At 43.9% G+C, this 57671-nt stretch carries 45 protein-coding genes (2 of these 45 running past the window's edge); 12 read left to right on the plus strand and 33 right to left on the minus strand.

From position 1 onward, the window contains the following. Positions 1 to 257: the final stretch of an endonuclease/exonuclease/phosphatase family protein gene (locus tag VIC_RS16105; RefSeq protein ID WP_006961099.1), read on the plus strand. It extends 634 nt beyond the left edge of the window; 257 of the gene's 891 nt are visible here — the last part of the coding sequence; the start codon falls outside the window, past its left edge; its stop codon occupies positions 255 to 257. A 27-nt stretch (positions 258 to 284) separates the two neighbouring features. On the opposite strand, the gene VIC_RS16110 is transcribed toward VIC_RS16105, so the two are convergent. Genes VIC_RS16110 through VIC_RS16120 form a run of 3 tightly spaced genes read right to left on the minus strand, consistent with a single transcriptional unit; the run spans position 285 to position 1469 of the window. Then, positions 285 to 734 carry a YeeE/YedE family protein gene (locus VIC_RS16110; protein WP_006961100.1) on the minus strand — a complete coding sequence of 150 codons (450 nt, stop codon included), beginning with the start codon at positions 732 to 734 and terminating at the stop codon, positions 285 to 287. Positions 735 to 744: 10 nt separating this feature from the next. Next, the gene (locus VIC_RS16115) at positions 745 to 1155 is read right to left on the minus strand and encodes a YeeE/YedE family protein (protein WP_006961101.1); all 411 of its coding nucleotides are present in this window, start codon (positions 1153 to 1155) and stop codon (positions 745 to 747) included. A 2-nt stretch (positions 1156 to 1157) separates the two neighbouring features. Then, a complete protein-coding gene (locus tag VIC_RS16120) occupies positions 1158 to 1469 on the minus strand; it encodes an ArsR/SmtB family transcription factor (RefSeq protein ID WP_006961102.1) in 312 nt (103 codons plus the stop codon). Positions 1470 to 1623: 154 nt separating this feature from the next. Between VIC_RS16120 and VIC_RS16125 the strand changes: the two genes are divergently transcribed. From VIC_RS16125 to VIC_RS16150, 6 genes are all read left to right on the plus strand, one after another. Continuing rightward, positions 1624 to 3327, plus strand: a complete 1704-nt coding sequence (locus tag VIC_RS16125) for an FAD-dependent oxidoreductase (protein WP_006961103.1) — start codon at positions 1624 to 1626, stop codon at positions 3325 to 3327. A 145-nt stretch (positions 3328 to 3472) separates the two neighbouring features. Beyond that, complete coding sequence (locus tag VIC_RS16130) at positions 3473 to 5242, plus strand: choice-of-anchor I family protein (protein WP_006961104.1); 1770 nt, start codon at positions 3473 to 3475, stop codon at positions 5240 to 5242. Between the two features lie 399 nt (positions 5243 to 5641). Beyond that, positions 5642 to 7198 carry an AbgT family transporter gene (locus VIC_RS16135; RefSeq protein WP_006961105.1) on the plus strand — a complete coding sequence of 519 codons (1557 nt, stop codon included), beginning with the start codon at positions 5642 to 5644 and terminating at the stop codon, positions 7196 to 7198. A gap of 318 nt (positions 7199 to 7516) precedes the next feature. Beyond that, the gene (locus tag VIC_RS16140; RefSeq protein ID WP_019275874.1) at positions 7517 to 7783 is read left to right on the plus strand and encodes a hypothetical protein; all 267 of its coding nucleotides are present in this window, start codon (positions 7517 to 7519) and stop codon (positions 7781 to 7783) included. A gap of 113 nt (positions 7784 to 7896) precedes the next feature. Further along, on the plus strand, positions 7897 to 10653 hold the full coding sequence (locus VIC_RS16145) for an immune inhibitor A domain-containing protein (protein WP_006961106.1): 2757 nt from the start codon (positions 7897 to 7899) through the stop codon (positions 10651 to 10653). A 481-nt stretch (positions 10654 to 11134) separates the two neighbouring features. Beyond that, complete coding sequence (locus tag VIC_RS16150) at positions 11135 to 12376, plus strand: SGNH/GDSL hydrolase family protein (protein WP_006961107.1); 1242 nt, start codon at positions 11135 to 11137, stop codon at positions 12374 to 12376. Positions 12377 to 12438: 62 nt separating this feature from the next. On the opposite strand, the gene VIC_RS16155 is transcribed toward VIC_RS16150, so the two are convergent. The 9 genes from VIC_RS16155 to VIC_RS16195 all read right to left on the minus strand — a co-directional run bounded on the left by VIC_RS16155 (position 12439) and on the right by VIC_RS16195 (position 24509). Continuing rightward, positions 12439 to 13608 carry an MFS transporter gene (locus VIC_RS16155; protein ID WP_031343086.1) on the minus strand — a complete coding sequence of 390 codons (1170 nt, stop codon included), beginning with the start codon at positions 13606 to 13608 and terminating at the stop codon, positions 12439 to 12441. Then, positions 13605 to 14297, minus strand: coding sequence for an aspartate/glutamate racemase family protein (locus tag VIC_RS16160; RefSeq protein WP_006961109.1), 693 nt, complete (start codon positions 14295 to 14297; stop codon positions 13605 to 13607). The genes VIC_RS16155 and VIC_RS16160 overlap by 4 nt, the downstream gene beginning before the upstream one ends. 171 nt (positions 14298 to 14468) lie before the next feature. Then, entirely contained in the window at positions 14469 to 16253 is a 1785-nt protein-coding gene (gene phaC, locus VIC_RS16165; protein ID WP_006961110.1) for a class I poly(R)-hydroxyalkanoic acid synthase, read from the minus strand. Between the two features lie 58 nt (positions 16254 to 16311). Beyond that, a complete protein-coding gene (locus tag VIC_RS16170; protein ID WP_006961111.1) occupies positions 16312 to 16659 on the minus strand; it encodes a phasin family protein in 348 nt (115 codons plus the stop codon). A 59-nt stretch (positions 16660 to 16718) separates the two neighbouring features. Then, positions 16719 to 17927 carry an acetyl-CoA C-acetyltransferase gene (locus VIC_RS16175; RefSeq protein WP_006961112.1) on the minus strand — a complete coding sequence of 403 codons (1209 nt, stop codon included), beginning with the start codon at positions 17925 to 17927 and terminating at the stop codon, positions 16719 to 16721. A gap of 11 nt (positions 17928 to 17938) precedes the next feature. Beyond that, the gene (locus VIC_RS16180) at positions 17939 to 18679 is read right to left on the minus strand and encodes an SDR family oxidoreductase (RefSeq protein WP_006961113.1); all 741 of its coding nucleotides are present in this window, start codon (positions 18677 to 18679) and stop codon (positions 17939 to 17941) included. Positions 18680 to 19316: 637 nt separating this feature from the next. Then, positions 19317 to 22379, minus strand: a complete 3063-nt coding sequence (locus tag VIC_RS16185) for an efflux RND transporter permease subunit (RefSeq protein WP_006961114.1) — start codon at positions 22377 to 22379, stop codon at positions 19317 to 19319. Then, on the minus strand, positions 22376 to 23431 hold the full coding sequence (locus VIC_RS16190; protein ID WP_006961115.1) for an efflux RND transporter periplasmic adaptor subunit: 1056 nt from the start codon (positions 23429 to 23431) through the stop codon (positions 22376 to 22378). Before VIC_RS16190 ends, VIC_RS16185 begins: the two co-directional genes overlap by 4 nt. Position 23432: 1 nt before the next feature. Further along, entirely contained in the window at positions 23433 to 24509 is a 1077-nt protein-coding gene (locus tag VIC_RS16195) for an efflux RND transporter periplasmic adaptor subunit (RefSeq protein WP_050778632.1), read from the minus strand. A gap of 186 nt (positions 24510 to 24695) precedes the next feature. On the opposite strand from VIC_RS16195, the gene VIC_RS16200 reads away from it, so the two are divergent. Together VIC_RS16200 and VIC_RS16205 are read left to right on the plus strand one after the other, a co-directional pair. Beyond that, positions 24696 to 25427 (plus strand): TetR/AcrR family transcriptional regulator, encoded by a 732-nt coding sequence (locus VIC_RS16200; RefSeq protein WP_006961118.1) that lies wholly within the window; start codon positions 24696 to 24698, stop codon positions 25425 to 25427. A 14-nt stretch (positions 25428 to 25441) separates the two neighbouring features. Beyond that, on the plus strand, positions 25442 to 26449 hold the full coding sequence (locus VIC_RS16205; protein ID WP_006961119.1) for a substrate-binding domain-containing protein: 1008 nt from the start codon (positions 25442 to 25444) through the stop codon (positions 26447 to 26449). Between the two features lie 55 nt (positions 26450 to 26504). On the opposite strand, the gene VIC_RS16210 is transcribed toward VIC_RS16205, so the two are convergent. The 9 genes from VIC_RS16210 to VIC_RS16250 all read right to left on the minus strand — a co-directional run bounded on the left by VIC_RS16210 (position 26505) and on the right by VIC_RS16250 (position 38688). Further along, positions 26505 to 28082 carry a glycoside hydrolase gene (locus VIC_RS16210; protein ID WP_152472404.1) on the minus strand — a complete coding sequence of 526 codons (1578 nt, stop codon included), beginning with the start codon at positions 28080 to 28082 and terminating at the stop codon, positions 26505 to 26507. Positions 28083 to 28138: 56 nt separating this feature from the next. Then, positions 28139 to 29092, minus strand: coding sequence for a hypothetical protein (locus tag VIC_RS16215; protein WP_006961122.1), 954 nt, complete (start codon positions 29090 to 29092; stop codon positions 28139 to 28141). A gap of 25 nt (positions 29093 to 29117) precedes the next feature. Next, on the minus strand, positions 29118 to 30470 hold the full coding sequence (gene melB / locus VIC_RS16220) for a melibiose:sodium transporter MelB (RefSeq protein WP_006961123.1): 1353 nt from the start codon (positions 30468 to 30470) through the stop codon (positions 29118 to 29120). 80 nt (positions 30471 to 30550) lie between these two features. Then, entirely contained in the window at positions 30551 to 33598 is a 3048-nt protein-coding gene (locus tag VIC_RS16225; RefSeq protein WP_039952109.1) for a beta-galactosidase, read from the minus strand. 471 nt (positions 33599 to 34069) lie between these two features. Then, positions 34070 to 34861 carry a type IVB secretion system protein IcmH/DotU gene (icmH, locus tag VIC_RS16230; RefSeq protein WP_006961128.1) on the minus strand — a complete coding sequence of 264 codons (792 nt, stop codon included), beginning with the start codon at positions 34859 to 34861 and terminating at the stop codon, positions 34070 to 34072. Further along, positions 34858 to 36183 (minus strand): type VI secretion system baseplate subunit TssK, encoded by a 1326-nt coding sequence (tssK, locus tag VIC_RS16235; protein WP_039952110.1) that lies wholly within the window; start codon positions 36181 to 36183, stop codon positions 34858 to 34860. The genes icmH and tssK overlap by 4 nt, the downstream gene beginning before the upstream one ends. Before the next feature lie 11 nt (positions 36184 to 36194). Continuing rightward, positions 36195 to 36695, minus strand: a complete 501-nt coding sequence (tssJ, locus tag VIC_RS16240; protein WP_019277701.1) for a type VI secretion system lipoprotein TssJ — start codon at positions 36693 to 36695, stop codon at positions 36195 to 36197. Continuing rightward, entirely contained in the window at positions 36688 to 38073 is a 1386-nt protein-coding gene (gene tagH, locus VIC_RS16245; RefSeq protein WP_006961133.1) for a type VI secretion system-associated FHA domain protein TagH, read from the minus strand. The genes tssJ and tagH overlap by 8 nt, the downstream gene beginning before the upstream one ends. Before the next feature lie 12 nt (positions 38074 to 38085). Further along, positions 38086 to 38688, minus strand: a complete 603-nt coding sequence (locus VIC_RS16250; protein WP_006961135.1) for a hypothetical protein — start codon at positions 38686 to 38688, stop codon at positions 38086 to 38088. A gap of 498 nt (positions 38689 to 39186) precedes the next feature. On the opposite strand from VIC_RS16250, the gene VIC_RS16255 reads away from it, so the two are divergent. Genes VIC_RS16255 through VIC_RS16265 form a run of 3 tightly spaced genes read left to right on the plus strand, consistent with a single transcriptional unit; the run spans position 39187 to position 44412 of the window. Continuing rightward, the gene (locus VIC_RS16255; protein ID WP_006961137.1) at positions 39187 to 40524 is read left to right on the plus strand and encodes a type VI secretion system ImpA family N-terminal domain-containing protein; all 1338 of its coding nucleotides are present in this window, start codon (positions 39187 to 39189) and stop codon (positions 40522 to 40524) included. A 2-nt stretch (positions 40525 to 40526) separates the two neighbouring features. Next, positions 40527 to 43922 (plus strand): type VI secretion system membrane subunit TssM, encoded by a 3396-nt coding sequence (tssM, locus tag VIC_RS16260; RefSeq protein WP_039952112.1) that lies wholly within the window; start codon positions 40527 to 40529, stop codon positions 43920 to 43922. Between the two features lie 37 nt (positions 43923 to 43959). Beyond that, positions 43960 to 44412, plus strand: a complete 453-nt coding sequence (locus VIC_RS16265) for an Lrp/AsnC family transcriptional regulator (RefSeq protein WP_019277704.1) — start codon at positions 43960 to 43962, stop codon at positions 44410 to 44412. Positions 44413 to 44480: 68 nt separating this feature from the next. Here the strand turns inward: VIC_RS16265 and tssG are convergent, their stop codons facing one another. The 12 genes from tssG to VIC_RS16325 form a co-directional block, all read right to left on the minus strand. After that, the gene (tssG, locus tag VIC_RS16270) at positions 44481 to 45479 is read right to left on the minus strand and encodes a type VI secretion system baseplate subunit TssG (RefSeq protein ID WP_006961140.1); all 999 of its coding nucleotides are present in this window, start codon (positions 45477 to 45479) and stop codon (positions 44481 to 44483) included. Further along, positions 45476 to 47224: a type VI secretion system baseplate subunit TssF gene (gene tssF / locus VIC_RS16275; protein WP_006961141.1), complete on the minus strand. Its 1749-nt coding sequence runs from the start codon at positions 47222 to 47224 to the stop codon at positions 45476 to 45478. The genes tssG and tssF overlap by 4 nt, the downstream gene beginning before the upstream one ends. A gap of 18 nt (positions 47225 to 47242) precedes the next feature. Next, positions 47243 to 47653: a type VI secretion system baseplate subunit TssE gene (gene tssE / locus VIC_RS16280; RefSeq protein ID WP_019277706.1), complete on the minus strand. Its 411-nt coding sequence runs from the start codon at positions 47651 to 47653 to the stop codon at positions 47243 to 47245. A 63-nt stretch (positions 47654 to 47716) separates the two neighbouring features. After that, positions 47717 to 49192, minus strand: a complete 1476-nt coding sequence (tssC, locus tag VIC_RS16285) for a type VI secretion system contractile sheath large subunit (protein WP_006961143.1) — start codon at positions 49190 to 49192, stop codon at positions 47717 to 47719. Between the two features lie 9 nt (positions 49193 to 49201). Then, positions 49202 to 49711 (minus strand): type VI secretion system contractile sheath small subunit, encoded by a 510-nt coding sequence (tssB, locus tag VIC_RS16290; protein ID WP_006961144.1) that lies wholly within the window; start codon positions 49709 to 49711, stop codon positions 49202 to 49204. Between the two features lie 27 nt (positions 49712 to 49738). After that, the gene (gene tssA, locus VIC_RS16295; RefSeq protein WP_006961145.1) at positions 49739 to 51304 is read right to left on the minus strand and encodes a type VI secretion system protein TssA; all 1566 of its coding nucleotides are present in this window, start codon (positions 51302 to 51304) and stop codon (positions 49739 to 49741) included. Positions 51305 to 51307: 3 nt separating this feature from the next. Then, on the minus strand, positions 51308 to 53302 hold the full coding sequence (locus VIC_RS16300) for a serine/threonine protein kinase (protein ID WP_006961146.1): 1995 nt from the start codon (positions 53300 to 53302) through the stop codon (positions 51308 to 51310). A 211-nt stretch (positions 53303 to 53513) separates the two neighbouring features. After that, positions 53514 to 54467 carry a hypothetical protein gene (locus tag VIC_RS16305; protein WP_006961147.1) on the minus strand — a complete coding sequence of 318 codons (954 nt, stop codon included), beginning with the start codon at positions 54465 to 54467 and terminating at the stop codon, positions 53514 to 53516. Next, the gene (locus VIC_RS16310) at positions 54460 to 55446 is read right to left on the minus strand and encodes a DUF2169 family type VI secretion system accessory protein (RefSeq protein ID WP_006961148.1); all 987 of its coding nucleotides are present in this window, start codon (positions 55444 to 55446) and stop codon (positions 54460 to 54462) included. Before VIC_RS16310 ends, VIC_RS16305 begins: the two co-directional genes overlap by 8 nt. Next, entirely contained in the window at positions 55427 to 56746 is a 1320-nt protein-coding gene (locus tag VIC_RS16315) for a hypothetical protein (protein ID WP_006961149.1), read from the minus strand. Before VIC_RS16315 ends, VIC_RS16310 begins: the two co-directional genes overlap by 20 nt. Positions 56747 to 56765: 19 nt before the next feature. Beyond that, positions 56766 to 57251, minus strand: a complete 486-nt coding sequence (locus VIC_RS16320; protein ID WP_006961150.1) for a hypothetical protein — start codon at positions 57249 to 57251, stop codon at positions 56766 to 56768. Further along, on the minus strand, positions 57251 to 57671 hold the 3' end of the coding sequence (locus VIC_RS16325) for a type VI secretion system Vgr family protein (protein ID WP_006961151.1). It continues 1658 nt past the right edge of the window; only the last 421 of its 2079 coding nucleotides appear in the window; its start codon lies off the right edge, out of view; its stop codon occupies positions 57251 to 57253. Before VIC_RS16325 ends, VIC_RS16320 begins: the two co-directional genes overlap by 1 nt.

Raw genomic sequence — 57671 nt, forward strand, 5'->3', positions numbered from 1 at the left:
ACAACGGAGATTGGTTATGGGAAGTAATTTCTCACTCTTCACAAGCCGTACTGGCGACAAAAGGCACACCGGCAACATGTAAGGTGCGTTCGCGCAAGAACCCAAATAAGACGCACCAATTTCGTTCCCTCATCGACCATATTATTGTGAGCCCTGGGTTGACCACCGCTCAAACCAACCAAGATGTTTTTCCCACTTCATTGGTTCTCCAACATCATTTGAGTGACCACTGCCCTATCAGCACCCAACTAAACTAACAAGGCGCTCTTATGAGCGCCCTATTATCAGTTTTGCGAAACCATTTGGGGGCTCGGTGCTGCCACATATTTAGCGAGCAAAGACCCAGACACCATAGACGCTATGAAGATAGCGATATCAAGATTACCAAACGCTAAACTCGTAATAGCAGGGCCTGGGCATATACCTGCGAGTCCCCAGCCAACTCCAAACAAAGCTGCCCCATAGATGAGCTTACTGTCCAGCTGCACTTTCGTAGGCAGAGACAACACATCGCCGGACAGTGCTTTGGCTTGAGGTTTTATCAAAAAGTGATAGGCCGGAGCAAATATGAGTAACGCACCCCCCATTACAAATACTAAGCTTGGATTCCATGCTCCAGTAACATCTAAAAAACCAATCACATTCTCTGGATTTGTCATACCTGACAGCGCCATACCAATACCAAAAAGCAGACCACTTACTAATGCAGAGATTCGAAGAGTAGCGTTACCCATAGCGTTTACCTTAGCGAATATAGACAGTCAGAGCCGCAACTACCATAAAAATGGCTGTCGCGACGATTGAACGAAAGGAGAGTCGACCGACACCACATATGCCGTGCCCGCTGGTGCAACCGTTGCCTAGTCGAGTCCCAAATCCAACCAGCAAACCTGCTATTACCAGAACAAAAGTGGAAATAGATTCGGTGCTTGGTATTTCGATACCAAGCACCATTACACTTAGAGCCCCACCCGAAACCATGCCGATAAGAAACAACAGACGCCAGAAAAGATCATTACGTTTTGGTGAGAGCACACCGTTGACGATGCCACTGATTCCCGCCACTTTACCGTTAATCATCAACAGCATAGTTGCTGATAAACCCAACAACGCGCCCCCGATGAGTGATAGCCAAGGAAAAGACTCAAATATCATGATTACCTCCGACAAAAGACCAAGTGGAAACACTGAATTAAAGCTTCGATGCGCGAGTCAGCCAGTGAGTAAAATACTTGTTGAGAGACCTTACGTGCTTTAATCAAATTGTTTTTACGTAATACCGTCAGATGCTGAGAAAATGCAGACTGACTGAGGAGAGAATTGCTTTGCAGCTCCCCAACGCCAATTTCACCTTGAGTGAGTTGGCAAAGGATCATTAGTCGAACCGGATGAGCCATGATCTTAAGAATATCCGATGCTTCCTCTGCACTTTCCCTCATCTCCATGATATCAATTGTGTTTGGATTCATATCGCCTTTACATTAGGTGTTACTAAATTACCTCAAATTGTACGTAACTCATTATATTAGTCAACCCTAAATTAGATGGTTCACATTTAGATTATTTTAGTTTAGCATTAGCTAATATTCACTACATCAAGACCCATTCTTATAGGTATTCACTATGACTAAGATTGTTATCGTAGGTGGCGTTGCCGGAGGAGCTTCAGCGGCCGCTAGGGCGCGCCGCTTAAGTGAAAGCGCAGAAATCATTATGTTTGAACGCGGCGAGTTTGTTTCATTTGCCAATTGCGGTTTGCCTTACCACATCGGTGGCGAGATACAGGATCGTAGCAAGCTTTTACTTCAGACACCCGAGAGCTTCCTTGCTCGTTTTAATGTTGATGTACGTGTCATGAGCGAAGTTATTTCTATCAATCGACAAACTAAAACCGTTACCGTCAAGAACCTCATTGATAACAAGGATTACAACGAAAGTTATGATTTCTTGCTATTGAGTCCAGGAGCTGCGCCTATCGTCCCTCCAGTTCCCGGTATTGAAAATCCACTCACCCACTCTCTTCGAAATATCCCCGACATGGACCGTATAATTCGAACTATCGAGATGAACAAACCTGAGCACGCAACAGTTGTAGGTGGTGGCTTTATCGGATTAGAAATGATGGAAGCCTTTCATCAGCGTGGAATTAAAACAACGCTCATCGAGCAAGCAAATCAAGTCATGACGACTGTGGACAAAGAAATGGCGGGATTTATCCACGAAGAGATTCGAAACCAAGGTATAGATCTGCGCTTAGGAGTTGCTTTGGAATCTGTTCAGCACATTCCAAATGATCACATTTCTACTCTCGAATCTGGAGAAGATGAAGCACACCAGCACTTAAGCGGTGAGCTAGACTTGACGCTCAACAATGGCGACACAATCAGAACTGACATTTTAGTCATGGCCATTGGCGTGAGGCCAGAGATCAAGCTCGCTCAGCAAGCAGGGCTTCAAATTGGTCAACTCGGCGGTATCTACACCAATGAGATGATGCAGACGAGCGATCCTTCTATATATGCCGTTGGTGACGCAATCGAAGAGAGAGACTTTGTCACGGGCACTCAAACCTTAGTTCCTTTAGCCGGGCCAGCTAACCGCCAAGGTCGAATGGCGGCTGACAACATGCTAGGACGCAATGAAACTTACCAAGGAACACAGGGGACTGCTATTTGTAAGGTTTTTGACCTGGCCGCAGCGTCTACTGGTCAAAACGAGAAACAACTTCAGCGTGATGGTATCGACTATGAAAAAGTCTATGTACACACCGCAAGCCACGCAAGCTACTACCCTGGAGCCGAAACAGTATCGTTTAAAATGCTGTTTGACCCTAAATCTGGCAAAATTTTCGGCGCACAAGCCGTGGGTAAAGATGGTATCGATAAGCGTATTGACGTAATGGCAGTAGCACAGCGTGCTGGGATGACGGTAGAGCAGCTTCAGCATCTCGAACTGACTTATGCACCGCCTTTTGGCTCGGCAAAAGATGTCATCAACCAAGCTGCATTTGTAGCAAACAACATCATTAAAGGTGACGCAACCGCGATACATTTCGATGAAATTGACAGCCTATCCGAAGACCAAATACTGCTTGACGTACGCAACCCTGCAGAACTTGAGAACAATGGTTTGATCGAGGGAGCGCTTAATATTCCTGTTGACCAACTACGATCACGCATGAGTGAATTACCGAAAGACAAAGAGATCGTTATTTACTGTCAGGTAGGTCTACGTGGCAACGTAGCTTATCGTCAGTTAGTGAATAATGGTTACAGAGCCAAAAACTTAATTGGTGGGTATCGAACTTACCTGTACTCGAAAAGGTAATTGAACCTACCAACAGCAGGGAGCATTTCGCTCCCTGCATAGTATTCTCATCATTATCGACAATTCACTCAACCGTTATACAACTTAAATATTTCTTTCACATTTTCTCCGTAGTATCAGCGCGTTATTTCACGGAGGAACAATTTTGTTTACTGCTCATAAATTGGCTACTTTGGCCGCTTGCACTGCTATCGCTCTATCGGGCTGCACTTCTCAGCAAAACACTCAACTAGCTCCGGAATGTAAGATCTCCGAAAAGCCAGAAATATCTGAATCTTCCATCACTGGGTTAACGCTCTTAGGTACTTACGTTGCTGACAGCCAGTTTGATACTTCAGCAGCTGAAATCGTTGCTTATGATGAATGCAGCGATCAATTGTTTGTGGTTAATGCTCAAGCAAAACGTGTCGACGTGATGGCGTTAGATACACAAAATCACCCCACTAAAACCGCGCACATTGATTTATCCACTGCTGGTAAAAAGGCTGGCATTGAGATTGGTGCGGCAAACAGTGTTTCCGTTCACAATGGCTTAGTTGCTGTCGCGATTGAAAATCAAGTGAAACAGAAAAATGGCCTAATTGCTTTGTATAAAGCAGAAACACTTGAGCTTGTTAAGACTTACCCTACAGGCGCACTGCCGGATATGGTGTCTTTCTCTAAAGATGGTCGATACATTGCAACTGCGAATGAAGGTGAACCTAATGCCGATTACACTGTTGACCCAGAAGGCAGTATTACTTTAGTCGATCTTGCTTCGGGTATTGAACAAGCGAAAGTTAACCAAATCTCCTTCAAAGCCTTCAATCAGGGAGAATCTCGACACCATGAGCTCACTGACTCGGTCAGAATATCAGCGCCTGGCGCAACCGTTGCACAAGATTTGGAACCGGAGTATCTCACTTTTTCTGATGACGGCTATTTGTATGTCGCTCTGCAAGAAAACAACGCCCTCGCTAAAGTGGATATCGAATCGGCTTCAGTTGCATCTATCTATGGTTTGGGTGGAAAGAGCTGGGAAACTAACACTCTAGACGCCTCGAACAAAGATAAAAAACTCGGTCAGTTCCATTCCTACCCTCAGTTAGAAGGGTTGTACATGCCAGATTCTATCGCCAGTTTCCAAGTCGATGGTCATACGTACATCGCGACAGCCAACGAGGGCGATGGCCGCGAATATGGGTTCGAAACAACACAAAATGTCTGCGATGAACGTGGTTTCGAGTGGGATGAAGATGATTTCTCAGGCACAGAGAAATACTCCAGCGAACAAGGTTTCTGTATCGCCTACAGCGATGAACTGCGTGGTAAAGACCTCGAAGTTGCTGCCTCCCACCCACTTAAACAATCACTCAGTGATAAAAAACAACTGGGTCGCCTAAAAGTGGTCAAGCCAACAGGGACACTAGAGCAAGAAGATACAGTGTATAGCTTCGGCAGCCGCTCTTTTTCACTATGGAATGAAAACGGCGAGCTGGTGTTTGATAGCGGAGATGAGTTTGCAGACATAGTACACACGTTAGACTCAGAACACCTAAATAGCAGCAATGACAGTAACAATACGGCTGATGATCGCAGCGATGATAAAGGTGTAGAACCGGAAGCGATAGAAGTCGCCTCCATCAATGGTCGCCAGTACGCATTTATCGGATTGGAACGACAAGGAGGGATTATGATTTACGACGTCAGCACTCCCACGGCTCCTTTGTTCATTAACTACGTTAATAATCGTGACTTCTCAAAGCCGGTTTGTACTCAAGTGTCTGAAGGTGAATGCGCTAACGGTACCTACAATTCTGAAGCTGGAGATTTAGGCCCAGAATCAATTCGCTATTTCACCCGCAGCGGCCAGCACCTACTCGCGGTGGGTAACGAGGTAAGCGGTACAACATCTATTTATCGCATTGAGCTTTAAAACTGAAAAGGCCACATCAAGTGGCCTTTCTCTTTCATGTTCATCTCGGCTTCATATCAGATACCTTCAACACAACCTGCGGCTGAACACCCTCAAGCTCCTGCAGGCAAATACCAATTTAAATTGGTTATAGTTCCACCACTACTTACCCACTTCGTTCAATATTTACAGCAATTTATAATGATTTAAGATTTTTCATAAACTACAAATACGTCAATAAGCAGTGGTAAAAACCCAAATTTAAACAACATCCAGCATAAACATCTATCCACAATTAATCACACCAACCATCCTGTAAGTTGTATGTTTTTTCACACATTTTGTGACATTCCTCTTTTTAACAAGGGATGATAGCGTTCACTTCCTATTTATAAATGTAACAACACATAGGAAGTATCAATGGCAGAACAAACCTTGCAAAGTAAGAAGCCGAACGGCTTTGCAAGCGCAATAGAAAAAGCCGGAAAGAAGATCCCTGACCCTATCATCATTTTTATGTTTCTGTTTGGGTTCAGTCTGGTCGTCACTTGGATTCTGGATGGCACCACTTTTCAAACCGCAGGAAAAGCCGGGGGCTCAGTAGAATTCGCTATCAAAAACATGATGTCTGCGGAAAACTTCCGTTGGATGTTTGAAAACGCTCTACTTCAAAACTGGCTCGCATTTGGTCATGGTGTACTAGGCATTATCTTGATTGTCATGCTGGGTGTCGGTATCGCAGAAAACTCTGGGCTCCTCACCGCTGTCATCAAAAAAGTTGGCTTAAAAATCAGTGATCGCCTGCTTCCGTTATTAATTGTCTTCCTAGGCATTATGAGCTCGTTAGCCGCCGATGCGGGTTACTTAGTTTTGGTGCCGCTGGCTGGCCTGCTTTATGCCGGTTTAGGCAAAAACCCATTAATTGGTATGGCAGCTGCGTTTGCTGGCGTGTCTGCGGGCTTTAGCGCAAACTTGCTTCCTGCGACACCCGTTGACGTCGTCGTTGGTGTTAACGCGAAGATCTTTGCAGAATCGCAAAACATTCCTTTCATAGGCATGACGGGAGAAATGCTCAACCCTGCGACCATGCACTACTTCTTCGTTTTGGTCTCGACATTTGTATTGGCTGCTGTTGGTGCAGTTATTACACAAAAAGTTGTTACGCCTCGACTAGAGAAAATGTCTTACCAGCTTCCTGAAGAGATCAACTTTGACGAGTTCGAAGTGACTAAGGAAGAACAGAAAGGTCTTCGTAGTGCGGGAATTGGCCTGATTGTTTCACTGCTTGCTATCTACGGCTTAGCGACTGGTCCTCTAGCAACGTACACAAACGAAGCAGGCAAAGAAGTTACGCCTTACCTAGATAACATCATTCTGCTTATATCTATGGTATTTGCGGTAACCGGTTTATGTTTTGGCTATGCCACGGGCAAATTCACCAAGCTACAAGACGTAGTAACAGCCATGGTGAAACAGATGAACACCATGGGCTATGTTCTGGTTCTCACGTTTTTCTGTTACAACTTCCTTGCCCTACTGAGCTATTCAGGCCTAGGTACTTATGTCACTTACCTTGGCGCTTCTACTCTGCAATCTATGGGCCTGCAAGAGTACCCTGCTCTTATGTTGATTGGTTTCATCATTACCACAGCGCTTATCAACTTGTTCGTTGGTGGCTTGACGTCAAAATGGATGCTATTAGGTCCAATTTTTGTTCCTATGCTGTATCAGGTAAACCCAAATATGACACCAGACTTAGTCTCTGCCGCGTACCGTATTGCTGACTCTTCTACTAACATCATCACTCCGATGATGAGCTATGCAGGCGTCGTACTTGCCTTCATGCGCAAGTACAAACCAGAGCTAAGCTTTGGCGACGTGATTGGAATGATGGTGCCTTATTCAATGGCTTTCCTGACCATTTGGACTGGTGTACTGCTCATTTTCTTTGGTTTTAGCTTACCTCTTGGTTTCTAATCTCTACGTTGAGCAGTAAAAAAGCGCCTTATGGCGCTTTTTTTGTATTGAAACCATACGATAAAATAAATATTTATCCGTCTTTCGTGAATTTTTCATTTATCAACGCCTCCAGCCTCGTTAGTGACAATTTAATAAAATTAATTATTCACCCAAGATAACTATATAAATAACAGTACAATCAATAACAAGAGGTGACCTTGTTTACATATTGTGTTGATTCATGAATCCAGATCTTGCCGATCAAAAAATAGCCATTGCATTTAATAACACTTAGTTATATTTTGTTTCGAAACATTAATATTTTATAAAAATAAAATGAAACTTGTCAGTTGTCTGTTAACACTTCTTTCTTCTGCTGTTATTGCAAATCCACTTCCTAACGATGAGAAGCTTCTTGATTCTTTAATCGAACGAGGTGTTATTTGTGATAATCAAACCTTTGAAGAAAAACAGGAATCTTTACAGATTTATCTCGCTAACAGATTCGACAAAAACAAACCTAATAATAAAAACAATAATAATACAAATACTCAAAGTAACCCGACTGAAACAAAATGCATCTCAGCAAATAAAAATAAATAAGCTGTAAATTCATTTATCAATCTTCCCTTTGATTAGGGATTTTGTTGTTCACGCAACGTTATACCCACTTTATTAAGTGGGATTTGGCAATCAGAATATAATAAGGAAATAATATGAGTCCTATGAGGAAAACACTGCTGGCGACAGCGGTGATGACCCTTTTTAGTGTCAGTGGTCACGCCAAAACACCTATAGATTTAGGTGTCATGAACGAAGAGAAAATAATCGAGATGCTGGTCCGAAAGGGTCTTCTTGATGAAAACTCTTCCGTTGACGATCAAAAAACGGCACTTAACAAATACCTCAACGCGAAACTCAACAATGGCTTTAAAGGTGACGCGCAATTCGGTAAGAAAGCACTCGAACAACGCGCTAAGATCCTAAAATCAATAGAAGCAAAGAAAGGTCAACATAGAGCACACATGTTCGCTTTTGATTTATCTCAGAAGCGTACAGACAAGGTGTTAGCTGTATTGGTTGATTTCCCAGACTTACCATGGAATGACAACCGATTAACGTCTGACCATACCGAAATGCTCTACGATAGCTACAAACCTGAACACTATCAGAATCTGCTTTTCTCTGGCGCTGGTTACCTTGGGCCGAATGGCGAAAACCTCATCTCGATGCGTCAGTACTATGAGAGTGAATCTGGGGAAAGTTATAGCGTTGCTGGTCAAGCTGCAGGCTGGTACCGAGCTTCAAAAGATGCTTCATTCTATGGTGGTAACTCACCAACAACAGACAACGATCTTAATGCTCAGGAACTAGTTCGTGAAGCGCTGAACCAGCTAGCACAAGATCCAAGTATTAACCTCGCCGACTACGACATCGAAGACCGTTATGACTATGACGGCGATGGTAACTTCCGTGAACCGGATGGCGTTATTGATCACTTAATGGTGTTCCACTCTTCCGTAGGTGAAGAAGCCGGCGGTGGTGTATTGGGCGACGATGCTATTTGGTCACACCGTTACAACCTTGGCAAGTACCATGTGCTTGAAGGCACCTCGAGTACTCTACCTGGTCGCTTTGACGGAAAGTACGCTGCATTTGATTACACTATTCAGCCTATTGATGCCGCAGCAGGTGTTTGTGCACACGAATACGGCCACGATTTAGGCTTGCCAGATGAATACGACACTCAATACACGGGCAAAGGCGAACCTGTTTCTTACTGGTCAATCATGTCTTCAGGTAGCTGGGCTGGTAAGATTGGCGGCACACAGCCAACTGCATTCAGTTCATGGGCAAAACAGTTCCTTCAAGAATCGATTGGTGGTAAATGGATTGCGAACCAAACCATTTCGGTAGACGACCTGACTCCAAAAGGCGAAGAAATCACTCTTCACCAGACTATCGATAACGATAAACAGAATATGGTCCGCATTGACCTACCTGTAAAACGTACCGAAGGTCATAAGCCTTTCTCAGGTAACTACAGCTTCCATTCAGGTAAAGGTGACGATCTTAAGAACAAGATGTCTCGTCAGCTGACTCTGCCTGAAGGTACTAGTGTCAAACTAGCGTTTAAAGCTTGGTATCAGATTGAAAAAGACTACGATTACGCTCGCGTGCTAATCAATGGCCAACAGATCGCTGGTAACATCACAACGATGAATGATCCATACAATACGGGGCTTGTACCTGCTATTGCAGGTGAATCTGACGGTTGGGTTGATGCAGAGTTTGACCTATCACAATGGGCAGGCCAAACCGTCGAATTGAGCTTCGATTACGTGACGGATGGCGGACTAGCGATGGAAGGTCTGCACATCGATAACATCTCGATTGAAGCTGACGGCAGTACGACTTTGATCGACGATGCCGAAGGAAAATCTAGCTTTGCGTTCAATGGATACCGTCTAAACGATGGCTTCAACGAAGCGGCACATTACTACCTACTTCAATGGCGTAGCCATAACGATGTGGACGAAGGTCTGAACAACATTAAACGCTTCGGCAAATTAATGTCATTCGAGCCGGGTCTGATTGTTTGGTATGTCGATGAGTCAATGACCGATAACTGGGTTGGCAAACACCCTGGTGAAGGTTGGCTTGGTGTTGTCGATGCGGACCAAAATGCAATGATTTGGGCTAATTCTGGCACTGCAGCACAAACTCGTTACCAAGTACGTGATGCGGCATTCTCAATGAATGACCAAAAGCCAATGCGTCTTGAGAACAGCGACGGTGATGTGCTGGAAGATGTCAGCTTGATTGGTAACGCTTACTTCGCGGACAATCAAGATTACTCAAATCCACAATCACCTGATGCTGGCCGCCTTCTGGCTGAACACGGTGTTCAAATTGAAGTGATCGAGCAAGCTGCCGACAATACCTATGGCGTAATTAAAGTATCGAAAGCGGAAGAACCTAACCAACTTCCAGTCGCAGCATTCACATTGTCATTGGATGGCCTAAATGTCACTGCAAGTAACTCTAGTTCCGATAGTGACGGTTCAATCGTTGCGTACAACTGGGACTTTGGTAACGGTGAGTCAAGCTCAGAGCAGTCACCTTCTTGGACTTACTTGAATGACGGTAGCTACACTGTCTCTCTAACTGTGACAGATGATCGTGGTGATCAGCATACTGCGACAGAAACCATCACAGTTGAAGCGAACAATGTACTTCCTACAGCAAGTGCACGTTACATTCATCTAGGTCGTTGGGTCACCATGTGGTCTACCAGCTCGGATCCTGACGGTCGCATCGTTGATACAGAATGGGTTCTACCAAACGGAAAAGTAAAACGTGGACGCGTATTTACCTCTATCTTCCCAAGCTACGGCAAACAGGAAGTTCGTTTAACCGTTATGGATAACAACGGCGATAAAGTATCTAAAATCATTACTGTCGATTTATAAGGATTTCTCCGTTCCTTAACTTCCCTACTCCTCTTATTTGAGTGAGATTTGAGCGCAACTCTGGTTGCGCTCTTTTTTTGCTTAAAACTCAGCTACTAATTACTTCTAATACTTCAACACTCAGTCAATATATTAAATCGCTTCATATTAATATTTTCCCCTCAATCTAAATTACATACTCTTAAAAATATTCTACCGTCTATAAATACATATATTATTAAAATAATTAAATTTCGTGATTCAAAGTCTTTACTAAAAGACATATTAATAATCCGTTCAATTCAACAAATGCATAATAAGTTCAAAATTCGCACACATCGCTTGTTTATTGAACCTAATTATTAACTACTCATTTCTGTATAAAGTTTGATCTTCATTCAATCCCAACTCATTTATCCAATGAATACTTTGACTACATCGTGGTAGGTATGCGATCAAAGATGAGTAAATACTCTACAATCAAAACAATAAGTGAATAATTATGAAAAAGACGTTAATTTTGGCTGGTTCCTTGTTGGCAGCACCAGCTTTTGCAGATGACCTACCCATGGCTCCTGAAGCAGTAAGCGCTAGTTACGCTGCTGAAGTACAAGCAAATCAAACATACACCTACGTTCGTTGCTGGTACCGTCCAGCCCAAAATCACGATGACCCTTCTACAGATTGGGAATGGGCGCGTGATGACAATGGTGATTACTACACAATTGACGGCTATTGGTGGTCATCCGTTTCATTCAAAAACATGTTCTACACCAACGCCACTCAAACTGACATAGAAAACCGCTGCAAAGAAACGTTAGGGGTTAACCATAACACTGCCGATCTTCTTTACTATGCATCTGACAACCGTTTTTCATACAACCACAGCATCTGGACAAACGACAATGCTGTAAACAATAAAATCAATCGCATTGTTGCCTTTGGTGATAGCCTATCAGACACAGGGAATCTCTACAACGGCTCTCAATGGGTATTCCCCAACCGAAACTCGTGGTTCTTAGGCCACTTTTCTAATGGGCTTGTATGGACAGAATACTTAGCCCAAGCCAAAGGTGTTCCCCTATATAACTGGGCGGTTGGCGGTGCGGCTGGAACCAATCAATACGTTGCTTTGACGGGGATTTATGACCAAGTCACGTCATACCTGACTTACATGAAAATGGCTAAGAACTATAACCCTCAGAATAGCTTAATTACGCTTGAGTTCGGCCTCAATGATTTCATGAACTATGACCGTGAAGTCGCAGATGTTAAAGCGGACTTAAGTAGTGCAATGATCCGATTAACAGAATCTGGCGCAAACAACATCCTATTGTTTACCCTACCTGATGCCACTAAAGCGCCGCAGTTTAAGTATTCAACACAAGACGAGATTGATACGGTAAGAGCCAAGATCGTTGAGTTCAATGAGTTTATCAAAGAACAGGCGACACTCTATCAAACGAAAGGGCTTAACGTCGTGCTTTACGATGCACATGATATATTCGATCAAATCACATCAAACCCTAAACAGCATGGCTTTGAAAACTCAACGGATGCATGTTTGAACATCAATCGTAGCTCGTCAGTCGACTACCTCTACAGCCATGAGCTTACCAATGACTGTGCTTACCACAGTTCGGACAAGTATGTTTTCTGGGGGGTTACCCACCCTACAACTGCAACACATAAGTACATTGCAGACGAAATCATTCAGACAAAGCTAAACCAGTTCAACTTCTAGCTAGGTCGGAAATCAAAAAAGGAGGCAGTATGATTGCCTCCTTTTTCCATTTTAATGCCTAGCTAAGCAGTCACACTTTTAGCCCTGAATACGTTAATGCCGAATAACGCGATAACAGCAAGCACAAACGGTAGCACATAAATATTTAAGTTCTCCCACCCTACCGTTGCTTCCAGCCAACCAGATAACAAAGCAGTAATTGTCACACAGCTAAAGACAAAAAATTCGTTAAAGGCTTGGGCTTTAGATTTGTTGTGCGCGGCATACGATTGACTGAACAGCCCCGTTGCGGCGATAAACATAAAGTTCCAACCAACACCGAGTAAAACCAGAGCGAGCGAAAAATGCCAAATCGACTGACCATGGATATTAATCGCCACGCAAAGCACGAATAAAATACCTCCCGTCAGGATCATTTGTCTCGCGCCAAACTTTTCAATCAATTTACCGGTAAAAAATGCCGGTACGAACATCCCAAGCACGTGCCACTCGATGACGCCTGCGGCTTTCTCGAAGTCGAAGCCACAACCTATCATCGCAAGTGGCGTGGCTGTCATGAGAATGTTCATCACGGCATACGCCACCATGGCAGCAAACACCGCCAACATGAAATTAGGCGCTTTGATGATTTGAAGCAGTGGCTCAGGGTTATCCTTAGCAGTTCCCGTATGATGCGCCGGGAACTGAATGGTCTGAAGTAAACACAATGCAATAATATTTAGCACAATCAATGACATGAAAGCACCTACGTATAGTGAATCACCTGTCATTTGTTGCGAGTATACGGCTAGATTAGGTCCAAGAACCGCAGCTAAAACGCCACCAGCCATAGAGATAGATATCGCACGATGTCGTGCGCTTTCTTCACACACTTCAATTGCTGCAAAACGATACAAGGTACCAAACCCGATACCAATACCAAGTAAGAAAGTCCCGACACAGAACAGATAAAACTGCTCATTAGACAAAGCATAGGTCGCTACTGACGCACCGGTAATGCCAACCAAGTTACCTAAACTAAAGCCTTTTCTTCGACCAAATTTCCCCATGATCAGAGAAGCAGGAATCGTTGCGCTCATTAGCCCGAGGAATTGCAATGCGACGGGCAAGGTGATCATACTTTCACTTGGCGCAATTTCCTTACCCACTAACCCAATCACAGATATCAGCAGGATATTGCCCGTCATCAGTAGTGCCTGACAGAGTGACAGAATCCAAACATTCCTATTCACTTTAACGCCTCGCTAACCGCAGAGTTTGCGTGTATTTCAGTGGTGTCGAACAATGGAATATCCGTATCTTGCTCTGAAATCAATAAGCCTATTTCGGTACAACCTAGAATCACACCTTGTGCGCCGTCTGCGGAAAGATCCTCAATAATGGTTTTAAAATCTTGTTTCGATCTAGCGTTTATCTCACCAAGACAAAGCTCATTGTAAATAACATCATGGACAAGCCTTCGCTGAACACCATTTGGCACAATCACTTCTATTCCAAATTTATCGGTTAGGCGTTGTTTGTAGAATAACTGCTCCATTGTGAAAGCCGTGCCAAGCAAACCAACTTTATTGATTCCTTGCTCTGCCAACTGCTGACCTGTCGCATCGGCAATATGGAGTAACGGTATTGAGACGGCTTCTTCGACCTGACTCGCCACTTTGTGCATCGTATTGGTCGCAATTAGAAGAAAGTCAGCACCAGCCTTTTCAAGTGATTGAGCAGCTTCACTAAGAATAATTGCGGTTTTATCCCATTCACCTTTGTGTTGCAGGGCTTCTATCTCAGCAAAGTCGACGCTGTTCAGGATGAGCTTAGCTGAGTGCAATCCGCCTTTTTCGGCTTTAACTCTCTGATTTATTTGCTTGTAGTAACTTGCTGTTGATTCCCAGCTCATTCCACCAATAATACCGATTGTTTTCATCACGACTCCCTTCACGTAGATATTCCACTAATTAATCAAATGCATAACAAAATTACAAACAAAATAAAATGAGTCAGGATTATTACTCTCCGCCCTCACCCTAAAATTCTCACCCCATAAAAAAACCCTGAGCTGTTCACTCAGGGTTTTTGTCTTTTCAGTAACATCAGGCTAGCTAGTCACTTCTTCTTTTACGGGAAGTACTTGCTTCACATAGTCACCCGGTGCAGGCCCTAGTACAGGGAACTGTTCGTTACCTGTACTGAACGGCTCAACTTGCTCTTCAGGGCTAAAGCCCAACAACCATTGATGCCAATGTGTCCACCAAGAGCCTTCAGTATGAGTGGCATTACTTAGCCATTCATCAGCACTCTCGTCCAAGCTATCGTTGGTCCAAAAACCGTACTTGTTCTTCGATGGGTGGTTAACGATACCAGCAATGTGGCCAGACTCACCCAAAACGAACGTTTTGTTGCCACCGACGTTGAGAGCGCCGCGGTAAGTACCTTGCCACAAAGCAATATGGTCTTCTTTAGTCGACACAAAGTAGCTCGGGATCTTTATCTTGTTCAGATCGATCCATACACCGCCAACTTTCACACCTTTGTCTTGTACCAGTTTGTTGTTCAGATACAGCTCACGAAGCATAAAGTTGTGACAAGTCGAGCTGACATTGGTGCTGTCGCTGTTCCAATAAAGCAGATCAAAATCTACTGGGCTTTGGCCTTTTAGGTAATTATCTACATAGTAGTTCCAGTAAAGGCTATTCTCACGCAGTAGGCTGAATGTCACGCTTAATGAACGGCCATCCATGTAACCTTTAGCATTGTTTTGCGCTTCAATTGCGCTAACAATGGTGTCATTAATATAGGCACCAACTTCACCTGGTTGCGAGAAGTCTAACAAGGTCGTGAAGAACGTCGCACTCTTAATACGCTTCTTCATTCGCTTCGCAGCATAGTAAGCAATGGTGCTAGCCAGAACCGTACCACCAATACAGTAACCCGCTGCATTGATTTGCTCCTGACCAGTGATATCTTCTATTGCCGATACCGCTTTCGCTACACCTTCAGTAACATAGTCACCAAACTCTACCTGACTTTGCTCTTTGCCTGGGTTGCGCCAAGACATCATAAATACCGAGTGTCCCTGTTCAAGCAGCCAGCGAACCATTGAGTTCTTCTGACGCAAATCCAGAATGTAGTATTTGTTGATGAATGGAGGCACGATCAACAACGGCGTCGCATGAACTTTTTCCGTCATTGGACGGTACTGAATCAGCTCAAACAGTTCATTGCGGTAAACCACTTCACCTGCCGTGTTCGCAACGTCGTCGCCTAAGCGAAATGCATTGTTGTTTGTCATGCGGATCTTGAGGATATCTGCACTCGATTCAACATCTTCTTTCAGCTGCTCCAAACCTGCCAACAGGTTTTCGCCATTTTGCTCTAGAGTCAGCTTCAATAACTCTGGGTTAGTTGCGATGAAGTTGCTTGGAGACATAGCGTTGATTGCTTGACGGGAGAAGAAGCTGATACGCTCTTTCGCTTTCTCGTCAAGGCCTTCAATGCTATCGATTGTTTGTAGGTAAGTTTTGCTGAAGAGTAAGTATGACTGTTTGATGAAGTTATAAAACACATCACTTTGCCATTCTTCGTTGGAGAATCGCTTATCGCCCTTTTCTGCTTCAACAACGGATTCACTGTTTTGAGCGAGCGCGACGTTTTGCCAAATTTGCAGCTGCTGTTGCCACCATTCAGCTTGGATTTGCAGCATTGCAGCTGGTTGGTTTGCAGCACTTTCGAAGAGCTTAGTGGTATCTTCGAAATTCACTTCTTGCATTGCTTTGTTCAGAGGGGAGTTAACGGCTGCCCTGCTTAGTTCTAGATCTTCCCACCACTTTTGATTGGTTTCCTGGAGCTTCACAAGGTAGTCCGAAAAGAAGTGTTGATACATATTGCTACTCCTATGATCGGAAAAAATGCCGCCTTTCGGCGGCACAAACAAGTCAGTGTTATGCGGGAGTCACTGTCTTAAGGTTTTCCGTTGTTAGCTGATCAACGTCATCTTTGAACTCTTTAGCAATAGACTGAAGCTTGTTGCTGTCGTCCATCATTTGCTGAGAAAGCTTAGTTAGAACTGAAAGCTGCTGGCTGTTGAATGCAGTTAGAGAAGTCACGTCTTTGATTTCACTTGCCGCTTTCATTTGAGTCAGACCCATTTCGCTGTATGTGCGAATTGCATTCAGTTGAAGTTCAGTCATGACTTCAACATTCTTAGTCACAAGTTTGTTGAACTTCACGTATGGTTCTAGGCTCTTTTCAGTTTGGTCTGTGAAAGATTTGAAAAAATCAGTGTACATAGTCTTACTCCTGGGTTAATTCCATTTTAATTTAGCGAAAATTCAGGCTCGAATTGAATTTAAGCGATTGATTTAATAACTACTGCAGTTCCCATACCGCCACCAACACATAGTGAAGCGACACCATAAGTACCGTTACTTCTGGTAAGTTCGTGAACAAGGGAAACCAAAATACGGTTACCTGATGCACCTAGAGGGTGACCAAGAGCAATCGCACCGCCATTTACATTGGCTTTATCTAAAATCGAAGAAACGGATACATCGTGTTCTTGCGCTAGCTTATGGATGACACCGAGTGCTTGAGCAGCAAACGCTTCATTCAATTCATAAACATTGACATCATCTGTTGTGATTTCTGCTTTGCTCAGTGCTTGAGTCACAGCTTCTACCGGACCCAATCCCATGATTTCAGGGTTTAGTCCAGACTGCGCGTAACTTGCAATCTCAGCAATAGGTTGCAAACCATGCTTCTGAACCGCACTTTCACTCGCAACAATAATCGCGCTCGCACCGTCGTTAATACCAGACGCATTACCAGCAGTAACAGTGCCTTCTTTTTCGAAAGCAGGACGTAGCTTCTCTAAACCGCTCAACGTTGCATTCGCTTTCGGATATTCATCCGTGTCAAAAACAATCGTTTCTTTGCGTTTTTTCACGTCAACAGCAACGATTTCATCCACAAATTTACCTGCCTCAATCGCCGCAACGGCTTTCATTTGGCTTGCAAGTGCGTATTCATCCTGCTGTTCACGGTTGATCCCTACTTCGCGAGCAACGTTCTCAGCTGTTTTGCCCATATGGTATTGATTAAAAACATCAGTCAATCCATCGTTGATGAGCAGATCCGTTAGATTCATGTTGCCCATCTTGTGTCCGTCGCGAATGTTGCTAGGCACAATGAAAGGAATCTGGGACATCACTTCAACGCCTGCCGCAACCACGACAGAAGCATCACCAGATCGAATGTGACTAACCGCATCCATAACCGTTTTCATACCGCTGCCACACACCATATTGAGTGTGTAAGCAGGTACTGATTCTGGAATACCAGCATAGAGAGCAGCCTGGCGGCCAATACCCATACCTTGTCCGGCACCTACGACGTTACCAACGATAACTTCGTCCACTAGCTCAGGGGCAACTTTACCTTGCTCCAAAGCGGCTTTAATCGCAATTGAGCCTAGATTTCCTGCTGAAATGTCTTTTAACGTTCCGCCAAATGAACCAATTGGCGTGCGCTTAGCTGCAACAATATAAACTTTTTCCATCTCATTCATCCTTAATGCATGTATAAGCCGCCATTTACAGACAGTGTCTCGCCTGTAATGTATGCACCCGCATCGCTCACTAAGAAGGAAACTGACTTAGCAATTTCTTCCGGTGTTGCGAGGCGTTTCATTGGGATTTGAGCTTTGATTGATTCAAGTACTTCTGGCTTCATTTGCTCAACCATAGGAGTACCTGTATATCCAGGAGCAACAACATTGACCGTCACACCGCTTCTCGCACCTTCTGCGGCAAGCGCTTTTGAGAACCCAATCATGCCTGCTTTTGCAGCCGAGTAGTTTGTTTGACCAAACTGACCTTTTAGGCCATTCACTGAAGAGATATTGATAACGCGCCCGTTGCCTTTTTCACACATAGCAGCAAACAGTGGCTGCGTAACGTTGAACAAGCTGTTTAGGTTTGTTTCAATGACTTCTTTCCAAGCCGATGCTGTCATCTTTTTAAACACGCCATCACGAGTGATACCTGCGTTATTTACAACGACATCGATAGTCCCTTCTTCTTCTAACAAAAGAGCTAAACGTTCAGCACACTGCTCAGTATTGGTTACATCCAATTCGAACAAGCGAACTTGATCTTCATTGAATTCTTTATCGTTAAACCAATCTAAAGCACACTGATAGTTACCAGTAAAATAGGTAGCAATTACACGATAACCATCGTTAACTAGTTGAGAAGAAATTGCAGAACCAATTCCGCCTTTTGATCCCGTGATCAAAGCGACTTTTTTCATTAAGAGACTCCATTCTTAACAGCAATTAAAATAATTTATTCGCCATTAACCGGTGCCAACAATAAGCACCAACCAACGTTATTAATAATACTTAAATAAGGAACTTTCCGTCCTCGTTCTGTTAATTAAAACTAATGTCTTAATGTTACAGTTCAAATACTTTTTGAGTTTAGTTGCATAATGTTGAACAAGATCTCATAAGGAATGTAATGTTATATAGTTGTTAATCCCACATATCTCATTGTTTTATAAGTATAAAATTTAAACTCTTCTTTTATCAGCAATAGCTAAAACACTGTTTTAACTTCAATTTTCGTCGTTTACACCTATTTCATCAATCTTTATCACCTTTTAAAACGTAATTATTTTCGTTACAGATAGGTTTACGTTTACATGACAAAAGAATCATTTCGTTATTAGACTTTGGTTTAACTATGCAATCCATTGCAATTTATAATATGGTTAATTAAATCGATAAGTTCATGTTAATTTTAATATATATATCGATTGACGTTATTTATACTAAAGTCTAGCCAAATCGGCGAATTCTGTACTTACTTTATAAAATAAAGACATAAAAAAACCCGGTAAAAATTACCGGGTTGGCCAATATCGAATCGAATTTCTATCCGTGAATTTATCCGGCAGTGGATGGTTTGATTCGGTAGAAAATGGCAAACAGAACTGGTACTACGATCAGTGTTAATACCGTAGCAAATCCCAAACCAGCCATTATTGTTATTGCCATCGAGCCAAAGAAAGCATCGAATACAAGTGGAATCATCCCTAATATCGTTGTCAGTGCGGCCATACTTACCGGGCGTACACGAGATATCGCACTATCAAATACAGCTTGGTAAGGGTCCTTACCCGACTCAAGCTCAATATTAATTTGGTCTAGTAGAACAATGCCATTTTTCAGAATCATGCCACTTAAGCTCAGCAAACCAAGGAAAGCAGTAAAGCTAAACGGCATATCTGTCGCCAGTAAGCCTATCGAGACACCGATGATTGACAGTGGAACCGTGAACCAAATAACCAGTGGTTTACGCAGTGAGTTAAATAGGAACATGGTGATAATGAACATCAGCATGTAACCCATCGGCAATGAACCAAACAAGGCTTCTTGTGCATCCTTAGATGACTCATATTCCCCGCCCCAGCTAATGCTGTATCCTTCAGGTAAGCTCATTGCCTGTACTTTAGGCTGAATACGAGCAAATAGACTTGCCGCAGTTTCATTACCTAACACATCATGATCAGCCAATACGGTTAAAGTACGTTTACGATCACGACGCTGAATCAGCGGTTCTTGCCATTGAAGGCTTACCCCATCAATCACTTGATCCACTGGGATATATGTCTGCAGTGATGGGCTCCAAATCTTCACATTGGCCAAGGATTCGAAATCAACGCGTTCTTCTTCTGGCAAACGAGCGATAATCGGCAGCATATGCGTTCCATCACGTAACAAGCCAATTGGAGTTCCACCAAATGCCATTTGCAAAGTGTTGGATACATCTTCTTTTGAGATGCCTAAACGACGGGCTTTTGACTCATTAAACTGAGGCACTAGCTCCTTGGTACGTTCACGCCAGTCGTGACGAACATTTCGTGCTCCAGGATCAGCCAGTAAAATGTCTTCAACCTTAGCCGCAATCGAACGTAGAGTCTGAGGGTCTGGACCAGTGATCCGTGCTTCAATCTTGGACGCCGGTGACGGGCCAAACTCCATCAACTTGAACTGGAATGTGGGCTGATTGAACTGAACTGAAAGTTCTCTATCAAGCTCCTCCAGAAGCGAGAACATCACTTCTCGATCTGTCGTTCGAACTTGAAGCTGAGTATACGCTTCGTAACTTTTCTCAGGCTGATAAGTCAGCGCAAATCGCTGCAAGCCTTGGCCTGTTGTGGTGGTTACAAATTCAACATTGTCTTTAGCACGAATGTACTGTTCCACCTTCTTCGTTTCTTCAACAGTTTTACGAATGTCCGTCCCTTCTGGCATCCACATATCTACGTAAAACATGGGGGTGTTTGAAGGTGGGAAGAATGACTGCTTGACCATGCCAAAACCAATTACAGCAACCACGAGCAGTCCAACCATGCTGGCGACAGTTAACCAACGAAAACGAAGCGCGAGCTTTAAGCAAGCACCAAAAACGGTAAACAAGATTCCTTTGTAAGGATCAACATCTTCAGCGTCAGCATTCGTTTCATTTTCCTTGAGCATTAAATCCGCAAGGAAAGGGGTCAGCGTGAGAGCCGTGATCCAGCTTAGGAATAGTGAGAAACATAGCACCCAAAACAGAGAGCCCATAAACTCACCAGTCGCATCCTGAGACAGGCCAATTGGAGCAAATGCAGTAATAGCAATAACTGTGGCACCTAGTAGCGGCCACTGAGTCTGTTTGACAATATCAACAGCTGCTTGAAGTTTAGTCTTGCCCTTCTTAAGTCCGACCAATATCCCTTCAACGACCACAATGGCGTTATCCACCAGCATACCCAAGGCGATTATCAGCGCACCTAGGGAAATACGGTGTAATTCCACATCATACTGCTTCATTAAAATGAACGTACCAAATACGGTCAGTAAAAGCACAGCACCAATGATAAGGCCACTACGTAATCCCATGGCGAAAAGCAAAACGATGATAACGATCGCAACGGCCTGCCCTAGGCTGATAATGAAATCATTGACTGAATTATCGACTTCTGCGGACTGATTGTAGAAATAATTAATTTCTACGCCTGCTGGCTTAATGTTTTCCAATTCCGCAAGTTCCGCTTGAATCGCGTTCCCTACCTCGACAACATTGACACCAGATCCAAAAGAGATCGCTAGATTGATTGATGGTTTACCGTTGTATGTCAGTACGTTAGAAGGTTTGTCTTGAATTCCTCGTGACACGGTCGCCACATCTTTCAAACGAATCAGGTTACCCGTATCACGGCCGTGGATAATGAGGTCTTCCAACTCCTGTTCCGAGCTCATAGTTCCGTTTGGTCGAATCGTTAGTGACTGTCCATTGACCATCACATCACCAGCGGACTGTACACTGTTTTGCTGACTTAACAGGCCAACCACGGTGTTCATATCCAGATTAAGGGCAGCGAGTCTTTCCAGCGAAACTTCGACGAACAATTGTTCCTGCTGATCACCTGAAATAGTTACCTTGCCGACACCATCAACTAATTCCAGCTCACGGCTCAAATAGTCAGCATAACGTTTTAGCTCGATATAATCGTAGCCATCTCCAGTTAGCATCAACATTACGCCATATACATCACCAAAGTCGTCAATGATCTGGATAGAGTTCACGCCACTTGGCAACGATGGTTGAAGATCATAGATTTTACGGCGCATTTCATCCCAGATTTGTGGCAATTCGTCCGGGCCGTATTCCATTTCCATGCTGACCATAATTTGTGACATGCCATTGGAAGACGTGGATGTGATCTTGTCGATATAAGGCAGCTTTCGAATTTCTTTCTCAAGCGGGTATGTTAATTCTTCCTCGACTTCCTGTGAGGTAGCCCCCGGGTACGTAGATATGATCATCGCATCTTTAATGGTGAACGCAGGGTCTTCCAAACGACCAAGATCCATAAATGACGTGTAGCCACCCACCGCCAAAATGACCAGAAATAGCCAACTAATGACTTTGTTTTTTATTGAATACTCCGCAATGCTCACTGCTGCGCTCCTTTAATTTCCATGCCTTCACGCAGCTTGCGTAAGTTAGAGTTAATAATGATGTCACCAGTATCGACGCCTCCTGAAATTAACGCGCCAGAGCCGTTAATCTGGCTCACCGAAATGGGATAACGATGTGCAATATTGTCTTCCAACTTCCATGCAAAAAAGTCCTGTGGATTAAAGCCTGTATCAACCGCTGTCATTGGCAATTGATAACCTTGAATGGTGTTGAGACCAGCCTTAACCAGATCGACTGAGACTTGCACACTCGTACCCGGCAAAATACGTTGCTCAATCTGAGGCATAGACAGCCAGAACTCATACGTTTGGCTATCTGGGTGCAGTTCACTCGTGTGCTCCAGATAAGACACGGTATAAGCCCCATCATGACCAGCAAAAGTTGCTGTTGGCTGATATCTTTCTGAACTCAACTCTGGTTTGAGCATTGCTAGGACGGTATCTGACACGTTGAGTTTGACGTAAACTTTTTCGTCTTGATAGATGGAGACAACCATTTCACCGGGGCTGGTGTTCTCAAACTTTTGCTTGTCTACGCTAGACACCACACCATCAAACGGTGCTTTTAGACGCGTATAAACCACTCTGAGTTTGGCAGTACCTAAATTCGCTTCTGCTAGTTTGAAACTTGCACTTAACTCATCAAGATCAGCACTTGAGATCATTTTGTTGTGTCTTAATTCCTGACCACGCTTAAACTGCTTTAGTGCCAGCTCGTATTTGGCCTGTGCATCGGTAAGGTTTTGTTTTGCTTTCGCATCATCAAGAATCGCGACGACTTGCCCTTTTGTGACATTGTCACCTTCCTGAACCAGAATCGAAGATATCTCGCCGTCAAGTCGGAAAGATAAAGGGGTCAGTTCAGCGGGCATCACCTGACCATTGAAGCTTCTATGTTGACTGGTGAGAGGTGAGCCAACTTCAAATGTATCAACTCGTAGTTCATTTTTTTCTCTGTGTTCCACAGATGGTTTACATGCCACAAGACCTAAAACAGAGAGCGCAATGATTGAGGCTTTAAACATTTTCATATCAGATCCCTCCCTCTTTAATCCAAGCTTTAACCTGTTGACCAGAGGCCAATTTGTCTACGCCAGCTTCTACAATCAGGTCGCCTTTCTCCAACCCGGAGATAACGTCACCATGTTCATCTAGCGTTACTTGAATTTGTTGGATGGTCTGATTTTCAGAATTAAATCGATACAAAAGTCCAGTCGTATCGTGCTTTGAAATCCACGCAGAAGGCGCAATTTTTATCGTCGCTTTCTTCTCATCATTAACCAAGTGAACTTGGCCCGTCATTCCAGGTAATAGGTTTAATTCTTGTGGTCGTTGAATCGTGACGCTGGCGCTGTAACTGTTGGTATCAACGTCAGGTTGCGTGGAAATCTCTTTGAACTCAGAAGGAATATCGACATCGCGATGACTGTCCATAGAGACTGTGAGTGTCGAAGCGCTGAACTTGTCTAATCCATATTGCTCGGTGTAAGTCACAGGTACGGTGAAAACAACATCCATGACACTGTTATCGATAAGGTTTAGGATCGGTTGGTTTGCACCAACTACTTGATGTTCTTTGGCAAAGGTAATGGATACAACACCATCAAAAGGAGCAGTAATACGGGTATAGTTTAGATCTGTGACAGCCTGTTCATAGGCAGCTTTGGCCGCTTTGTACTGGGTCTCTGTCTGGTCAAAATCATCCGTACTGATCAGCTTTTTTGAGTACAATTGATCTGCTCGATTAAAGGCTGTCTTAGCTAAACTGTATTCGGCCTGACGAGCATCCAACGCGAGCTGATAATCATTAGGGTCCAAAATAGCAAGCACATCCCCTTTCTCAACCATACTTCCCATCTTTACGTTAAGGCTCTCAATTTCTCCTGCGACTTGAAAAGAGAGTGCAGCTCGGTCAGTGGCATCGATTTTGGCAATGAAGGAATCGACCTGGCTTAGGGTTACATCCGGCACTTCCATCAACTTCACTGGTGTCACAACGGGTGTTGTCACTTCTGATACGGCTTTATTACAGCCAACCAGCGTCAACCCAATCGCACTTGCGATCAAAAGCTTTGCTGATGGCCTCATTCTGAATGCAGATTTGATCATGTGGTGATCTCATTTTAATTTTATTACACAGTTGTGCAGTATATGGATAATATAAGCGAGATCAATGTTTATTTTCCATGTGTGCAGTATAATTTTTTGGTATGCTTGTTTTATAAGTGACGTATGAGATGAAAAGCGATTCGATTTCTGTTAGAAATACCGCGTCGTAAGCAATTGAACGAGAAAATGACTGAAAGAAAGCAAGGCCGCCGAAGCGCCCAAGATGCAGAAAAGACAAAATGTGAAATCATGAAAGTCGCGACAGAGCTCTTTTGTGAGCTAGGTTATGAACGCGTGTCACTTCGTAACATCAGCGAAAAAGCCGGAGTTTCGCATAGCTTGATCAGGCATCATTTTGGTAGCAAAGAGAAAATCTGGTACGCGATTAGCGATAGCCTACACTGTTATATGGAGACCTATATCCATACTATCGTTGAGAACATGCCAAAAGACATCACCGCCAACGTTAAGCTTTATCTGTTCTCTGTTCGCCTACTCGCGCACCTGTTGACCTTTAAGCAACCCATCCAGTTGATTGCTGATGCCGTCCGTCAAGAAGATACGCTATTCGACTATTTCATCGATAACTCAGGTGAATTGGAAGATATGGTCAACCGCATCGCTGATGACTATAACGAGGCTTTTCCTCAAACTCCGGTTAAAATCTGGGAAATCAAATGGCAGATGATCATGTTTGCCCATGGTGCAGCCAGCCTCGGGCCGTTTATGCGCGAAACGTGGAGCGATGAGACCCGGGATTATCAGCAATGCTTGCTCAATCATTGGAGTATGTTTAACCAGATGATGGCATGCCGCTTTCAAGTTCCTCAAGCCTATATTCTTTCACCGAGTAAGGTTGAAGATTTGATCTTTGACGTCCCTTGTGAAGCATCTGAAGAATCCTTAACAACTGAATAAACCATTCAACGACTATGGCCAACATTCGAGATGTAGCAAAAGAAGCAAAGCTATCTGTTGCTACTGTATCAAGAGTCATTAATAAGCTTCCTCATACTAGCCAAGCAGCGATTGACGCCGTCCATACAGCGATGGAGAAGCTAAATTATCGCCCCAATGCCAATGCTCGCGCTTTGGTGAGCAAATCCTCGCCATCCATTGGGGTTTTAGTTGCCGATGTATCAAACCCTTTTTACGGTGCGATGGTACAAGCGATTGATGAAGTCGCCCGTGAATATAAGAAGCATATTCTGATCACCCATGGTTATCACAATGAAGCGTATGAGCGGGAGGCGATTGAGCTCCTCATTAACAATCGTTGTGACTCGCTGGTGATTCACAGTAAAGGATTATCCGATCAGGAGCTAATCAAGTTCTCTCAAGAGATCCCCGGCCTGACCATCATTAACCGTTTCATTCCAGAAATTGCAGAACGATGCGTGGCCTTGGACAACGTCAAAGGCAGCAGTTTAGCCCTCAATCACTTGTTACGTGCTGGCCACGAAAAAATTGGTTATCTTGCGTCTTCACATCAAATTGAGGATTCAGTTGATCGCAAACAAGGCTATCGCTCAGAGCTAGAAAAACATGGCCTATCCTATTCGGGTAGCCTGGTTGCTGCGGGCGAACCTGATGAACTAGGTGGTGCAGAGGCGATGAGAAACCTGCTAGCGAAAAACGTCCCGTTTACCGCCGTCGCAACCTACAACGATTTGATGGCGGCCGGCGCGATAAAGGTACTGACGGAAAACAACATACGCGTACCGGAAGATGTTTCTGTCATAGGGTTCGATGATTCTTCTATTGCCAGTTATTTGTCCCCGACGCTGACAACAGTTCGCTACCCGATTCAAATCATGGCCAGTCACGCAGCAAGACTTGCTATCCATCTCGCAGAAAAAAGCCCTTACGAGCACGATAAGCACCTGTATGTGCCGACACTTGTTGTTCGCCATTCAGTCAAAAAGCAGTCCTCTGTATAAAGAAAAGCCCCGCTATGCTGTCAAAACATAGCGGGGCTTTTTGTTTACTTAACGCCTAGAGATTAGCGACAAATGTGACCGTAGAACGAGCCGGCACTTGATATTCATCACCTTGCTTCTCTAATTCAATTAAAGCTAAGTTGTGCTCTGAGTTCGTCACGTATGTCTGGTACGTAGCTTCACTTTGAGACCCTTCAAGGTCAATAGAAACGGCTTCGGCACTATCACCTGCATTCACTGCAACCACCACAAGCTTATCTTTCTCAGGGCTCACATAGGCTGACGTCATCAGCCCTTTAAGTTCATCCGGCCCATCAAGCTCTACACGCTGATAGCCCGGGCGAATAAAGCGACTGAAGTTACCGACCGTCCACATCATTTTTGAATCTTGCACGGTATCAGATTCCAATGATGGATCGATCTTAATCATACCGTCCTTATAATCGTATGGCGTCAGCCCCAACCACCAATGCCAAGCAGATGCGTTCAGTCGTGTTAGATCACGATGAATGATGCGACCCACATGCAGCGCATAATCCATATCATTCACATCGAACCCATGACCATCAAAGTTTCTCGCAAGCCCTGCATCGCCAAGAATGCTCATCTCACTCATCCATATCTCTGCATCCGGAGAAACCGATTTTAGGTTGCCGTAAGTCATCTCTCTAAGTTTTTCTAGTCGGTCTGGCCAAGCATCAGAGAAGTAGCCATGCACGGAGATCTGGTTACCGATAATGTCGCGAATCTCAGGGTCACCAAGTAATTCATCAATGTAATTGCGGTACAAGCCTACACCACGAGCATTCATACCGTTAGTTTGAGATGAGCCATCAAAATTACGCTTGTAGGCATCCTTGAGTGCAGCAGTAAACTCCACCACCTCGCCACCATCAATGTGAACATCATTTCGGATACCAGCATCTGCGAGTTTTTTATCTAGGCTACGATATACCGCTTTGACTTCTTCCATGTTATAGCGGTTTCCTTCTTGGGTTTGCCCTTCCCATTCCCAAGTTGGCTCGTTGATTGGACTAACGTAATTGACTGGCACACCCACTTCATCACTGCGAAGGTAAGTCAATACATCAACCAAAAAGTCAGAAAATTCATCCACTTTATCCGCTTTAAGGTTTGTTGAACCCACACCGTCGGCTGCCGTTGGATGAGTTAAGCCGTTTTTCGTCAGATAGTGAGGTGGACTATTCGCAAACGCAATAAAGTTGTCTACACCACGCTGATGCGCTTCCTGCATAAACCGGATTTGTCCTTGCTGCTTTGTGCTATCAATACCAGCACCCGATTCTGGGACCAGTAACTCGGCTCTTCGCATTGGATCACGGATAAAGCTACCGTCACCCTGCCCCGCACTGCCTGCACCAATGTTAAACCGCCAAGCTGACAACCCAATACCCTTCTCGGTAGAAAAAAGTAAATCCGCCAAGTGATCAATAGCCTTTTGATCGCCTTCAGCCTGCCACTTATTAATAGTCGGATTAATTGACCATGCATCAGACGCACCAAAACTATGAATGGTTTGCTTAGTATTATTTAATTCAACATCCAGTGTTTGGGCCGCAAGTGTCCCTGACAGTACACAACTCACTGCCATAGATAACAATATTCTCTTCATGCCTATCTCAATATATTTTATTAATTAGAAAAGATAATAGAAATTAAATATGAAAATTAGAATGATCGACGATAGCCAACTTTAAAGAAGAAATAATCATCTTCCCATTGCTTTTGACTCCAATCTTGTTCAAAGTTTTCTTTATCTTCGGTTTGATAATATGTTTCAAAGACGAATTTAGACTTGTCATCAATTTTATAATCACCCCAAAGACCAGCACGAACTCTTAACTCATCTTTATCGCCATAATTGACGCTTTCTGCCTGGCGATAAAAAGTATATCGAACAAACGGTGTAACCGTGAGGTCGTCGAAAGTCTGGGTGTAATTTACACGAATTTGCCACTCAACCCTTTTTTCTTCTTCCCAAGCTCGGTTATCTCCTTCGTAACCATTTTGTTTGCTTACTTCACTATACAATGTCGTCTGAAGCGTCTTATCGTATGAGAGACGTGTCCGCAGTCCAAAATCTATTTCATGATAATAGTCCGTGTAGCCTGTACGAAGATCGTTATTTGCTTCGTCCTGACAACCATTATCTCCCACACAGTCCGTACCTCGAGGCCTGTTTCTCACGCCTACCGGAGCAATAAAGCCGTCCAGAATGAGGTCATAATCTTCCGTCAAGTAATAAGCCATATTGTTATAGAAGCGATATTCAGTCCGGCGTGTGTCGTTGGCATACATCTCATTACGAATCTGGAATTTAGGCCCCCACCAGAAATCTTCGTAGCCTTCTGACCAACCAATGGCAACGTCCTGTCTCGCTCGGTTGTTCCACGTACGCTCATCGCTTTCTATCATATGACGATAGCTAAAGTTGGCGTAAAGAAACATCGACGATTCTTCAATGGGATTAAATTCCATCGCAATATAGGGCATGGTATTGGTTCGTTGTTCTTGTTCGCGCCAATCTTCATATTCATTGCCAAGTTCAATATAACCAGCAATACCAAATGATGAGAATACTACCGCTGCACATGCCAAAATGGCTGTGTTATTTATTTTCATATTTGACCTTTAGTATTGGATATAATTAAGTAGAAGAAATTTCTTTAAGAACCATATTTTGGTAATCACCGTTTAGGCGATAACTTCTCTTATAAATATAAGCGCTGAGCAAAACTAATAATGTTGGTATACCAATCATTAGTGCACGTAAACCTAATATTGTTTCGTCACTCTGCTCTACATTCGGTACATAACCAATTGCTGTCAGGCCAATACCTACGAAGAACCCTGATAATGCACCGGCAAACTTAACCAACATCGTTTGGATGGAGAAGATGATGCTTTCGCTACGATGACCAGTTTTGTATTCGCCATAATCCACCACATCCGCCAACATAACCGTCGACAGCCCATTAGACAAACCGCCGCCAAACTTCAGCGCCGCACCCGCAATTCCTACCAAAATGCCGTTCTCAGGCGCAAATAGCCCGGTCAGCGCGAGAATGAGACTGCATAGTAAAGGGAATGCGCAAGCCACCAGCCACATAAATTTACGATTGATGATGTTACATAGTTTAGGGAAGAGGAATACGCCTGCAATTTCCGCCATACCTGAGACCAAAGCGAACATAGGGAACAGATCTTCACGGCCAATCGCGTAGCTAAAGTAGTATATGGCAAAGCCACCAACCAACTGAATCGCAATGTTAAATGCCAGCACTACGCCAATCAGAGACTTCAATTGATCATTCTTGCTGATGATATCTTTAACATCTTTAAACGAGAATTTTTCTGTCGAAACTTTCTTGTTCTTGATGCGCTCTTTCACATTGAAGAAGGTAATCAACGCACTCGCGATAAACGCGACGATGATCGCCATACTCAAGTACAAAAAGCCGGAACCTTTGTCTTCACCACCTAAAAAACCAACCACATATAGTCCGTACGTTCCCATAAGGGTCCAAGCACAGCTAGCAAACAAGCGCGGCCATACGACTAACTTTTCGCGTTCTACTCGTAGGGAAGACATGGAAGGAATCATAGACCAGTAAGGAATATCCATAATGGTATAAGTCACGCCCCAAAGGATGTAAGTGACCGTCGCATAGATGTACACCATGTTGTCATCAATATTGTGAGTATTGAATACCATCAATAAGAAGACGGAGTTGACTAAGGTTCCGATCACAATCCAAGGGCGGAATTTGCCGAAACGACTGCGCGTGTTATCGACAATCATGCCCATGATAGGGTCAGTTACCGCATCAACAAATCGCGCAACAAGAAACAGTGTGCCAACAAACGCTGCAGATATACCGACAACGTCTGTGTAATAGAACATTAGAAAAATATAGATAATGGAGCAGGCAAAATCTTTGCCTAACGCCCCTAGCCCATACGAAAACTTGGTTTGAATCGATATACTACCTTCAGACATATAAGGCTCCTTAGCCTTTGCTATTGGTTTGAATTAGGGTCAGAGAATGGCCCACCTCTCATTGGAGGTGGGCTCAGTTGTTATTTCAGAGTGAACTGCCACTGATACTGTGAGCGAGTCAGACGATATTCTGGACGAACGCTTGGGGTCCACGAGTCATCGCCACCCACGCCCATATGGAAACCGTCAAAGTAAACAAACACGCCGGGTTGCTTTACAAGCTCATGGGTATGTTTCGCTTGCGTCAACTGTTGTTGACCAAATTGGCTGATACTGAAGTGGAACCTTCCATTGATTTCAATACCACCAACCAGCAGCCTCTCGGTATCGCAGCGCAATCCATTGTCTGAAGGGAAGATATATGGGGTATGCATATCGGTGACAGGCAACTCCCATCGCCCGTGATCTGCGCTCAACTTGCGATCAGGGTAATTTTCATGCGGTCCTAAACCTAGCCAAGCGACCTTGTCAGGAGTCTCAGTTAATTGCAGGCATGCTCCCACACGAGGCAATGGTGGCAGAGAATCATCAACATCAACACGAACGGAAATGTCGACCTCCCCAGCTTGAGCAAAACAGTATGACCAAATTGAAGTAAGCACGAGTTTGTCATCAGCATAGTAAGCGTGTCTGACAATTACTTCGCCCATGACCGCGTTCACCTCGACGCCTTGGCAGCGGTGCTGCAGGTCAAACAACCCCGCGTTTTGCCAGCGAACCATCCACGCGTTAGGGTCTTGCCTGTCTACTTCACTGACGCCAATGTCATTGTCTAACGGCGCGCGGAAAAAATTATCTTGCAACGGTGATAGCAGCATTTCACGGTTAGATTTTTTCCAACTTTCAATAACACCTGTCGTTGAGTCGATAAACCATTCATTCTCCGCAGCGGTTACTAGCAAACCTTGATTTTGCTGTGTGAACATTGCAGGCGTGAACGTAACATGTGTTATTGATTCAACGTGTAGTCGCTTGCCAATAGCCATCTGTTCTTGGGCGACAATATGGCCTGCGTCTGCCCAGGACGTCGCCTGTTTATGACGAATTGCAACATTTAGGTGGCAATTAGACGTAGGAAGTTGGAAGCTGGAGTCAAGCTCTAGCACACACGTTTCTTTTGCTTCAAGTGAGAGTTCCAGCTCCCCACTGTGAACAGTTTCGCCACAATCGCCAATAACTACCCAGTCCAAACTGCAATTTGAAGTGGCAGCAAACAATAACTCACTTGTTACTTTCACTGCTAATGGGCATGTTGATACTAACTCAAACGTGTAAGGCTGCTGAGCCCGTTTAGCCTCTAATAATGTTGGATGAGGTGTTCTGTCTGGAAAAACAAGGCCGTTGATACAGAACTGACGATCATTGATGGCATCTCCAAAGTCACCACCGTAAGCCCAATAGTGCGTACCATCATCAGAGTACTTGTCGAGTCCTTGGTCTACCCAATCCCAAATAAAACCGCCTTGTAATCTAGGATGCGTCCTAAACGCTTGCCAATATTCAGCGAATCCGCCCAAACTGTTGCCCATCGCGTGCGCGTATTCACACAAAATGATTGGACGATTTTCATCCCCCATACCAAGCCACTTTTTGAGTGCTAACTTGGGCTCGTCTGTGTGCCCTTGTTGCTGATCAGCATCGGTACGAGCATACATTGGACAAACAATATCCGTCGCGGCAGTATTGGAGCCTCCCCCTTCGTACTGGACGACTCGTGATGGATCAACCCTTTTAGTCCACTGATACATAGCATCGTGATTGGAGCCATAACCAGACTCATTGCCCAATGACCAGATGATGATACTCGGATGGTTAAAATCGCGTGCAACCATACGCGTCATACGCTCTAGAAAAGCGCTTGCCCACATTGGGTCGTCTGCAATGCGTCCCATTGGCGTCATTCCGTGTGTTTCAATGTTGGCTTCATCGACGACATAAAGACCAAGACGATCACAGAGCTTGTAGAAACCTGGCTGATTTGGATAGTGTGAGCAACGCACCGCATTGAAGTTATGCTGCTTCATCAACTTCAGGTCTTGTTCGACACGTTCAAGGCTCTCTGCATGGCCTGTCGCTGGATCATGCTCATGTTTGTTAACACCCCGAATAATCAAAGCTTCGCCATTTACGCAAAGTTGGCCATCAATTACCTCGATTTTGCGGAAACCAACGTCATACGCCTCACTTTCAATGACGTTGTTGTCATTGCTTAGCAAGCTCACAACCAATCGATATAAGTGGGGCGTTTCTGCGCTCCATTTCTTTGGCTGGGAAACGGGAAGCGAAACGTGGCAGCGATCATCATAGCCTCCCTTTTCGTCAATAGGTCTTGTTCCAACAGGAGTGACTTGGGCAACCACTTCATTTTGGTCATCGAACAACACCGTCCTGACTTGCAAACCTCGGTCGCGAGTGGTCTGTACTTCGATTTCTAGCTCACCCTCTTGATAACTGTGATCAAGATTCGCGGTCACCCTTACATCTTTAATATGCTCTAAGGGCTTGTTCATCAGTCTTACAGAGCGGAAGATGCCGCTCATCCACCACATATCCTGACCTTCCATGTAGCTTCCGTCACACCAGCGCAATACCATAACGGACAAGGTATTGGTGCCTGTTGTCAAATGAGGGGTCAGGTCAAATTCAGCGGCTAGACGGCTGTCCTGAGAATAACCTACCCAAACGCCATTACACCATACGTAAAAAGCGCTGTTTACGCCTTCAAAGACAACCCGGGTAAACGACGCCTGATCCCAGCTTTGTGGCAGTTGAAAGGATGTCTGATAACAGCCGGTAGGGTTATCTTTTGGCACAAATGGGGGATTACATGGAAACGGGTATTTCACATTCGTATAGATAGGATAATCAAACCCTTGAAGTTGCCAGTTACCTGGAACGGTAATCGTCTCACCATCTAGGTTTTCTTTTGCCCAGTCAGCGGCCACATGCTCAGGTGAAGGATATAAAGCAAACTGCCAATCTCCATCCAAACTCATAATGGATGAGCTCACACGATCATAGCGCGCGTCACACTCATCTCTCCAACTGAACAGCGGAGTATGCGCCTGTAGGCGATTGTATGAAGTAAATTCTGGTGTTTCCCAATTACGAGGGCTCATTGTGTGCATGTTTCTAACCTAAGCGTTTGTTCAACTGCTTATGATCCTAACGACAGAGGCGTTTCAGCACTGTGACAACTCTCACATCAATGTAAACGTTTCCAGAAATGAAAAATTGCAGATAATTAGAATGAAACCCATCTATCACTTTGATGGATTTTTTTGAAAATCTTTAGCGAAACCTTATAAATGATTTTCTTTACAAGCACTTAAACAACACCCAGTTAAAACCACATGCACAATTAAATTTATTACACATCAAAAATAGATATCATTAGTGAATCAATTACATGTTCCAAACCACCTTGTTACAGACAGTGTTACATAAACAATTAGCAAGTTACATTTATATAGAGAATAATTAAATATCATTTAATTTCAGAGATTTAGAAGGCGGTCACACTAATTAAACGTAAAAAGCCCAAGTACAGCTGTACTCGGGCTTGAATGAAGCGTGCAACTCAAGGTTTATGTATGAACTTACTGGAAGTTGGCGAGTAGGTTTTGGAAATTAGTATCAATGATAAAATATGTTGCAGCGTACATGATGGAAAATACGATGGCTGAAACACCTAAGGTCACTCGTGGTGGAATCACCCGTTTCAAAGGTTGTTTTAGGTATTTCGCTTTTAGATTAACTAAAGACACCTTTTCATTTTCCGCCAATCTTTCATCTTTTATAAGTCGATAAATTGTATTGGCAATATCCGCCAGCTTTTCCTGCCCACGCTCTTCACGACCATATTTACCTTGAAAGCCAAGCTGAATAAGCAGATAAAGCAACTCGATAACATAACGGTAGCGTCGTGGATCTGCCTTCAGACGTTCTAAGATCGTGAAAAACTTATCACCACCTGATGTTTCATTATGAAACTCCGCCAGCAAGCTATTTTGGCTCCAATTACTGTTTGCCCCCCACTCCTGGCGACATACCGCTTCATCAATAGCGGCACATAAGCAATAGCGAATGACCAGAATAGATGCACGGTCAACTTCCATTTCATTCAGCTTGCGCTCACCTTTTCGGATCTCTCGAGCGATCTGTTCCCTAAATGGCATAGGGTCTTCTAACCATGGGATAGAAGACATACAAGACAAACTAGCAATCAACCAAGAAAACTGATCAACCAGAGGGTTAACCCCCATCTTCTCAATGTTTGGATCTTTAACCGCTATGTTTCTTGAAAGATCAGGCGCGGGCATAACCTCCATCGGTTTGCCCGGCTCAGGCTGAAACAGTACTACGGTTACATCATTATCTATGTAACTCATGCTCTAACCGCCCACAGTTGCAACGATAGGTTTGCGAAGTCACCAGAAACATGAACCGCAATCGCAGAAGCGCTCTCCAATGCTGCCCACTCTTCACTCGCTCGGTCGAGTTCAAAGTATGTATAGCCCGCATGATAAGGCAATGCACGCGGTACCACTGGCATTGGCTTGATACCGATACCTGGAAGCTGGAGATTAATGAGGTCACGGATATTATCGATAGAGCCAATCTTAGTCTGACTAACAAATTGAGTGTGCAGAATATCAAGGGTGACATCGGCTTTAACCGCAAGAATAAAGGTCGCGGATTCAACCACTTTCTTATCTGGGATAACCGCAGTACGAATGCCGAAGTTCTGCTCTTGTAATGTCAGTGGTATTGCGCGTTGTTCAGACATAACACTTAACGTGCGCTTAGCATTGTCCAGAGTACGAGACAAACAACTGGTGAGGTCACCATGATTGTACTCGATAAACTCTGGAGGCCTGCGGGATGCTGAGCAAAGTGTCGACAGCTCGCCTTCGGCTTGAAGCAAAGTACGATAAAGCGACTCGGGGTGCACGCCTTCAACACTAGAGAAGTGCCAGAATAAAGGTTCATAACGGTTGAGCGCTTGTAACAGCATAAAATCAGAGACCGTTGATACACCTTGCTGGTCAACGGTACCGAGGCGTTCGACAATCGATTCCGCGCGGTGCTTTAACATCGAAGCGAATTCATTGGTAAACTTGCTAAGGACTTCCGACGCGTTGATGTCAATACAAGTCGGAATGTAGCGATCATCAAGCACGACACTTCCATCAGGTTTTACTTCTGACACTTTGAGTATTGGAATCGCTGTGTAAGCACTACGATCCTCATCTTCGTACATTAATCGGAACTTAAGTTGACCAACTGAAATATTAGCCGTGTCTTCACTTTCGTAAACCGCATCAACGGCATCTTGCTGACGGACAAGGTAACGAGCCCCATCTTTGTCAGAGCCGAACAACTCTTCTCTTTCAGAAGGTAATGGACAACAAAGGTAAATCACTTTGTCTGTAATCGAAGGATCGACTTCCTTTACGTCTGGTACCTCAGCTAAAAGCGGCAAGTCAAAAGGTGTCTTATCTTGAAGAACACCAATTGCTCGAGTGACCGCGATCTTGCCTTGAGTCAGCAGTTCAGTGTTAATCTCAATGCGATTCACACCCCAATGCAGTGGTGTGCTGCTGGCGTACAGCATGGTGCTTAGCTTTGTCTGAGCACGATCAAATTGCTGAAAATGCTGTGGTTTCATGAACATGCCATCTTGCCACACTACAGGATTATATAATGACATTTCGTTGTCCCTTAAAAGTAAGTTTGCTCGATTCCACGCGTAGAGTTAAACGACAGTTCGCTTCCCTCCAGCTTAAGTTTTAAAAAGTACTCAGACTGCTCTTCAATTAATTCAACTTTTCTCCAAGAGGAACCATTGATATCGCGAAACGCCGCAGAAAAACCTAATGCACGAGTTCCAGGGTCAAGAGTCAGCACCTCATGAATTTTCTCACCCGGCTTCAACTGATATTCATAGCGCTTAATGTACTCATCACCAAGAGAGGCTTTGTCATTCTCAAACAAAGCAAAGAAGTCTAAATTTCGAAACAAGACTGGCGAAGTCAATTCATGAATTCTCAATATCACAGGTGACGGCTGTCCGCCCTCCCGCATGTTAAGCAAAGGAGATGCCTCAATGATCAGCTCGATAGAGGAAGTTTCAGGTGTGATACCACTTGATTCCTTGAACTGGTCCCACATAGAACAACCAGTTAAAGACAGGAATAAGAAAAGAGTGATTAGTTTACGCATATTTTTCTTTTAGAAGTCGATTGTAATTTTCCTGAACGAGTTTCTTTGTGCCTACACCGTGTACACCTTTCAAACTCTCCAAATAATGCAGTTTGTAGGTATCCCACAACTTTTGCTTGGCAAGAAAACCCTTATTCTCGCTTTTCTGCTCAAATATAATCGGGTCATACTGACTAATACTTTGCTGTACATAGCTGTTGAGCGCTTGCTCATACAGTGACTTATGCTCGCTTATCTCATCCAACATTTGTTCAACCAGCTCATTTGGTGAAAGCATACTTTGCTTATTCAAATCAAGCATTAAACTGATCAAATCTGTATCTGCAGCCGTTGGGGACTGCTTCAGTTCCTCAATCTCAACGAGTTCATGCTGCAACTTTGTCATACATAAGCGCAAACACATTCCCATCTGCTCAAATAGTTGTGGATCACTTTCTAGTAACTCATCATCTGTGACCCCTAAACCCTTCTTAAACGACGTCAACAAATCGCTATGAGAAGAGCTGGCGTTGATCTGGCTAAATTGAGGTTCCGGTGAAGGTTGATGTTCCGCTTTAGGAGCAACCTCTTCCCATTGTGCGCTTGGCGCCTTAATTTCACTTGGTACAGTTGCAACTGTTTGTTTAGGAGAGCCAATGGTAGGCTCCTCCTTCACTGATGCCTGCTGACGTTGTGGAGCAGGTTTAGGCTTTTCAATTTTAGGAGTCGAGCTTTCCTCACCTCCCATCCAGTCTTCAGGGATGAGGCTTGGTGCATCAAATTCGGAATACACGCTCAGACTATCATCCGCAATCTGGCGAGTTGACTCGTTCGTCACAACAAACTGATCTAACTCTTCATTTTCGGTTCGGATTAGATGATCGTCACTGTTATCCATTGAAAAATCGAGGTGAGTCATTGGATCAGAGGCATCAGACTCTTCAGGCTTTGTCTCTAGAAAAATTTCTTCTAACGGCCCCTGCTGTTCTTGCTCGACATACGCCTCTCCAAGATTGACGAGAGGGTCTGTCGTGTCACGGTCAGGGGTGATATCAAACGCGATGTCCGTCGTATTGGTCGTACGCTCAACACTGACTGACAACTCGTACTGACCTAAAACAATCGTATCCCCTTCGTGAATAGGAATAGGCTGATTCTTCAACAACTTATTCCCATTGACGATGAGTCCATTGGTACTCACATCGCTAATGTAATAAGCATCACCATAAATACTCACCAGACAGTGAGTACTTGATATGTAACGATTGTGGTCGACCAAAGGAACCGAACAACCCGGGTTGCGACCAATAGAGCCACCACTTTCTGGTAGCTCTACAAATTTTGCTCCCGTGTATTCTTCAGGATGCTTTGATATGACTATAACCAAGCGCTCTAACAAAGCTCTAATCCCCTAAAATAGAAGTGACACTGTAAGCTCAACACCGCCAAGGCCATCGTTGTATACAGGCAAAATGTAAGAAGCCTGAGGGATGATCTGTAGGTGCGCATCAGGATTACTGCCAAGCTTGATGACTGTACCAATGGTGGCGACAGCACCTGCTTCAAACTGATCAATATCTTCTAACTGAGAGCCGTATTTAAAGCCATCACTATCAACTACCCAGCGGTTTGAATACTGGCTGTAACCTGCAGATAGACCAGCGCCAATGTAAGGGGTGAAAATAGACCAGCTTCCTAGAGCGTATTGTGGAACAACACGAAACTCGTAGTTGGTTACTTCCTGATAGATACCGTTAGCAGGCGCATCGATAGATTCGTTGACGTAATTGAATCCTAACCACCATCTCCAGCGGTTATTATCCTCATCGATTGGTCGGGTATGCACAAAGCCATATCGCATTGTGTCAGCTGTACCGCTTGACCCTTCCTTGTATTCAATGCTGTCTATACTCAGCATACTAATGGAGCCACCATAGCGCTCCCCTTTCGCGTTAGCCGCCGCTGACACAGTACATGCCAATGCTAATAAGCCCAATCGACTTAACTTGCTCATCCTTTTATCCTCAAAAGGTCTAAAGTCAAAAGATAAATTAAAGATTCAGCAAAATAGCAGGCTAACTAACAAATTCAATAGCGAAAAAAATTCTCCGCGTAATTATGTTCTTTCTCCTATTGTTAACTTCCTTTCTCCTACGAAAATGGACATTTCAACTATCGAGCCAAAATTGCGCAGGCGCACACGATAATCCGTGAAAAAACTGATTATCATGTAACGATTAAATAACAATCACACAACTTTATAATATGATGTACATGTAGCCATACTGTAAATATTACACTTTCCACTATTTACTCTTTTCTCAATTAAACTTTAGTAGTAAACGATAGCGGTCACATTTAATAAACTTTAATTAGTTTTAAGTAATATCTTATCTACAAATTACTTTTCTCCTACGTAAAATCCACCACGAGATAATTAAGCATTATTAAATAAGAAACGAATAGAAGTGCGATTACATTTTTATAATTAACGTCATTTGGGTAGGATTTAATGTACTTTTCAGACTTTGCTCGGCGGCCAGTGGACGAGCATGCTCCTTGTGGAGTTAACCCAAACAATCTCGAAGAGTTTGAGGAAATAAAACGGCAGATCAATAATATCAATAAGGTTACTGGGCGCGTATCGTGGAAAAAAGTACAGCAGTTATCTAAAGATATTCTTAAGCATAAAAGTAAAGATTTACGTTGCGGGTGCTATTATGCCGTAGCTTCTGCACACAATGACGGCCTAAGCGGATTTGTTGATGGGCTAAACTCTATACTCGATTTATGCGTAGTGTATTGGTCGTCTTCATATCCTGAAGTTTCGAAAGCAAGCGCGCGAATGGGTGCTTTTGAATGGCTGGTCGAACATGCCGAAAGACGCGCAAAGCAATTCAATGTCACTGTTGAAGATAGAGCAATGCTTGAGGCTGGGCACAGAGTATGTCTTCGTATTGAAGAAGAATTACGACTTCACTATGGTCATAAAGCACCTTCTCTAGGCACTATCAGACGGTTGTTTAGTCAGTATGTCGACGAAATCAAAGAGCTCGAAGATAAGCAAGAAGCTGCTCAGAAAAAAGCCAAAGAGCAGAAAGAATCCCAACAAAAAATGCCTAGTCCTTCCGTACCGGGTGGTATCACAGTTAATGTAAAACCACCTGTAGCAGGGAAACCTTCTCCTGTTGAAACGGAAGCCGAAAAAAGCCGCTCGACAATTTGGACCGTTGCCGCTGTTGTTGGTTTATTTTTGTTCGCGTTGAGTGCCTACTATATCCACAATGATAAGGTTTTAAATAGCTACCAGCAGAAAATTGCATCGAACAATATTCCTGCACTTCTTGAGGTTACAGAAGACTTAAAGCGTGAAAACAAAGACACACTTAATAAGCTTAAAGAACCATTAATTAGAACGGTAGATTCTATTGTTTACGACCTAGATAAGTCCCCAGAAAAAATAGGTCAAATATCAGCCTTGGTTAGCATTACAGATAATTTATCTGAGCTTTATTCAGACTCCTCCTCTGTTAAAGTACTATCCACTGAACTCCAACGAGTCAAGTTACAGCTAGAAAAAGACTTTGACGATATAACTTCACGTTTTTCACGCGCCCGAACAGCAATTGCTAATCTAAATCGTGATTCTAAAGATGTGAATACAAAACTCGCTTATCAGTATAGCAACTCATTATTCCCACTACTTGGACGAATAGAGTACGCAGAAAAAACAAACAGCGCTGAAGAACTCGATCGCTCACTAATTTTAATCAACGTTTACTTGCATAAAATCGCACAACTTAAGGCGACGCAAGAGAATAAATCATTAAACCAAGTCGTGGCTGAATAACTATGCTAAAAAATATTATACGTCATCCGATATTCATCTCCACTTTGCTTGCGTTAGTTCTCATTGGTGGTTTAACGGCTGCACATTTCTTATACCCAGAAACCGTTTCAACAAACATTTTGTATATTGGAATTGCGGCCATCGCATTAGTGCTTTGTGCTTATCAACTAGTTCTTTTCTTTAAGAAGAGAAAACAAAATCGTGACCAGCAGCTAGAAACAGAAGAAGAGGCCTTGAGCTTAGTTCTTAGACCTCTACTCGTAGGTTCAAAGAAAAAACCAATCTACTTAATGATCGGTAATAAAGCTGCTGGTAAAAAGCAGTTTCTTACTAGTTCCAATGCTATCAAATCAATTGATACATCACGTACCAAGAAAAATGACTTTTTCGAATGGTATGAGTCTGACGAAGCAGTTTACCTAAAACCCGATCAAAGATTGGTGTTCCAAGAAGTTTCCGCGGCTGACTCGCTACTGTGGGATACTATGGTCGCGGAAGTGATTCGCAGCCGTCCACGTAAACCATTTGCAGGTTGTTTATTCTTTACTGACTTAGAATTCTTAATCATCTCTGAAGAAGAGCAGATCGATTATGCTCTGACGGCACTGATTGACAGAATTACGTCCATTTGCGATCAAACAAATACCGCACTTCCAGTCTATATGGTCGTCTCTAAGTTAGATAAGCTTCAAGGCTTCAAAGAATATGTCCAATTGAGCCCTCTTAAGCACAACGTTGAATATTTATCCATCGCACTTAAGGACGCTAAAGGTGTTTTGGTCGACTACTATCGCGATAGTTTCAACAACTTGGTAAAAGTAATTGAAAAAAATGCGTTGGATTCAACATCACAGTCAAATGACACCAAAGAAAAACAAGCGATACTATCTTTCCCGAAACAATTAGAAATTTGTCAGAAGGAAGTTGAGTACGTTGTTCAGCGCCTAAGTGAAGTTAACCGCGGAGCGTACTTCATTGACCTTAGAGAACTGTTTTTCTCATCATGTCTCCAGGGTGGCAGGAAGTACAACCTGTTGGCAAAAAGCTGCAGCACATACTTTAACTTACCGATTATCGCTTCAGAGCACACTCAGCTATCTGAAACGCCTTATTTCACTCGCTTCCTTGTGGAATCTCAGATTCTTCCAGAAGCCGATTTTGCAGGTGAAAACAAAACCTATCTAAAACGAATATTGCGACAGAGCCGCTTAGCGATGATTGCCTCTATCGTTTTCCTTGCTGGCGGCGCTTATTTGTTGGGTACAACACTCGATAGCAACCTTCGCGTGATCTATCAGCTGCTAAACATTGAAACAGGAGATCAAGCATCAGGCCAAGTACGTTTGCTGGATGACAAGCTAGCACAAGCAATCACACAGATCGAACCTGTCTACGATGCTTGGGTTGAAGGCAGCGAAGCATTAGACAAAGAGATCGTGTCTCTGAATGTGAGTCGCCTTGAGCCTGCGACAAAAATGGCGTATCAAACGCTCCTTCAATCGATTCAAAAGGAACTGATCCCTGTTATTGAGCAAACTTACCGTGTTCAACTAACCAAGTATCAGGATAAGCCAATTCAAGCCTTACCAGTGCTAAAAGGCTACTTGATGCTGAAAGAGCCAAGTAAACGCGATCTGCCGTTTATGACAGCTCAAACGCAATCGACTCTCTCAAAAGTCATTGGTGATTCTGAACAAGTAGCCTCTGCGATGAAGTATCTTAATGCATACTTCAGAACAGACTTCGCGCCTGTGAACATTAACATGGACATCGTGCGTGCTACACGCAGAAACTTGCTTGCACAATCTAATGTCGACCTTGTTTATGCTCAATTGATCAACCAAGCGAACTCTATTGACCTTGGTACTTTAAACATTGAACGCGCGGTTGGTTTTGACTTTAACAATGTATTTAACGACCAAATTGACCAAGAATTGCTAGATATTAGCAAGGTCTACACAGCCACCGGATTTAGTACCTTCTATCGTCCACGCGTCGATTTGATGTCAAAAGACGTGATTACAAACAACTGGGTTCTGGGGTTATCTAAGAATGTCACACCTTCAAAAGAAGAGCATGAAGCATTCAAAGACCAGATTCGTAAGAAGTATACCGATGACTATATCAGCTACTGGCGTAACGCACTCAGTGAGCTAAAAGTTAAAAAGTACAATTCAATTGGCGAACTGACTAACGCTATCGACCTTGTTTCTGGCCCTTCTTCACCTCTAACGACGGTACTTAAGCAGGTGTATTCCAATACGCACTTCTCTCCAACAGGAGAAAAGGAGCTACTAGCGAATAAACTGCCTACAGCAGCAACCGAAGCGATAGATAAACTAGCAGATTCAGCAGAGGAATTTGTTCAACCTGATTACTTGCTGATGCAACGCGTCGAACAGGCTTTCTTCCAGCTTAACCGTCTGCAAATCAACGAGACACCAAACTCCCCTACTCCATGGGATGAGATAGTGACTGCGTTGAGCCGCCTACGTACCTACATGAAGGACATCGCCGACTCACCAGATCCACAAATGGCCTCGCTACTGGCTGCGCGTTCACGCATGCAAAGTTCAGAAGCAGACCCGATTATCCGACTTAAGCAGATTGCTCAAAAGTCTCCGGAGCCGGTACGCAGTTGGCTGCTTGGTATGGTTCAGCAAAGTTGGTCTGTCATGATCGCAGAGTCAGCAAAAGGCGTTCAAACTCAATGGTATAGTGAGGTTTACACTAAGTATCGTGATTTAGCATTAAACAAGTATCCATTTGATTTAAATGCAGAAGAAGAAATTGCACTAGAAGACTTCGAGCTCCTTTTCTCTACCGGCGGCATCATCGACACCTTCGTTCAAAAGAACTTGGCGTCCTTCTATGACACTAACCTTTGGACACCGAAGCGTGTTGATGGCGAGACAATGCCTTTGACGCCTGAGCTTCTGGTCCAATTGAAAAACTACAATGTGATTCGTGACACGTTGATTAACAAGAGTACCAACCGTGTTTCAATCCCATTTACTACTAAGATTCTCGACCTAGACTCCAGTGCTATTCGTGCGACAGTCAAAGTTGCAGATTCGCAAATGAGCTACTACCACGGTCCAAGTCGCATTAGGGAACTGGAATGGCCACCTAAGAGCGGTGACTTTAACGTGAGTATTACTATCCAAGACGTAACTGATGAGGGCAAACAATACGTACTAAGCGAAAATGGCCAGTGGGCGATCTACAGGCTGTTGGGCCAATCCACACTAACAAATCAACATGATGGAAGTTTTGTTAGTGACATTACCGTTTCAGGTCGTGATCTGAAACTACGAGTGAAGCCACTCTCGCAGAGGAACCCATTTACCCTTGCGGAGCTGTATAACTTCTCTCTACCCGAAACCATCGACCTATAAAAAAGTAAACTTATAAAAACAACGTAAGGCAGGATATATGATGTCAACTACTAACCTTCAGGGCTTAGACAAACTAGATCGGAAAATTCTATCTAACCTTTTGTCTAATGGCCGCGAGTCAATCGCTAACCTATCGCGTAACATTGGCTTGTCACGTACCGCAGTCGCTGAGCGCATCAACCGACTGGAAAAAACCGGTATTATTAAAGGCTATACCGCACAGATCAGAGTCGAGCAAGAAGGCAGATCAGCAGCAAGCTACTTGCTGATTTCATGTGAGAAAGGTAAGAAAAATAATGTGACGGAAGCTCTTAAAGAGCTTCCTGAGGTAAGGCTAACGAGTATCGTTGGTGGAACTTATGACATTATCGCTCTAATTGAAGCGCCAGATCTTCAGTCGATACATACCCTGTGCAATGAAATTGAATCGTTTAACGGCATTCAGTCTTTAAACAACACAGTAGTATTGCATCAACCTATCCGACGCTAATCTTTCTCAATGTTTGAGTAGGACACATTAAAACAAAACCCGCGATTTCGCGGGTTTTTTATTGCCTGTTAGAGTTGGCCTATTTGTTTGATTGACGCATCTTTTGTACCTGGGTCACCTAACCACATCGTCTGTCCTAACAAATTGCCTTCCCCCTGCCCTAATTCATTTTTAGGAATAGTATCAAGCTTAACTTTCATAATGAGGTCCCATGCCAACGGATCGCGCAATATAAACTGCATTAACCCGATCAATGTCTTGTAGTTTGCTCGGCCTGGAAGGAAAGTTTGATAGGTAGAGAAATCAATATCTTCAATACGTAGATGAAACTTGCCCACTAAATCTGGCAAGGTTTTACCTAAATGCAGATCTTGACCAAGTACGCAATTAACATGATTCAGCTTATTTCGTTGAGATTGATGGATCGCAACACGTCGGTAAATCCACTCATCGACAATAACATTCTGCAAGCTGAAGTAATGAGCCACAATACCCGATATCAATTTAGGAGAGCGTGTACGAGTCGAGAGCTGGCTAACGTACGAGAGTAGCTTTGCTCTGTCTAACTCACTAACTTCTGCTTCCTGCATCACCGACGATAAGCCTAGAAGATGCAGCATACGACCTGAAAATGGGTCCTTAGCTTCACTCTGATATTGAATATGATAGCGGTATTTTTTCCATACTCGATAAACCAATGAGATATGTCGATTATGAAAGAAATCAAAGAACTGCTTAACCGGGTTATCTTCGTCGTCGCGGCCCGCAAGCTTTTCAGTGTATGAGGATGGTAACGGTGAACTCGAGCCATGAAGACCTAAAAAGGTAACTTCAACGCGCGAATAAGGGTTACCGTCCATTTCATAATGAGAAACAAAGTCTATGTCGCTTTTCGGAAACGCTAAACTTGGAGAAACACTGAATCGAATGTGTTCCTGCCAGATATACTTGTTCTGACCAATACCGTTGTAACTGTATTCTGTCTGAGATTGATAATGTTTTTCCAGCAATGAGACAGCTTGAAAGAAGCCAAACTCATGGGTTTCTTGTTCAATCTGATTAATCATAGAACGGTCTGTTGCCCCGCTAGACTTGGCCAGTGATAGTTTTCGCCGGTTTTCTCATCAAACACTTCAAGCTCAGTAAATGAGTTCAGGCTGGAATACAATCGAATGAACTCATTTAAGACACTCACCAACAGGAACATATCACCTTCATTGACAAAATACGTCGAGTCTACCGTGAGAGTAAATTGAGTGCCTCGAATAGCCGTGCCTCTAAATACCCTGTCTGCTGGCTTCATCTCCGTTTTCTTTATCCCGTCCAAGCGATGTATCGACGCTCGATGCGCCTGACGATCGACGCGGGAATGAAAGTCATAGGTCGATAGAAGCACTTTCAGTACATCTATGTTGGCCAGAGACAGATAGTTCAACGACATGTTTGCGATCAATTGCCACTGCAATTCACCGTTTACCTGTGGGCTCACCGACTGAGTCGGCTTAGTGATATTGGTGAATGTTGCGTACGTAGGGGAATTGTGTGATGTGTAAGTCACATCGCCTACCGACAAACGTTCTGCTAGGTCGCCATTACTACACGTAAGCTTCATAAGCACCGTTTCTGAGCCTAACTCGGCAATATCACTGGTGTGCGTATGGAAAGAGATATAACGTTCTAAGCCACGTCCACTGACTCGCTCAGATACCTTGGTTTTGTAAAACTCACGCTTGTCGCGCTGATTAATCTGATGTTCGAACGATTCAAATTCAATCAGCTTCTTACGGCTACGCTCGTTCTTACTCCAGGTCTCTACATTTTCAATCGAGTACACTTCGTAGTGATCTTGACTACTACTCTGAGGCCTGACTTTGTATTCGCTTCGGCGATGCTCCAGTCGAATCGGGTCACCATCTTTGCTAAATAGGTTAACGGCTGGTGTACAGTGCAATCGTAAGTGCTTGTCTTTTAATACCACTTCCGAAGGCAATGCGCGTTTAAAGACAAAAGACATCTTAACGGTTGAACGTTGTGGAACGCCACTTAGCCACTCTAACCCAGTCACATCGAAGAACATAAACTTCTCTGGTAGAGAAAAGTATTCCTGAAGCAAGCGATACCCAGCAAAGGAGTTGGTTCCGTATGGCAGAATCGCTTCATCATCACCAAAGCCAACAGGCTTAATACTGCTTGCAGGCAATTTGTGTTTGTATCCACCGCCAACATCCAACTCGATATAGTCCAGGTAACGGAACAACCAGAGATATAAAGTTCGCGTTACATGCACTTCACCGTGAAGATAAAAGCGCAACGAGTCCATTTTTAGCCTAGAAAGTTCCTGACCGTATTCTGCGGCTATTGTGACGTCAACGTTTGAACTCGTGCGACTGTTGGACTGTTCCACATTCGTGATACTGACAGGATAGAGTGCCACATCGTAACAGGTACGGAACAAACACTGCGTCCCCTCAACCTGCTCACTTGCCATTTCAGCACCACGTTTGACTACTGTTTTCTCAGTCACACTACCCACATGCGGTGATAGCTCTGATACACACATAGACGGAACAGAGCGCATGTAGTGAGGCCAAAGCAGAGTCATCAATGACTGCGTTAACTCTGGCAGTTCGTCGTCAATCTTTTCCCGAATTCTTCCTGTTAAGAAAGCGAAACCTTCTAGTAGACGTTCAACATCTGGGTCATAGACACCTTCACCCAGGAAATTCGTCAGTTTAGGATGGTATTTAGCGAACTCGCTTCCCGCTTCGCGAAGATAAGAAAGTTCATCCTGAAAATATTTACTGCTGCTCACGAAGAGTTTCTCCTGACTTTAAACGTTGAACTTACCGTCAACGCCCATGAACACATTGATAGACATTGGAACCTGACCACCGTTGTGAGAAACCTCACCAGTGATGCCGAAACTCAGCTGTAAGGGATTATGAAAGTCCTGACGATATGTGACTTCGATATTGCCCAGTCTAGGTTCAAACTTATGAATAGTCGTGCGGATATTCTGCTGAATATGACGCACTAAGTTTGATTGGCTAGCAAGGACATCATTGAAATCAGGAAGACCATAATCATTGTCTATCATTGCATTCCCGGCATGTGTGTTAAGCAAATCTGCGAGATGAATATGTATAGATTCAATAAGATGTTTGTGTGAAACAACTTTTTCGTAGCAATTCTTGGGCTCACCCAATTCAATGCGTTCGAGTAAGCGATAACCTTTTTCCATACTGACCTCTAAAAAGAACGGCCAGCAAAACTGGCCGTTCGAATCTTAAATTAGCTACTCTGATTACTGATCCAGTTTACCAACTAGAGACAGGTCAAAGCTCGCACCCATGTACTTGAAGTGAGGACGTACAGACATTGATACCTTGTACCAGCCTGGATCGCCTTCAACGTCAGATACTTCAACCTTCGCTGCGCGAAGAGGACGACGACCGCGTACTTCTGCTGGCGGGTTTTCCTGATCAGAAACGTACTGACGGATCCACTTGTTCAGTTCGATTTCAAGGTCAGAGCGCTCCTTCCAAGAACCAATCTGCTCGCGCTGTAGTACTTTGATGTAGTGCGCTAGACGGTTAATGATGAACATGTATGGAAGCTGTGTACCTAGCTTGTAGTTCATTTCCGCGTTTTTGCCTTCTGGCGTATTCGCGTAAACCTTTGGCTTTTGGATAGAGTTTGCTGAGAAGAACGCAGCATTGTCCGAACCTTTACGCATCGTCAGAGCAATAAAGCCTTCTTCTGCAAGTTCAAACTCACGACGGTCAGAAACCAAGATCTCTGTAGGGATCTTCGTTTCGATCTGGCCCATTGACTCGTAGTTATAAACTGGCAGATCGAATACCGCACCGCCACTTTGTGGACCAATGATGTTTGGACACCAACGGTACTTAGCGAACGATTCACTGATCTTAGATGCCATAGCGTAAGCAGAGTTACCCCACAAGAAGTTGTTGTGGTCATCTGTTACCAACTCGTCGTAGTCAAACGCCTTGATTGGGTTGTCTTCCACTGAGTAAGGGTTACGTAGCATGAAACGAGAAGTACAAAGACCTAGGTAACGTGAGTCTTCATGTTCACGTAGACCACGCCATTTCGTGTATTGAGGACCTTCGAATACCGACTTCAGGTCTTTCATGTTTGGTAGCTCTTCGTAGCTATCCAAACCAAAGAACTTAGAAGATGCCGATGTGATGAACGGAGCATGTGACATCGCACCAACGTTCGCCATGTATTCCATTAGTTTGATATCTGGGCTTGAAGACGTTAGCTGGTAATCACAGATTACTGCGCCAACTGGCTTACCACCAAACTGACCGTATTCACGCGTATAGATCTGCTTGTATAGACCTGACTTCACAACTTCTGGAGCATCTTCGAAGTCATCCAGCATCTCGTCTTTCTTCGCTGAAATAAGTTCGATAAGGATGTTTTCACGGAAGTCCGTGTGATCAACCAGATACTTAAGACCACGCCACGTAGATTCGATAGCCTGTACTTCTTCGTTGTGAAGAATCGCATCAACCTGCTTTGATAGCTTCTGGTCAATCTCACCAATCATCAAATCAACCAGAGACTGGTCAACTTTCTCGGCAGAGTTGTTACTTAAAAGTTCACCGATGAACGCTTCAACACCGCGCTTTGCAACGTCAAAACCTTCGTCACTTGGCTTCAGGCGTGTTTCGTTAAGAATGCTATCCAGAAGAGAACCAGATTCAGCCAACGCCGCTTCTTGTTCTGGAGCTTGTGCTTCTGCTGTCATAATACCCTCTTATTCAGCCTTTTCAGCATCTTGGTTTTCACCAATGCTGAGTTCTTCTAGTAATTTCTTACGAGCTTCTTCATCCTGAAGAACGGCAGCGATCTTCTTACGGAATGCAGGTACGTTGCCTAGTGGACCTTTTAGCGCAACCAATGCTTCACGAAGCTCTAGCAGGCTGTTTAGTTCCGGAACACTTTTAGCAATCGCCTCAGGTGAGAAGTCCTTCATGTTCGTAAACGTTAGATCAACGCCAAGCTGTGCACCTTCTTCATCAGTCAGACGGTTTTCAACATTAACTTTTAGGTTTGGAGCATAGCCTTCCAAAACTTCGTTAAAATTGTCTTTGTCAATATTGATTGGCGTACGTTCTTCGATTGGTGTCTCATCAGCACGTGCTGTAAAGTCACCAACAACCATCATATTCAACGGCAGTTCAACGTCTTCTTGCGCATCACCAGTCGCTGGAACGTAACGGATATTAATTCGCTCTTTAGGAGCTACCGAGCCATCGCGTGACATAATTAGTTCCTTATCTAATTGTGTTGTTTAGTTATAGATTGACTCCCACTCCTCAAACTTTGCAGGCAACAATTCCTTGTTTGGATACAGCTGCTTCAGAATTTTTTGAGATAATTCATCTAGTTGCAAAGAGAGGTGTGGTTCCCAGCTGCTTAGACTCATTTCATCTCTGATGACCCATAACTTTTCAAGATAAGGTAAACAGAGCGCGTAAAGACCAACAGCTTGGTAAGCTTTTACGATTTGTAAATGCAACATAAATTGCCCTCGCCCAGAGCTATCAAGCTCAAGGTTTTGTGCAACTTCTGCTACGCGTTCTCCCAAATTTTCGAGAGTAACATCGTCCATTGACACCAAATCGCCTTCTTGCACGACTACGCTAGGCAAAGCCTGTTGACCTGCATTGGACGCCGATGAGCTGGCTTTATTTAGCCATTCGATCGTTGCTTCGTTGGCAAATGGAATCGAATTCTTAAATGACAGAGCCTCTATACCCGGTAAGGATTGAGCAAAGGCCTTCGCTTCCTCTGAAACGGCTTGAGCTGCTTCTTCCAGGCTCAAGTTTTTCAGCATCTGATAAACGTAGTAATGGCCAGTCAGCCAAAAAGGCGCATCAGTTAATGTGCGCTCTAAACGTTTTATCGTGTCGATATCACTTTCTTGCTTAGCTTTGTCTCGGTATTCGGATTGTTTGTCCTGAGAAACCGCAAGAATTAAAGGTGTTTCATTGTTCTGATGGTCTGGCAACTCTTCGATGTCTGACCAAGTCAAATGTCTGTGGATGCGGTAAGACAGCGGCAATTCAGGCTCCGAGGCCAATATCATTTCTGCAACCTTCTTCAACGTTCGTTTAGAGGCTGTAGGTGAAGAAAAGTCGGTGTCGATATCCACTTCTTTTTGCTGTCGACTTGCTGGTTTCGCAACACTTGGTTTAGCGACTGCAGGTGTAGATTGTGCCGGCTCTGGTGAAGGTTGACTTTCAGGTTTAGGTTGTGAAACTTCAACTGGAACTTGCTGAGACTCTGGCTCAGAAGGTGCCGCGTGTATATCGTCAACTCCAGCAGATTGAAGTAGACGATTGAGCTCGCTACGCAATTCAAAAAAATCGGCTTCTGAATCTTGGAACACTTCATCAAAGTGGCGTTGTATCTCTTCTACTGCATCATTACATCGCGACAACGCTTCCCAAGTTAGCTGCTCATTCGGCAGCTTAGGCAGTGCAAGCTTTAGCTGATGGTTCAACCATTCCACTGCTCCGTCGCGGCCACGTTTTCTACGTGGGTATAAATCTGAGCCAAAACGAATTAAGGACTCAGCAAGCAATGCTAGGCCCTGCTCAAGACCAGGTAGCCCTTCACTTTCTAACAAAGCACGCGTCAGGTAACACATCGCTTTAAAGTCTTTGCTGTGCTTAGTGATAACTTCTGTTGCATGGTTTTGTACTACTGCCCAATCAACCGTTTCACCAAACAAAGAACCGAATTTTTTGACTTCAGCTTCCATCATTTCAAAACTGAATTCATAGCGCGCGTCTTCGCCAGCTGGCGAAGCTTCGTTAATTGGCTCAAGAAGTGTATTTATTTCTGCTGTCACTGCTTAGCCCCTCACGCTCGGCTGATAATCGCTAATTGCTCGCTGAACGGCTAAAGCACCACGTGCAGGCTTTGATTTTTTGTGACTCTTGCGAATTGCATCGCTCGCCATACTATTGAGTAGTTGGGTGACTTCACTAAACTTCTTAGGAGCATTAACCTCAAGATCGTTGAGTGACGAATTAAGCTTTGCCGTTTCGAATATCGCCTGCTCTGTCACAGTGCTAAACAGAATGTATTCGCTACGTGCTACTTTTAGAGCTCGAACCTTTGCAATCAAATCTGGGGTATTACCAAAAAACTGCTTTGCCGCCTCTGCTTGTTCAATAGCGCGTGAGTAGTAATGCTGCTCGGCATTGGCATCAATGGTCGCATAAACCTTGTTTAGCACGGTATTGGGCAGCACTTGGCTGTAGTAGTAAGACTCAGCTTGGTGATTTGCCCAAGCTGTTTTCATGTAGTCATCAACTGCTTTTGCACGGCCGCTTAAAATCAAGCTGACAAGTTCGTTATCCTGCTTACCCATATAATTAGACACTTTCTGTGCCTCAACGGTGAGCTTATTCAAGTTAGACATAACTTCATTAAACGAGCGCTCAGATTTCGCGAAAAGGACGCCGTCGTTATTTAGACTTTGATGCAGTGAAACCAACTGAGAACGAATATCTTTAAGTACAACTGGGATGTTCTCAGCAACTTGTCTTCTCGCCGCTAAGCTGTCTTCGTTGTGCTGGTAGACATTAAGAAGTTTGGTTTGCTGCACGCGGTAAGCGTCCTGATAAGGTGCCATCATGACAACATCACTAGACATATCGTCTAGCGCGTATTCGATTTTCCATGGAGGCTGAGCTAGAAACGCAGCCGTTTGAGCAGGCTTAATCGTATTGACCAGCGCTGTTGAATCACCAAAACCGGATTTCACCGACGGCTTCCACTCTGGCTGTACATAGTCATAAAAATAGGTTCCGGTAACCAACACAACTGACGCCACCAACGCAGCTTCAAGATACTTAAAGCGGCCGAGAGCAAATTTGTCAGCCACACTATGTTGTGTCAGAACGAGATCCGCATTTCTTAGATTAGAGAAGATCGGCGCACTGTTATCTGACTTCAAAGCCTGGGTATCAATTCGAGCTAATGCCTGAGCGAAAGAAATTGCGGTATAACCATGCGCTCGCGGCTTGTTAAGTACGTTTTTAAGCAGTGACCAAACGTGTTTAGGAATCAATTGGCAGCGTTTGTTCTGACCCAATAGCTGACGCCAAACGTCACCATAGGTAGAGCCAAGGAATAAGTGCCCAGTCAACAGTGCCAGAGAATAAACATCATCTTGAGGTTTAGCGATTCCGCTTTCGACATACATTGGTGAGGCATAATTCATGCTCACTTCTGAAGGCCCTTCCGATTCTTCAGTGTATCGAGCAGCCCCAAAATCAATGAGCTTAACGCTGTCGTCTTCGCCAACAAGTACATTGGCAGGCTTAATATCTAAATGACATACACCACGAGTGTGCATGTATTCCAAAGCGCCAGCTAACTGGTAGATAAGCCAGGCGATATGATCATGACGGAAGCCTTTTTTGGCGTGTCTTTCTATCTTTTCAGCTAACGACTCACCATGTATCCACTCATACATGATGTAAGGGCGATCAAATTCATTGCCGATCTTAATGAAATCAGCAACGCTAGGATGTTGAGATATTTCAAGCTTACTCGCTTCACCAATCAACATTGAGTGTTCATGGTTGGAGGTGCCTTCATTTGCGACTTTGCAACACACTTGTTTTTCCGGCTCACCTTGCTTGGCGAGGTGATAAAGTGTTGTATTACCGTTTTTTGAAGGAAATGACTCCAATACATCGAATTGCGAGAATAAAACATATTCCAACTTAGGCTTGTTTCTTTGTGCTTCCTGCTGCTCTAACTGTTTTTTTCTCTCAATCGCTTTATGAACTAATTGATTGATATAGCTGTCGCTTGATCCATTTTGATCAGACACGTTTTACTCTTTGGCCAACTGATAATAATAACTAGGGGGGCATATTAATTATTTTGAATATTGCTTTTCAACTGCGTAAAAATAAAAAGCCCACTATATCTATCAATTTAGTCAGAATGACAGCTCAGCAGATATAACACGTGACTCTTTAACAGCTTAAATATAATTTTATTAATTAATATTAACGCATTGTGGAGCAGTATTGAGTTTGTTACTCGTAGTCACACAAAGAAGCTCTTAATAAGCCACGATCACCGTTCAAACCGTACATGAAGATAGAAGCTGGTTCTGATGAACGATGCATTTGTGTAAAGCTACACAGTATTGCCAATGCGGACGCCTGACCTATCGTTCCCCACAAGTCATTGATTAACGTGGGTTGTTGAGGGTTAGTAAATTTTTCCGCTCGAGCACCCAGTGCAAAACCGTAATCTTCGGTATTATCACGAGAATTATTCATGTCTGAATAAACCCGCCCTAGTTGCTCAAAAGTACTTGCTGCTTTTCGAACTAAGCGCATCATGCCTCTACGATCAGTCGTATTCCACTCAGCGAGGAAATATTCCAGGGTGGCAATCGGCTTCAGCTTAAGTGTCTCAACAATATTCTTCTTAGTTAAAATGACACCTGCCCCCCCTTCACTAGGGATCAAGCCCCAGGGGTTTTGACTCCCCATCACTTTCTGGTCTGAAATAAGGCTTTCTAACTCTGAAAATAACGAATCAACTGCAATACAAATAACGGCGTCTTGTTGGTTAAGCATGCCTAACGATTCATTAATAAAGCGAGGACCGCCTGAATTAGAAACCTCAATTTTGGACAACCACTTAGCGTGAGCACTTTCTTCTACCCATTTCAACAAGTAGCTATTTTCCACTGACCCGGGTACAGACAGAATGACAGGAACTGGTTTTAGTGTTTTAGGCAGTTTATTCAGCATGGAAGAAAGTAACGTATCCACCATTTCCACTACTCTTTCCTGCTTATCCTCTGCTTTAATATAATCAGCTTTAGCATAAGTGAATTTATCCACGCCATTTTCTGCTTCGTGCTGATTAAAACGCGCTAAGTCAGCTTGAGCCACGGCGAGAGAAATATCCAGATTCATCCCCATTGGGGTCAGGACATCCACATCCAGTACGTATCGACCGTAAACATTACTCATGCGCTTTCTCCGCTTTTGAAACTGTTGAGGAAACCAGAAGGTGCTCTTTCGCCTGACACGGGAAAGAGGCGGTATAGCTGATCGTAAGACGTTTTTCTTCTGTATCGATAAACACAGTGTACATTGGCATTGGAGCACTAAGCTTTTCGTCACCGAAATCTGCAATCGCCACAAATTTCTCAGAGGGGATTCGGAAAGAAAACACGTCATCATGAGAAAATCCACTCATCATTAACCGTTCTCCCCCCTCTAAGAAACCATCGCACTGCTGGTCAGCGGGTGCCGATTGATAGAACTTCCGGTCAAAATCTTCAGGCAGCAGTGGACGTCGATGCTCTTCCCAGTGCTCATCAAATGTGCCGGCGTATCGCGTTCTTTCTGAAAAAAATGGAGGAATAGGTCCAAGGCCAGCAACTCTCAGAGGCTTGGTGTTCGGCGCCCACTCTTCATTAGGAAAGAAAACCGATGGAACGGGTCTGGCTAATAATTCTTCACTGCTTTTTGCAATACCAGAACCGACACGGTTTCTCTCATCACCACCTAAAGCCCTAGAGTGGTCAATCTCAGCCTCGACATAAGCTTTGGGGTGAGAAACCGTCACACTTCCGCCATGCTGTACCCATTGTCGCTCACCGTGCACGGCAATACTTTTATCAATGTGATTATCGATAAGTATTCTGCACTCGTGATAAGTCACCGGACGTTTGGCATAAGCACGAGCTTTACCGTAAACCAAAACATCAGTGTTTTGTTTAGAGACAGGAAACTCATGGTCAACTTTCATCGCAGATAAACCTGGCTCACCAAGGTAGATCGGGTCATCGTAGATTTCTTCGGCCGGAACCTCTTCCCACACTTTTTCATTAAGGTTCCACTGGCGCTTAGCCGTAAGAACCCAGACTTCATGACCATTTTCATCACGTTGAAAGCGACCTTTCACCAGCAGGTCTGTTGCTTGTTCAATATCCCACAGTTGCATTCTGATTCCTTAGGTTAAATCGCTCGATAGCAGCAGGTTGATCTGATACTTTGCTAAACAACCAATCTTGCTGCACCGCTGGCATGGACCATTCCCATGGAATGTAGACGCGGCCATGAATACACAAATGTCTCCATATCCACGTTCGATAATGCTCTGGAATTCGTGCGTTAGTCATTGCACGCATAGTCGATTCAAACGTCAGAGCCTCACCTAATCGCATCGACTTGTTCACGTTGTGCTCGTTGGAATCACGCCAATCCTCAAGTGAAGCGATGGCTTCTTCCCATTCATACTCAACACCCAATTCATGAGGATTAAGAGGGAAGCGCTCGCCATAAACAACATCGAGAGCGAACAGCCACTCCTCGCCCTGCTCTTCGTCAAGCGTCATTACATGATCTAAAGCAGCTAAGATCCACTCTGGTTTGCCAGTCAGCACCATCTGAATCGGAGCCATATCTTTACTAGGGTCAAACTGGTTGAACTCAACCAATTCCAAAAGCTTCGCAAAGGTTATGACGTACTCACTTGGTAAATCTTCTTCTTGAACACCAAAACGTTTTCTAAACCAAGTACCACGGTCATGCTTACAAAGTAGCAACTCAAACAGGTATTTTTCGTCGTTTTGGATTTCATTGATCCACTCAACGCTGTCTTCAACATCGAACTTGGCCAGAACAGGATGTACATCTTGCTCTTTCAGTGCTTCTTCTTTCATCCAATGCTTGGCAAGACCAATACTTAATGTCTGACGTAAGCTCATTAAGTCAAAACATAACTGGCTGGCAGACACCTTCCCTTCAATAAGTCGAGCTAAGGTAATGTCAAGGTGCGCTAACTTGGAGTGTAGGATTAGCAATGTCGCGTCTTTAGAATCGATAGTTTCAGCAGTTTTGATTGCTGCGAGCAGGTGGTGACGCTCCTGCTCAAACTCAGGTTCAAGCATCAGCCAAATAAAAAGCTCTGGTGCAGAGTCTTTTAGTTCATACACCAACCCGGGACTTAATCGGTAGAATGCAATATAAACTTGCTTCACATCTCGCATCTGACGTTCAACCAAACGCAGGTAATCTTGTGAACTCGAAGGGTAACCTTTTCGATGTAACCTCACCCATTGCCTGAAAAGAAAAGACAGTGATTCAATGGCGATTGCGGATTTTTCGCGACAGAATTCGAGCCACGTTGGATTTAGCTCGACCAGCTGGGCAATTTCTGCGTCTAATGTTTCTATCGCTTCAGCAAGATCTTCGTTGGTTAACGCAGAGCTAAGCTGTTCTTTGGTAATTCGTTGTCTCATAGTTTATCTGCATGTTCGATCAGTTGATGGCAATCGTTCCACCTTGAATCTTCTGTGCTTTTTCGGCTTGAGAGGTCACGTACTTAGCTTGTGTAGTTATTCGCCCATCTCTGCCGCTGTAGCGAGTTTGAGTCTCGCCACTTTTCACAATCAACTCTTGAGACGTTTCTATCGTCATTTTCTCTGCGCGAATAACAAGCTCATTCCCATCATCGAGCATTGAGAAGAAAACATCAGTGACTACAGGTAAGCTGATGTCCTGATTAATGAATTCAATACGACAATTCAACTTATTATCTATCGCCAACTGAAGCTCAGATTTTCTAAAGCCACGCCCCAGTCTTGCTGACAGAGGTTGTCCGAATGGGTTGCCTTCAAAGTCGACTCTGACACTGTCTTGAGTTTCGTTAAAATCTACTATGGTGCCAAAACGGGAAAAGCAAGCCGATTGCTCGGCTTGCTGGGTTTGTTGTTCAAATTGTTCTAGGTGTTTGTGTTGTTTCATTAGTTAATCGCTACGTTGCCACCTTTAATCACAACTTTGTCGCTGCCTTCAACTGTGATGGAAGAACCGGAAAGCTTGATACTTCCATCACTGTTCATAACCAAAGAAGAGCCACCTGTTTTCAGTACGATTTTGTCACCACTGATAACCTGTGTTGCGGCATCTGCTTTGTATGAGGTGTTTCCTTTCACAGAAACCGTAAGGTTGCCACCGACTGTTAGATTATCATCAGCACCAATATCAGCAGAACGAGAAGCACCGACAGTCAGGTTACTGTTTTCACCAACGTCTAGATCGTCGTTTTTGCCGATCTTAGTTGAGCGATTGTCGCCAATTTCAAGTGTCGAGTTATTCTTAACCGATTGAGTTTGGTTTGCGTTGTAAGTAACCGTGACATCTTGTTCAACGGTCTCAGTAAAC

It is taken from the genome of Vibrio coralliilyticus ATCC BAA-450 (genome assembly GCF_000176135.1).
GTDB lineage: Bacteria > Pseudomonadota > Gammaproteobacteria > Enterobacterales > Vibrionaceae > Vibrio > Vibrio coralliilyticus.

What these genes read in the sequence shown, in the direction of transcription:
- VIC_RS16200 (WP_006961118.1), top strand. Translation starts at nt 24,696, where the DNA reads ATGACTGAAAGAAAGCAAGGCCGCCGAAGCGCCCAAGATGCAGAAAAG.
- VIC_RS16145 (WP_006961106.1), top strand. Translation starts at nt 7,897, where the DNA reads ATGAGTCCTATGAGGAAAACACTGCTGGCGACAGCGGTGATGACCCTT.
- VIC_RS16135 (WP_006961105.1), top strand. Translation starts at nt 5,642, where the DNA reads ATGGCAGAACAAACCTTGCAAAGTAAGAAGCCGAACGGCTTTGCAAGC.
- VIC_RS16180 (WP_006961113.1), bottom strand. Translation starts at nt 18,679, where the DNA reads ATGAAAAAAGTCGCTTTGATCACGGGATCAAAAGGCGGAATTGGTTCT.
- VIC_RS16265 (WP_019277704.1), top strand. Translation starts at nt 43,960, where the DNA reads ATGATGTCAACTACTAACCTTCAGGGCTTAGACAAACTAGATCGGAAA.
- VIC_RS16320 (WP_006961150.1), bottom strand. Translation starts at nt 57,251, where the DNA reads ATGAAACAACACAAACACCTAGAACAATTTGAACAACAAACCCAGCAA.
- VIC_RS16170 (WP_006961111.1), bottom strand. Translation starts at nt 16,659, where the DNA reads ATGTACACTGATTTTTTCAAATCTTTCACAGACCAAACTGAAAAGAGC.
- tssC (WP_006961143.1), bottom strand. Translation starts at nt 49,192, where the DNA reads ATGACAGCAGAAGCACAAGCTCCAGAACAAGAAGCGGCGTTGGCTGAA.
- VIC_RS16250 (WP_006961135.1), bottom strand. Translation starts at nt 38,688, where the DNA reads ATGAGCAAGTTAAGTCGATTGGGCTTATTAGCATTGGCATGTACTGTG.
- VIC_RS16140 (WP_019275874.1), top strand. Translation starts at nt 7,517, where the DNA reads ATGAAACTTGTCAGTTGTCTGTTAACACTTCTTTCTTCTGCTGTTATT.
- icmH (WP_006961128.1), bottom strand. Translation starts at nt 34,861, where the DNA reads ATGAGTTACATAGATAATGATGTAACCGTAGTACTGTTTCAGCCTGAG.
- VIC_RS16110 (WP_006961100.1), bottom strand. Translation starts at nt 734, where the DNA reads ATGGGTAACGCTACTCTTCGAATCTCTGCATTAGTAAGTGGTCTGCTT.
- phaC (WP_006961110.1), bottom strand. Translation starts at nt 16,253, where the DNA reads ATGTATCAACACTTCTTTTCGGACTACCTTGTGAAGCTCCAGGAAACC.
- VIC_RS16310 (WP_006961148.1), bottom strand. Translation starts at nt 55,446, where the DNA reads ATGCAACTGTGGGATATTGAACAAGCAACAGACCTGCTGGTGAAAGGT.
- tssB (WP_006961144.1), bottom strand. Translation starts at nt 49,711, where the DNA reads ATGTCACGCGATGGCTCGGTAGCTCCTAAAGAGCGAATTAATATCCGT.
- tssG (WP_006961140.1), bottom strand. Translation starts at nt 45,479, where the DNA reads ATGATTAATCAGATTGAACAAGAAACCCATGAGTTTGGCTTCTTTCAA.
- tssE (WP_019277706.1), bottom strand. Translation starts at nt 47,653, where the DNA reads ATGGAAAAAGGTTATCGCTTACTCGAACGCATTGAATTGGGTGAGCCC.
- VIC_RS16305 (WP_006961147.1), bottom strand. Translation starts at nt 54,467, where the DNA reads ATGAGTAATGTTTACGGTCGATACGTACTGGATGTGGATGTCCTGACC.
- VIC_RS16255 (WP_006961137.1), top strand. Translation starts at nt 39,187, where the DNA reads ATGTACTTTTCAGACTTTGCTCGGCGGCCAGTGGACGAGCATGCTCCT.
- VIC_RS16175 (WP_006961112.1), bottom strand. Translation starts at nt 17,927, where the DNA reads ATGGAAAAAGTTTATATTGTTGCAGCTAAGCGCACGCCAATTGGTTCA.
- VIC_RS16215 (WP_006961122.1), bottom strand. Translation starts at nt 29,092, where the DNA reads ATGAAAATAAATAACACAGCCATTTTGGCATGTGCAGCGGTAGTATTC.
- tssM (WP_039952112.1), top strand. Translation starts at nt 40,527, where the DNA reads ATGCTAAAAAATATTATACGTCATCCGATATTCATCTCCACTTTGCTT.
- VIC_RS16205 (WP_006961119.1), top strand. Translation starts at nt 25,442, where the DNA reads ATGGCCAACATTCGAGATGTAGCAAAAGAAGCAAAGCTATCTGTTGCT.
- VIC_RS16120 (WP_006961102.1), bottom strand. Translation starts at nt 1,469, where the DNA reads ATGAATCCAAACACAATTGATATCATGGAGATGAGGGAAAGTGCAGAG.
- VIC_RS16225 (WP_039952109.1), bottom strand. Translation starts at nt 33,598, where the DNA reads ATGCACACAATGAGCCCTCGTAATTGGGAAACACCAGAATTTACTTCA.
- VIC_RS16125 (WP_006961103.1), top strand. Translation starts at nt 1,624, where the DNA reads ATGACTAAGATTGTTATCGTAGGTGGCGTTGCCGGAGGAGCTTCAGCG.
- VIC_RS16150 (WP_006961107.1), top strand. Translation starts at nt 11,135, where the DNA reads ATGAAAAAGACGTTAATTTTGGCTGGTTCCTTGTTGGCAGCACCAGCT.
- tssJ (WP_019277701.1), bottom strand. Translation starts at nt 36,695, where the DNA reads ATGCGTAAACTAATCACTCTTTTCTTATTCCTGTCTTTAACTGGTTGT.
- VIC_RS16115 (WP_006961101.1), bottom strand. Translation starts at nt 1,155, where the DNA reads ATGATATTTGAGTCTTTTCCTTGGCTATCACTCATCGGGGGCGCGTTG.
- melB (WP_006961123.1), bottom strand. Translation starts at nt 30,470, where the DNA reads ATGTCTGAAGGTAGTATATCGATTCAAACCAAGTTTTCGTATGGGCTA.
- tssK (WP_039952110.1), bottom strand. Translation starts at nt 36,183, where the DNA reads ATGTCATTATATAATCCTGTAGTGTGGCAAGATGGCATGTTCATGAAA.
- VIC_RS16190 (WP_006961115.1), bottom strand. Translation starts at nt 23,431, where the DNA reads ATGAAAATGTTTAAAGCCTCAATCATTGCGCTCTCTGTTTTAGGTCTT.
- VIC_RS16315 (WP_006961149.1), bottom strand. Translation starts at nt 56,746, where the DNA reads ATGAGACAACGAATTACCAAAGAACAGCTTAGCTCTGCGTTAACCAAC.
- VIC_RS16160 (WP_006961109.1), bottom strand. Translation starts at nt 14,297, where the DNA reads ATGAAAACAATCGGTATTATTGGTGGAATGAGCTGGGAATCAACAGCA.
- VIC_RS16210 (WP_152472404.1), bottom strand. Translation starts at nt 28,082, where the DNA reads ATGAAGAGAATATTGTTATCTATGGCAGTGAGTTGTGTACTGTCAGGG.
- VIC_RS16195 (WP_050778632.1), bottom strand. Translation starts at nt 24,509, where the DNA reads ATGATCAAATCTGCATTCAGAATGAGGCCATCAGCAAAGCTTTTGATC.